This is a genomic window from Metallosphaera yellowstonensis MK1 (assembly GCF_000243315.1).
GTDB lineage: Archaea > Thermoproteota > Thermoprotei_A > Sulfolobales > Sulfolobaceae > Metallosphaera > Metallosphaera yellowstonensis.
Genome location: NZ_JH597761.1, coordinates 991,248 through 1,038,664 on the forward strand (window position 1 = coordinate 991,248; position 47,417 = coordinate 1,038,664).

Consider the following 47,417-nt stretch of genomic DNA (forward strand, 5'->3'; position numbering starts at 1 on the left):
CTCCTAATACTCTTGTTTTCTGATGATTTATTCTATCTAAAAGATTTTCTACTTAAATCAATAGAACCGCTTATTAATAATATAGATTTATTTTCAAGGAGGTGATTTTGGGTCTACCGACCTGGGGGAGGTCCTCCTCTCCTCCAGGGCCCTCCTCTCGATCTCAGCCGTTTCATTTAATAGCGCGTCCTTCCCAAGTAACTCGGGGACGAGCGAGGTCACCACGTGATTGGATAGAGATCTCATGGTATGACCTAGCGCTCGTCCCCTTTTTAGTGTTACTGATGTAGGATCAATTAAGTCACTTTCATTCTATAGAAACAAATAGAAATCGCAATGGAGACCTGAATCGCCCCGTCCAACTCCCTAAACGCAGACTGTAACTCTTTTACGTAACTACTAGTTATTTTTAACTCTCTAAATGTCGTTTTGATTAAGTTATGTTCATATAGTATTACCCAAGAATTCTCTCTTGATGATCTCCCGACCGATGATGGGCACCGCTCACGAGGATGGGAGTGATAAGATCGTGAATGGGAGGGTAGGGGTGTTTCCCTCACTGGCCCCAAGGACTTGAGGGTGACCGTGTATGAGCCCTAAGGAGGGGTGCCAGTGGCGGAATTAGAAGTGGTTAAAGAAGGTAAGTTACGCCACGGGTAAACACTGGTAAATCCTCCTAGATTAATATAGTCTAAATAAACTGAAAATATTATTTTATCTCTATCCGTTTAGTTACAAACATTTAAATAACCCCGTAACAGGAAAATATTCATGTCATTGATACCTCAAGGTGAACAGCTGCTCGTATTCTTCTCAATAGCTTTCATAATGACCGTATTCTCTATCTATCTCATCTACCTAGTGAAGAGGGGAATCGACGGAATTGGGTTACTCCTAGTGCTATACCTCAGTGGGAGCATGGTAGTGATGTTCGCAACTCTGTCCGTGTTCTTCTCCTCACCTAACCAGACTACTGAGGCGTTGGCCCTCGCTTCCAACTCGGCGTATATGGTGTTCGGTCTGGTTCCTATACTCATGAGGATGAACAGGGGAGTCAAGGTCAGAAACTGGGTCACGCTCCTAGTTTTCGCAGTCACCATGGCTTTGTCTGAGGCCCTCATGGGAGAGACCTTCTACGCTATGTCGACTGGACATCTCGGGAATCCCCTCCTGGGCGTGGAGAACTACTGGTACTTCGGGGTGATGATATCCGAGATGGCCTTCACCCTGTTGTACTCTTGGAGGACTTTGACTCAACCTCTCAAGAACTTCCTTACCGTAGCTCTTCCCATAATGGCTATATCCCCGGTGATCCTTCCCTCAAATCCATCTTTCGTTACAGACGTTATATGGCTCAATGCTAGCCTGATGATTGTGGCGACTGTCCTTATCTACGAGGCACTTTATAGGTCCAGGCTGAGGCCCGTTCAGGAGACCATGACTTCACTGGAGCTTATGCTTATCTTCACCGCCATGATGGGGGGGATCTTCTTTTACTACCTGCTGGGGAGCTGGTACCTCTTTGACTTCTCCATGATAGCGGGAATGTCGTGGTTCATATACAGGGCGCTGGTGGGCCCCAGTCACGTAAAGGGGAACTACACTAGGGACTCCAAGTGGACCTTCTCTTTTGTGGCACTCACCTTCGTCATGGAGTGGCTCATGGGAGGAGTACTCGACTTCGCCTCTGGGATCTTGACCCCTGGGCTCTCAGGCTTCCTATCCTCTCTATCCCTGGGCTTCGTCAATCCCAGCACGGACTTAGGGATAGGGGCTCTCTTTGACTTCCTCTCCATCGTGGGGACCATCACTGGCTCCCTCTGGTTCCTCATTATGATGGGAAGCGAGATGGGACTTTTGGCCGTGTTCAGGATATGGCAGGTGAGACTCAGGGAGAACAAATTCAGGTTAGCCCTCATGGTCTCAGCTTATGCCATCTACACGATTTATCTACCCTCTTTCTCGCCTCTGTCCTCACGTATAGATTACATCCCGTACATGTGGAGTATGGGCTTGGGAACGCTCGGGCCTGTCACGCCACAATATCTCCTCACTGGAATAATAGGGACATACGTGGTTAGCGCCGTCCTCTCCTTCCTCTTCGGTTCCAGACAGATCTGCTCGGTCACCTGTACCGCACCTACCATGTATCAGGGGACGTTTTATGACTCTCTCAAGACGTTCAACAGGAGCTCCAAGTTGGGGAGAAAGACGCTCACCAGTAGACTTAGGCCGTGGTACAAGGTCATAGCACTCTCCGTCTGGGGAACCCTGTTAGCCTCTGGGGTTATATCGTACCTGGATCAGGTGGGGGTGCTAAACATCACCCTGTTCGGCGTAGATCCTACGCAGTTCCTGTACTCCTTCTACTTCAACTTCCTGTGGTACATCGTGTTCATCTCAATACCGTTCATGGGATCCTACGCTTGTGTGACACAGGGTTGGTGTTCGTGGGGAACGTTCAACCAGTTCTTCGGGAGCCTGGGACTCTTTAGACTTAAGGTGAGAGATCCGGCTACCTGTCTCTCCTGTAAAACAGTGGATTGTGCTAACGCTTGCCCCGTGGGCTTGACGGACATGAGAACCTCCTTCATAAAGAAGGGAGAGTTCAAGGCCTTTAAGTGTATAGGTGTGGGAGATTGTGCGGAGGCCTGTCCTTACGACAACATCATGTTCTACGATGTCAGGTCATGGGTCAGGGAGAGATTCGGAAAGAAGTAATATCTGCACGTTTATATTCTTGTTTTAACTTTTATAAGACAAACGTATAAACACTTTAACGGTATTAGATAGGCATGGAATCTCCGTTATATGGACTTGTAAACTTCGTCAAGCAGGTTTTCCAGCTAGACAAGGATTGGCTCAGCAGGATCACGATGGCCATGATAGTGTTGAGTCTCATCTGGGGCATGCTAGGCGTAATAGACGCGATGATGGCTAGGCTACAAGAAGCCGTATGGGGAGTGTCCTCCAGTTTCATACTTACCTCCCCTGAGTACTACGGCTCCATAACCCTTCATGGAGTGAGGGACCTATTTGGGTTTGCAGTACAACTCGAGGTAGCTATCTTCGTGTTCCTGTCCCTTAGAATACTCAGGTTGGAACCTAGAGCAAAGTGGTTCCTGAATCTAGCTTTTGTGATATTCAACATCTCATTCATGCTCCTTGAGGGGCCCATAGTACTCTATCCCACTTTCAACGACAACTACTTCTCTGCAGGGTCTTGGTATTACCTCGCACCGTTAGGGCTTCCCAACTATTCCCAGTACGTCCTGAGTCCTCTCTGGTACGTCGGAATGGAGTTACTGGACATAGGAACTTACATGTTCGTAATATGGCTCATCTATCACTTCTACCTGGCCTCAAAACAGACCAAGGAGAAACTGCCAATCTTCGCGGTTTACGCATTGGTGACAGCCTTAATGATCGCCCTCGGATGGAGCGGCGAGGCCGCTGCGAACACCTGGGATCTCCTTGCCATGGTAGGTCTTACGAGGATGGATGTGATAGCCAACCAAATAGCCTTCTGGATCCTGGGTCACTCCATAGTTTACATTGTGTGGATGCCTGCAATAGCCTCGATGTATTACCTCATTCCCCTGCTGGCCAATAGGCCTCTCTACAGTGATAGGATGGCTAGGATAGCCGCACTGATGTACCTGATATTCTCGAATAACGTACCAATTCATCACCTATACATGGTAAACTTCCCTGTGAGTGTTAAGATCATGCAGGAGGTATTAACGTACACCGTTGTAATACCATCTATGCTTACCTTCTTTAACCTGTGGGCAACTGTCAAGGGAGCGTCGGTCAAGCTGAACCTGATAAGTCTGTGGATAAGTATCAGTTTCGCTGGGGCTATAGCGGCTGGAGTCACAGGGATAGCCAACGGCGATATAGCCTTCGACTCGATAATTCATAATACCATGTGGATACCTGGGCACTTCCATGCTATGATATTCTTCTCAATAGTACCCGCTGGCTTCGCGACCCTTTATTACCTAGTCCCCATGCTCACTGGAAGAATGTGGTATTCCAAGAGCCTCGGTTGGTTACATATGGTAGGGTATATGATAGGGACTACCATGGTGGTCTTTGGGTTCGATGACCTTGGCCTCGGCGGCTTGGTCAGGAGGGCAGAGGTGTTCCCGAGAATTCCTACCTACGTAACGCCAGAACTAATTGCATCGCTAGGGGCAGCCATAGCAGACGCAGCCACCCTAGTTTGGCTAGGAAACCTCGTACTGACACTCCTGAAGGGGAGAACTGCGAATCTCGAGGGAGTTTCCCTCGGCGAGGTGGTAACGGGAGTGGCCATGCAACTTGAGCCGCCCCACGGATCGGACCTATCGCTACCCATTATGTCCTCCTTGAGGGGAGTAAAGGCCGTAAAGAAGCTAGTGAGACTGTAACGCTTCTACGTAACTACTCGTTATTTTTAATCATCTAAATACTGTAACGCTTCTACGTAACTACTCGTTATTTTTAATCATCTAAATATCGTTTTGACAAGTTGTGTTTATATAGTATCACCGAAGTAGTTTTTATTGATGATCCCCCTAACTGATGACGGGCACTGCTCACGAGGTTTGGGGAGTGATAAAGGTGTGGATGGGAGGGTATTGAAGTTTCCCTCGACCAGCCCCAATGAGTTAAGGGTGACCGTGTATGATCCCTTAAGAGGGGTGCCCGTGGTGGAATTAGAAGTAATTAAAAGTAAGGAAAAGTTACGCCACGGGTAAACACTTCCATTTTGAGTCCCCTATTTTTATATCGCCAATATCCATGTTCAAGATATGGTAGTCTCATTAGAGAAGAAGAGGGGGTACCTCCTCCTGACCTTCAACACAGGAGGTAAATATAACGTCTTCAACTCTAGGTTCATGTTGGACATGATAGACGCGCTGGCGGAGGTTGAGAAGATAAGGGACCCTCACTATTTAGTGATAAGAGGAGAAAACGGAAATTTTGGAAGTGGTGCTGATATAAGGGAACTCTCCAAGGCCTCGCAGGACAAAGAGTTCGCCAAGGTCTTCTTCGGCCACATGTACGACCTCTTCGTCAAGCTAATGCAGGTAAACAAGGTAACTATAGCCTTGGTTGAAGGAGTGGCCTTCGGAGCGTCCTTGGAGGCCCTCTTAGTCATGGATTTCGTGCTGGCCAAGAGGGGAACTAGGTTCGCTGCTCCTGGAGCAAAGCTGGGAGTCTTTCCTCCAGTATTGGTCTCTGTAGGCCCTTACCTCTTGGGTCATAGAGTCTCCAGGAAGCTGGCGATGTTGGGAGAGGAGATCGATACATCTGAGGCCAAGAACGCTGGGCTGATCGACGTCGAGGTCGAGGATCTGGATAGGGGACTCTTGGAACTCCTGGACAAACTAAGGTTCATGGCCCCTTCCTCCCTTGTGAGGATGAGAAAGATGATAATGAAGAGTCTCATACCCCACCTTGAGGGAGCATTTGAGGAACTCACGACCCAGGTATTCTCCGACGAGGCTAGGGAGGGAATAAGCGCCTTTTTCTCCAAGATACCCCCAGGGTGGAGCTCAGTCGGTTTCTCTTAACTTCATGAGCCTTGCCCCTAGAACTATGAAGATTGTTGTGAAAGCGAGGATGTAGATGAGGTCGACAGCCGAAGGCAAAACGTTATACACCACAACGTCCCTGATAACGTCGTTTATTACTGAGAGGGGTTGATATGCAACCAGGCCTCTCAAGGTGGGAGGAAACGAATCCAAGGGGAAAAATGCGTTACTCAAGAACATGAGGGGAAACACTATGACGTTAGCTGCCGTCTGTGCCACGAAGAGTTTGTCCTTTGGACTTAAACCAAAGATCACAGCGCCCAATCCTGAGAACATAAGGGTAGAGAGGGCCAGGAACGCAATGAAGCCGAGCCCTATGATCGGTATGAACCCGAAGGCCAAACCCAGGACCAATATGGGGACGGAGGAGATCAGGGTGATTAGGATCTCATATATCATGAGGGCCATCACCCATTCGTAGCTCTTTAGGGGGGAGGCAGCTAACCTGTCTACGAGTCTGTCACGATAATATCCAGCTGCGACGCCGGTTATCCCAAAGACTCCGTTGGATAGGGCCACAACCCCTATCATTCCCGAGACGACGTATGCATAGTATGTGAACCCTGACTCTGGTTTGGTTACAATGTTCACGGCATCAGGTCTAGCGAAGTACTCTTGGACTAAAGCCTCCAGAGAGGGAACGACATAAGCATCTTGACTCGGATACAGGATGGACACTCTCGTATCGTTGACCTCCAGGTAAATGTAGTTGTGAAGGAGGGCTTCCCTCTCACCTATTCCTGAGGTTGCAGTGAAGAGCGAACTGTTACTCAGGAACGATACGAGTCCCTGACTTCCGTTTACATCCACCAATACGTGTGGCTGTGCCGCAGCACCGAAGCCGAAAGCGAATATGAGGGTGAGAAAGAGCGGAAAGAAGAGAACGAAGAATATTGTGGTTCTACTACTGAGGTTATCCTTTATTATTGCCCAGGCTGTCGATGCTACGTTCCTCAAGAAACGTCACCCAGAACCTCCATCAGGGCCAGATAGGCCTCCTCCAGGCTTTGCTTCTTGAACTCAGACATGAGATCCTGCGGAGTGGAGAGCCTCACTATCTTTCCCTCGTATATGACTGCTACCCTGTCAGATAATCTCTGTGCCTCATCGAGGTAGTGCGTGGTGAGAAATATTGTCACCCCTTTAGACCTGACTTCCCTTATGATATCCCACACACTTCTCCTAGATCTGGGATCTAGGCCGACGGTGGGTTCGTCCATGAAAACTATCTTAGGGTCACCTGCCAGTGAACAGGCTATGGCCACCCTTTTCTTGAAACCTCCCGAGAGATTCCTGAATTTGGTCTTTCTATACTCAGTTACACCTATTTTCTCAAGAAGCTCGTCCACCTGTGATTTCGTGCCTCCATAGAGTTTAACGAAGTACCACAGGTTCTCCTCCACAGTTAGGTCTGAGAACCCCTGAAACTCCTGGGGTACTATCCCTACCTCTTCCCGTATTCTAACACAATCCTTCGGTGCTTCCATTCCGAGCACGTTAACCTTTCCCTTGGTTGGGGCAAGGGTACATGAGAGTATTTTCACAGTCGTCGTCTTACCTGCTCCGTTAGGGCCTAGAAGGGAAAATATTTCACCTGAATTGACGGAGAACGTGATTCCCCTAAGGGCCTCCTTGCGTCTGCCGTAAACCTTCCATAAGTCCTCAACTATCACGGTCTGCATAGATCGTAGTTTTCACGTAAAGGGAGAATATAACGTTGTGTCAAAAACCCACATATATCTACAGGTGTGTCAACGTGAAGGGAGCAATAATGGCCGGGGGGAGGGGAACCAGGTTCACTCCCCTTAAGCCTATCCTGAAGGTATGTGACGAGCCTATGATTCTAAGGGTACACAAGGTTCTCTCAGACTTCGTCGATGAGGTGACCGTTGCTACGGTTAGGGGCCATCCAGCCGAGAAGATCCTGAGGGAGATTTTCCCTAGGATCATATACACCTCTGGGAAGGGATACGAGCACGACGTACTAGAGGTGGTTAGGGAACTCGGTGTACCCCTCCTGATCAGTTCAGCAGACCTGCCCTTCTTGCCCAAGGAGGCGGTAAGGCTTTTGATGGACTCCTGTTCAGCATCCGTCTGCACTCTCGAGGACGAGCTAGGTTTCGTCGGAGTCAGTTTCTGGAGAGGAACTAACCTGGGGGATTACATGTCGGTGAGTTTTCCTGGAACCATCATTAACGTCAATACCGTAGAGGATTATGACAAAGCAAATAAGAAGTGCAAGTAAAATATCAAGTGGATCTACTTGGAAAGGATTCTCGTTTTCTCTCCTATAAGGGGAATGATGATCCCCCTCTATGCTGTACTCAGCGTAATCCTCCTCTTGGTCTCTGTAAGTTATTTTCACGATCTACTCGTTTACGTTGGCCTGGGTAGCAGCGTGAGCCTCTTGCTGGCTTTTCAGATCTCCTTCCTCAGCCTCGCGTTGAGTCCAGTCAACTTGGTCGTCAAGGAGGTGAGAAAACAGGCCTTGATCCCTGAAGTGGAGGTAATATACGTGTTCGGGTTCCCCATTTACGTTCCGAGACTGGAGAGGAGTTACGCCACCACATTGGTCGCCCTGAACCTGGGAGGAGCCATAATACCGGTAGCGCTGTCCGCCCTCCTGATCAGTTTCCTGTTGAAGTTCTGGGTTCCACTCTTGATTGACGTAGTTCTCACTGTGGTTATCTCTAGACTCTTCTCCAAGGTAGTGAGGGGTGTGGGGGTGGTCATGAATCCCTTTGTTGCACCGTTCTTCTCGGTGTTGTTCAGTTTCTTCCTATTCTCAAGGTTCCCGTTATTAGTCCCAGTGACTGCTTACGTCTCCAGCGTTCTAGGCACACTTATAGGGGCCGATTTGCTCAACCTCAATAAGGTGTTGGAGGCCAGCCCACAGGTGGTCAGTATAGGGGGTATGGGAAGCTTCGACGGAATATTCCTCTCAGGTCTGTTCTCCATAATCCTCGGTCAGTTCCTCGTCTCTGTGCTTTAGGCTAAGGCCAAGGTTAAACTCGTCGAGTTTTACCTTATCTGACGGCAGTTTTGGGACTTTCCCAAAAATATCGACCTGTAATCAAGGCGAAATCTAATAACTGCTGTTCCTGATGTTAAATCCTCAGCTTTTAAGGGCCGTCTACGAGGGCTCAACTATCGCCACGATGTGGGGGAGTTCAACCTAACCTGATCTCTTTCCTCTCCCTAGCCTTGATTAAGGCCATAGCCAGGCTGTCTCCCATCTTCACTACAACGCTCCCTTTGGAGAACCTTCCGTATAGGTAGGTGAAACGTCTAGACCTCTTCTTGTTATAATACTTTAGGGTGCCCAGTGAGAACTTCTGGGCTATAGAGTCCAGAATCTCGAGGTCGAACTCTTCACTGTCTTCTCCTTTAGGAATGGAGAAGACGTAAAGCCTCCTCATAAATGAAAATATATCACCTCCGGGTTAAAGCATTACCTATGAGCGTCGACGAGAGGAAGGCAGTCCTCACGGAATTAGAGGAGGCTCTCAAGAGGTTCATTGAGGACAGACGGTCCTACCTCTTGATCCCTGAGATAAGGACTAACCTGGGCTACTCCCTCCCTGATCCCAAGGGCGTTGAGGACGTGGCGGCGATCCCCGGAAGGCTCACTGTGGCCTTCAATAGGGTGATATACTGTCTCCCTCCGGCCTTTGGGGCATCGGACCACGTGGCTAGGGTGATCATAACTGCCAACAAGCACGACAGGAACGTCAGGAGTGCCATGAATCTGGCCCTCTATCCTCAGTTCAAGGAGAGGCTGAATGCGTACGTCTTTGACAGGAGAAGGGAACCTCAAGGACAGAAGAATGTCGAAGGTAGAACCATGAACTTCATGGTAGAGAGCGCATTTCAGGAGACGGGTAGGATTCCAGACTATATCCTGGACCTTGGAGACTATGGGAAGGAACCAGGTACCTTCGTTTTAGGGAGGAATCCCATGGAGGTGGTGGAGAAGGCACTATTCCTCCTTACTCTGCTTTGACTCCTCAAGTATTGCCTCCACATTACCTCTACACTCCTCTAGTACTCTGTTTAACCGCTCGTACAATATTTGGTCGGAAGTCTTCTCTCTATAGCCGTAGAGGAGAAGGCTTATGTCGAAGAGTTGAGAAATCAGCTTCCTATAGTTCGTGTTGGAGGAGAACAGAGACTTAACGTTTGACTTGGCCTCCCTCCACTTAGCCTTGCCTGCCTCCGTGAGTTTATATATCTTCTTGTCCTCCCTCATTTCCACCTCTATCAGACCCTCCCTTATGAGGCTCTTGAGTACCGGGTAAAGGGAGCCTGGGCTCGGCTTGTAGACACCGCCAAACTTTTTCTCGATGGACTTCATGATCTCATACGCGTGCATCGACCTGTCACTAAGGGCGTCTAAGATCAGCATCCGGAGTGCTCCTCTCCTTAATCTTTCCAGATTCATTCTCATGAGTAAACACTCTTCCATCCAAAGAAAAAACTGTTCTTGGAGGGTGGCAAAGCTCTAGCTCAGTTTCCCTAGGGGTTCTGGCTTCATTGAATTTCCATGAATTTGTATCCAATCCTTAGCCCTTGGGCTTCACCGGAGTCAGGGCTGAACCCTTTACACCCCTCCGCCCCTTAGCGGGATGACTACGTCAAACGGAGTGTCTCTATCCGTTGGGAAAAATCCACACCTTCAGTCCACCGTCACATCTCGTCCGGGCACCTTCACCCCATCCGATGTGACTATATTTATCTTTTTTTTTCCAACAAGTAACAAAACTTTACAGTTTATCGAAAACTTTTGGCAACGGTGCATAACTTAAATCGAATATAATGAGGTACTGCCACCCCTGACATATCACTGGATTTCCCGTCGAAGGTTCTGAGAGTGCGGGTTGTGGGCTAAAATCTAGGGTGTGAGTGGATGGACCCTATTCGCGGTTAGGGCTTAATCCAAAATATAGAGTTTAATTTAAATATTCTTTCTCCAAGATTAACAGTGTTTAAAATGAAGAGGGTAGTTATAGTAGGGGGAGGAAACGGAGGGGCAGTGGTCTCCAATAGGCTAGCTGGAAAGGGCCTTGAGGTACTGGTAGTGGACCCGGCGGACGTCCACGTATATCAGCCAGGTATAGTGGACCTAGCCCTGGGAGAAGAGAGAGTAGAGTCCATAACTAGACCTCTAGACTCTGTGGTATCTGGAAAACACGTTAAGAGTAAGGTCACTAAGGTGGACCCTGATAATCACAGGGTCTTAACTGACAAGGGGGAAATCAGTTACGACTACCTAGTTTTGGCGCCAGGAGTGAAAAGCAAGGAAATCCCGTCCATTCCTCATTGGCATACCGTGGAGGGGGGCCTGGAGATCAGGAGGCTCGTGAACTCTTTCTCTGGAAAGAAAATTGTAGTAGGTTACTGGGGAGTTATCAAGTGTCCTGCTGCACCTTTCGAGTTCTCTTTCCTTCTCAAGAAGAGGTTCCCCAACGCAGAAGTAACTCTCCTCAACCCTATTCTCAACCCACCAGAGATTCAGAAACCCATGGCAATGGCTTTTGGAAAGAGAGCCACGGAACTTGGAATCAAGGTCATGAGAGGATTTAGGATAACCAAGGTGGACGTCCAAAACAGGGTAATAGAATCCGACACTGGTGAGAAGGTCAATTACGACCTAGCCCTATTGGACCCCCCAGTGTATCTCTCCGAGGAATTTAAGGGCCTTGCAGACCAATCAGGTTTCATTGCAGTGGACCGGGAGAGCCTCAGGGTCGGGAACTATGACAATGTGTTCGCCATAGGTGACGCCAACAACATTACAGTCCCTCCCAAAACCGGTGCCAAGGCGCATTATGAGGCTAAGGTTGTCTCGGACAACATATTGGCAGACGTGATGGGATGGGAGAGGAAGAGGTACGACGGTTCAGCCATGTGTGCAGTTTATGGGGGAGGCGGAGAGGGATACCTAATTAGAATGAACTTCACCAACAGCAGGGCTTACGGAGCCTCGCCTATATTTAGTAAAATGAAGAAGGCATTCACGTCCTTGTATTGGGCAACGTTGAAGGGATATATTCCGTGAATCTTGGTAATATTCTATGAGTTTTTGAGGACTTGTTTTAGTTAAAGGGACTTGATATCATATGAAATCCTATGAAGCCCAAACCTCTACTTAATTAAGCCCTTCTCTTTAGCTACGGACTCTGCTATGGCGAAGAGTTCAGGGTAAAGTTGCCTCAACCCTATTTCTAAAGCCTCCTTGGCTATCTTACTCATCCTGAATCCTGGCTTTGTGCTAAAGAGATACTGGAGGACCAAGAAGGAGGGATAGCTCCAAACTCCTATCTTGGGCTCTCTGGAGAGGAGGGTCATCATTACAGACTCTATACTTCTCTTGTCTCTCGAGACCCCCGACTGAAGGGGGTTCCCTCTCTCCTCTAAAGTCTCCATCTCAACCTCTGGAGTCCCTTCTACACTCTTCCCCAGAGACTCTAGAGTCAACCCTGAACTCTCTTCTGGTTTCCCTCTCTCCTCTACACTCTTCCCCGAACTCTCTGTGGTCTGGGGTAGTGCCTCTCCTCTGTTTTCTCTCGACTCTAGACCTATCTCCTCTTCCTTCTCGACCCTAGAGTCTGAGGTCTTTCCCACGCTCTTTTTCCTGTTGAGCAGGAAGTCCAGTTCACTCACTCCGTTATCACCTTAGCTAACTCCTCATAGACTCTAGTGACCTTAGGTCTCTTGAGTCTAACCTCCTCATACCTGGAGGCTGGAACTCCGAGTCTAGACGACTCTGTGAATAGTCTAGACTGAGGGACGGAGAGTCTCAGGAACTTTACCGATCTCAATTCCACCTCCAAGGCTCTCTTGGACATATTGGTGAAGGCCACTGCCCCCTTCCCTAGGCTCTGGAGCCTAGAGTCTAGATTTCTGACGGCCTCTATAGCAAGGGGTTGAGGAGTTACGGGAGAGACGATTCTGTCAGCAGCTATCATGGAAGCAACCGCGAGCGTACCTAGGTTGGGAGGGGTGTCTACGACAGTTACTTCGAAGCTTTCAGCTAACTTCCTGATAGCATTCACTATCTCTTCAACCTCTCCCGAGAGTTCCAGCTTTAACAGTCCCAGGTGAGCCGGAAAGACCTCCACGCCGAAGATGTTTATGCTCTTTCCTCCCAGAGGGTATTCCCTTCTGTCCCTCCTTATTCCGAAGGAAAAGGAGGTCCCTCCCTCTGGGTCCATGTCAACTAGGGCAACGTTCTTGCTCTTAGAGAGGACATAAGCCAAGTTGACTGCTGTGGTAGTCTTACCCACCCCGCCTTTCTGATTGATTACCGTAACGATCATGTCTAGAGTATTCTATCGAGACTCTTATAATCCCCTCTACACGGTAATATCGCTTAAATTTGTTTATTTAGTAAATATTCCTTTTGCTATCGACATGTATATATATGTGTTACTTATACTGTATAAACAGTAGATTAGAATGAGGAGTGAAGTAGTTAAGGCGTTCTTCATGGCCGAACAATTCTCCAGGATTGTTATGGGTAGAGACTTAGGGAGCGACGAGTTGGCTGGGTTAATCCTGGGGGAAAGGTCACAACTCCCTGTGGCAGGCAAGAACATCGCCGTCGCGTTCCTCAGGTTGGGCCTAGAGGCAGTGAAGTGGTATCATCCCTCAGGCGGAGTTTACATGCCCAGTGCTAAGCTCTTCGTAGTCCCTAGACCCTTTACGAGACAGATCTGCATAGGTTGTGACTGGGGGATAGCGGTGAAGGAGAGCGAACCGGGAAAGGACTTGGGTGACCTCTACGAGTCCCGTGACTGCCCTAGAGTCCTTGTATCCAAAGGTATTAGGTCTGAGTTCCTGGAGGAAGTGAGGGTCGAGGGATATAACGTCGCTGAAGAGGAGGAAATTGCTAGGAGAGAGGTAATCAGAACAATCTCTTCACTCTAGACTCTTCGTTACAGTTTGGGCCAACAGGTCAGCCAAGTGCACCACCTGGAACCCCTTGAAGCTCAGCACCAGGGAGCACGAGGGATTAGTGGAGACCACCAGATTCGTACCGCTCCTCCTGATCTTCTCTGCCTTGAGTTCCATCACGTTCTCTGCGATCTGTGGGTGGAAGAGAAAGTATCCTCCTCCGGCTCCGCACTCGAAGGAGGGCTCCTCCATCTCCACTAAGTTCACTCCCAGTTTCCTTAATACCTCCCTGGTAGCCTTCCCTAGACCTATCATATTTGCGTGGCACGGATCGTGTACGGTTAGAGATAGTTCCACTCTCTCTTGTCCTAACAAACCTAAGACGTACTCCGAGAAATCCAGGACTTGTACCCCAGACTCCCTCATGTGGGCCGTACAGTTTGAGGATAGAGAGACCAAAGTGCCTCCCTTAACGTTCGTCAATCTTCGTACGAGCTCTTGGGCCCTCTCCACCTGACCTTCACTCCTGTGGGCCAGCCCACAACATCCGTTCAACACTGAGACCCTAAGTCCCTTGGCCTTCAGGAACTTCAGGGCGTTCTCGACGGTCCTCCTGTAAGCCAAAGAGGTTAGACATCCTGGAAAGAGGATCACCTCTGGACTCTCCTCTCTGTACTCTAGAGGTTCCTGTGGATCTCGAAGGGACAATCTCACCCTCTGAATGAGCCCAGAGTTGAGACTCTTCCCAGCCTTCAGGACTCTCCAGGCCAGCCTAGGCCTCTCCAGGAGGGAGTTCATTAAGATCTTCTCCGGTGTAGCTCGCCTCACCTTTGTTATGATCCTGGCGTATTCTACGCCGCTGGGGCAGGCCAATTCGCATCTTCTGCAAAACATGCAGGTGTCGAACCCCTGCGAGTCCACGTCCAGTTTGACAGCCGTTATCCTCCCACGAGGGGAGTGGACCTCCGACCTAGTCACGACGTACGTGGGGCAAGCCTCCAGGCAGAAACCGCAGTGGACGCACGAGTCCTCTAGTCCCACTCCCATAACCACCTCGTGACCTCAGTCTTGGGTTCGCAACCGCCCAGGAGTTTACACGGGTTCATCAACCCCCTAGGGTCGAAGGAATCCTTTATTCTCCTCATGACCCTCATCTCCGCCTCGCCGTGATATAGCCCCATGAACTTCACCTTCTCTATGCCTATACCATGTTCTCCTGAAGGGACGCCGCCAACGCGCAGGGCTTCCTTCACTATCTCATTGCTTGCCTGAATTGCTCTGAAAAGGCTTTCTGGACTCGAGGGATCGTAGGGTATTAGGGGATGAAGGTTTCCATCTCCAGCATGAAAGACGTTAGCAATGAACACTCCCCTCCTCTTGGCTATCCTGGATACCTCCTCCAATACTTCGGGGAGTGCCCTCCTGGGCACGTTACAGTCCAGAGTGAGGTAGGCTGGAGAGATCACCCCCATCGCAGGAAAAGCTCCCTTTCTAGCATTCCACACCTTACCCTCATCCGCGACCGATAGTCTAGCCCCTCCGGTGTCAGTGAGCACGCCGTTCACTATTTCCTCCTGTTCTTCCACCTCCTCTTCATCTCCGTCTAACTCTATCAGGAGCAGGGCACCCACATCCGGTATACCTGCCCTATACCTGCTCATCTCCACAACCTTTATGGAGTTCCTGTCCATCATCTCCAAGGCTGAGGGTATGACCCCTCTCTTGAATATTCCCACCACAGCCTCCCCTGCACTTCTGACGTCAGGAAACACCGCAAACAGACTCCTCCTCGTCTTGGGTCTAGGATAAAGCCTGAGTCTGACCCTCAGTATAATGCCGAGAGTACCCTCACTACCGACGAAAATGGGAAGAGCGGAGAGGAAGGGACCGTAACTCAGGTCCTCAACCTCTCCGTTGGACAGGACTACCCTGAGGGAGATCACGCTATTGAACGTAGTACCGTACTTCACCACGTGAACTCCGCCGGAGTCGTGGGAAATGTTCCCTCCTATGGAGGAGACCACGTAACTGGAGGGATCCGGAGCGTAAAAGAGGTGGGGAGGAGCGTTTTTGGTCACCATGACGTTTGCTATCCCTGGGCCCACCTCCATCTCGTAACCCTCAAGGGAATACACCCTGTTCAGTCTCGAGAGACCCACTATGACCTCTCCGCCTACTGGAACCGTAGCTCCGCTGAGGCTGGTCCCGCTTCCCCTCACTATGAACTTCACTCCTCTCTCCAGTAGGAGCCTGATGACCTTCACCGCTTCCTCCTCGTTTCCCGGTAGGACCACGAGTTCCGGATCCCCCTCCACTGCCGTGAAGCCGTCATAGGCGTAAAGTTTCCTCTCCTTACCTGAGATGACCCAAGGCTCTCCCACGATCTTTCTAAGGTGCTCCTCCAGTCTCATCATCTTTAAATCATCAACGTGCTATAAAACGTGATGTGGCGAGATGAGCTATCCAGGCTCGTGGAAGTGGAGGGGGGTCTAGACTCTCCAGTGAAGAGTGAGGTCCTTGTCAGGGCCAGAGATTGGAAGGATTTGGCTGAACTCTTATCCTTCTCGTCCAGGAGGGGATTGAAGGTTCACGTGATGGGCGAGGGAGGTCATCACATAGGAGAGAAGCTCAAATGTGACGTTGCGGTCTCCATGAGGGAGTTGAGGGGAATCCAGGAGATATCCCCAGAAGACCTTTTCGTGACCGTATACTCAGGAACTCGCTTCCAAGACCTACTGGAGAAGTTAAGGAAGGACGGGCTCATTATTCCATTTCACTATGAGGGAACCACGGGAGGTTTCGCTTCCACGAACTTACCCTCCTACGCCAGTTTCTTTCACGGTTACCCCAGGGACTGGCTTTTGGGGGCAGAGGTGATCACTGGGTTGGGAGAGAGAATAACGACCGGAAGTAAGACTACCAAGTTCTCCTCTGGTTATAAGATATGGAAGGCCTTGTCAGGTTCCTTGGGGAAGCTAGGAATTTACGTCTCCTTAACGATACGATTGATACCTTTGCCCGAGAGTATGAGCGTGGTAGAGATTGATCCAGAGAAGCTGGACTCGATTTTAAAGAGGAGGCCTTGGGGAGTGACGCTGGTGAGAAGGGAGAGGTGGAGGGCCTTCGCCGTCTTTGCCGGTCCCTCTAAATATGTCCAAAGGGTCACAGAAGGACTCAGGGAGGTGGATCCAATAACCTGTGAAGGTGAAAGGGTGACCTCAATCATGACGCCCAGGGGTATGGAGTTAACTTACGTCTCGTCACTCAACGCTGAGTGCATAACCTCTTACTACGGCACGGGGTACTCTAGACTCTTCAACGGAGAGTCTCCTCGCACCCTCAGGTCAAAGGGGCTGGTGGCGATCGGCGAGAAAGGTTGCGATAGGGAATGTCTTCCAGAGCCCACGAAGTCCTTTCTGATGCTGAAGAACGCTCTAGACCCTTACAACGTCTTTGTATAGGACTATATATCCACATATTTCTTGACATAACCTTTTATAGGTATTCATCTCGGATTACATTAGTTCTGGTCATGAGCGTCAGGAGGTTACAGAAGATAAAGGGAGGAAGCTACATAATATCCCTTCCCAGCGACTGGGTAAGGAAGATGGGACTGGACGTTAAAAGTGGCCTTAAGGTCTATGAGGTCTTTGACGGCCTCAAGATTAGGCCCCCTAATGAGGCAAAGAACGAGAAGGTTATACCCTTAGTCGACGTGGAGGACGTTAAGTACCTGGTGCTCACGTATTATATGCAGGGTATCGATAGGATAGTGGTCAGGTCGCCTAGGGTAATACCCCTGGAGGTCAAGAAGGAATTGAGGGAGTTACAGCTCCAAGCCTACGGCTTAGAGGTTGAGTCAGAGACCTTCGACAGCATAACCTTCAAAGTTAACGTTAACGTTAACGCCGATTTGGAGAGCTCCTTCAGGGCGTTCACAGGTAAGATATTGAGCATCATGGAAGATGTGCAGGTCATGCTGGAGAGGTTCAGTGAAGAGATGAGGGACGACCTCCTGGCCAGGCTTTCAATACTGAACAAGGACTACAGGTTGGTGATCAGGCAGATAGCCCTGGGTGTCCAGAAGGACGACGAGATCACCTTCATGGTTTACCCCAAGGACGTGGTGTTGTTCGCCATCGCCATAAGGGATCTGGGTAGATTCCTGTCCCATCTCTCCCTCTTCCTTAAGGTGATAGGGGCTCAGGAGGCCAAGGAGATGACACAACATTTCACCGTCCTGAAGAAGTTGTTGCACGACTCGGTTCAGATGTTCCTCACTGAAGACCTATCGGCGATGAGGGAGATAAGGTCCAACTTCAAGAAACTGGAGAGGGAGTCCCCGGGAACTGAGGCAGGAAAGGAGGTCGTAAAGATGGGGAGCTACTGCGTCGCCATGATGGATAACGCCGTCAACAAGAGCGTCAGGATATTCGATTTCAAGGTCAGGTGAGACCTGTATTCTACCCTGGTGGTTTCGCGAAACGTAGCCAAGCTCTAGGACGATCAGGACTTAGGTGAGTTTGCCTGACCTAAGTTACAGTAGTTACAGCAGTTATCAGATTTTACCTTGATTACAGGGTGCTACCTAAGGAAAAATCCCACAACTGCTGCAGTTATTAGTTTTTGCCTCGATTACAGGGCGATATTTAAGGGGAAGTCCCATATCGATGTAGGTTAGTTGGCTTGTACCAGTTCTTCCTCACTTACCTCCCTTCCTAAGTCCCCCTTCAGTTTTTTATATGCCTCACCGTCCATGATAAGGACCGTGAGGAGGAACTCGTCACCGTGTTTATATACCTCTTCCAGGACACGATCTACTATTTTAGACCTATCCTTACACCCGACCTTACTAACACCCACAAGGGTGTACAGATCTTCCTTGACGAAGATGTGTACGTCCCCAACCAATTCCTTTAGTTTTCTGTAACCTGCTAAAATCCCGTTCATCCTTGGAATCTCGAAATTAAGGTATTAAAACATTCATTCAATGATCCCCAGAAATATAGATAGCTTTAAACCCAAGGTGGGTTGGTTTTAAAAACACCTTCATCTCAATTCAGTTCATGACTAGTATATTCCTTACTTTTTTCCTGATATTGATCTTCAGTATGTTGGCAGGGTTTCTTGGATCTTTAACTGGCTTAGGTGGAGGTACAGTCCTTGTCCCGTTGCTGACCCTTTATCTCGGGATACCCATAATATACGCCACTGGATCAAGTCTCATATCCACCATAGCCACCTCCAGCGGTTCTGCTTCAGCTTATGTGAAGGAGAGGATAACGAGTGTGAGAATAGGAATATCCTTAGAGATAGCTACTACTGCTGGATCCATCGTCGGCTCCCTCACTGTAGCTTACATCTACTCCCTCCACCTTGAGTACGTTATATATATCGTGTTCGGTATAGTTCTGCTGTTCTCAATTTACCCCACTTTAAGTAAGATGAAGGGGGAGTTCCCTCCTCCCAAGGATCCAGACTGGACAACTAGAGTTTTCAGACTATACGGAGAGTACTTTGACCCAGCCAACAACGTGATGGTGAAATATTGGGGCGTGAGGTGGTGGCTAGGACTGATAGTGATGTTTTTCGCCGGTTTCATCTCAGGTCTCCTGGGAATAGGTTCGGGAGCCCTGAAGGTGCTGGGGATGGATTACGCAATGAACCTCCCCATGAAGGTAACTACTACAACCAGCAACTTCATGATAGGCGTGACCGCAGCCACGGGGAGTGGAATTTACTGGGCCTTGGGTTATATACAACCCTTCCTTGCAGCACCTACGGCCATAGGCGTCCTCATAGGATCTCTTTTGGGAACAAGAGTCTTAGTGAGGATGAAGAATAGGAGGATAAGGGCAGTCTTCTTAATAATTTTAGGGTTCCTAGGGATCCAGATGATATTGAGAGGCCTGGGGGTGTTCTAAATTGGAGATAAATGATGTCATAAGCTATTCTCTTATCATAGGAGTAGTGCTAAGTATACTCTTAATAGTTAGCGGGGTGGTGCTTCTCTTCGTCCACGACGGTGCACAAGGCCTACCTCTTAAGGAGATAGCTAGCACTAACTCCCTGGTTAACTCATCAACCATAACTCCCTATCAGGTCGTTGCAGGAGTGCCAAAACTCGATGGCCTGTCCTTTATCTATCTAGGACTCATGGTTCTCATAGCGACGCCAGTAGTGAGGGTTGCCCTCCTGATAGGGGACTTCATTAAAAACAAGGACCTATTATACGTCATTCTCTCTGTCGTAGTGTTCATAAATATGATGATAGCGATATTCGTAGTTCCGGCCATAATACTGAGGCATTAGGACTTAGGGAGTGGTACTAATCCCTGTCCTCATACTCCACAGGGTCCTCAACGCCGTTTATCCTGAAGGCCGTTTTCCTCATGTAGCAGGGCCCGCATCTCCCGCAGTGTTTACTCCCTCCCTCGTAGCAACTCCAGGTCAGGTGAAGCGGGGCACCTATCTCCAATCCCAGCTTCACTATTTCATGTTTCACTAAGTTGCCCACCGGCATCAAGATCTCAACCCTCTTGTTGGGTCCAACAGCATAAGGGGCTAACTTCTGGAACATTCTCACGAACTCCATCTCGTTGTCCGGATACGCCCCTGCCTCCTCCAGGTTTACCCCAGATACCACAGCGTCATATCCCTTAGATTCAGCTATGGCTAGGGCTACCGTAAAGAATATGGAGTTTCTCGCCGGTACCCACTCGTGGGCGAACTCTGCACCCTCCTCTCCCCTCCTCTCCTTGACGATCTCCCCTCCTCCCTTTAACAGTGTAGCGTTACCCACCATTGAGAACAGGTCCGTGTTAACTTCCATGAGATCTACGTGCAAGAACTCAGCTATCCTCCTTACCGCCTCCCTTTCCTTCTCCTCCGCCTTATGATGATAGTTGAAGTGCAGAAGTGTGACCTCGTATCCCTCCCTCAATACCTTTGTCGCAGCTACAGTGGAGTCTAGACCTCCACTTGCTACAACCAGTGCCCTCTTCTTCCTATACTCCTGGAGTTGTAGAGTTCTCAAACTGGGGGCATCAGTCACTTCGACCACAGTATAGGGATCTAACTTCCTCATGTTAACCGGGTCGAAGGGCCCCACACCAAAGTAATCGTCAAGAGAGGTGAAGAATACAGCCTTGAGTGAGACGTCGTAAGCCATATAGAGGGGTTTAAAGTTTTGGGCCAGGAAGATCCTGTCAGGCCTCTCCCTGTCCCCTATGACTAGGGCAAAGCTACCCTTCATTAGGTTCAGGAGATCCCTCAACCCCTCCAAGGAACCATCCCACCTCTTGTCGAGAAGAGGGGGAAGGACTGCACTGTCTATCCTGGTGTCCCTCTTAAGCTCTAACCTCTTCTCTAGTTCCAGATCGTTGGCTATAATTCCGTTGTGGGACACGACGAATCTGTTTCCAACGAAGGGCTGTACGTCCCTCTCCGTCTTGAACTTGACGAACTCGGTGGTCGGTTCCGCCCTATTGTTGGCGACCACTACTTTAGTGTCAGGGGATAGCACTCCCATCAATTTCTCCTTGTTTAGGGAGGGCCGGCCCACGACCTTGACCTGGCTTATCTCACCCTTGGAACTTATGGTTACAATTCCGAAGCTGTCTCTTCCCCTATCTTCTGCTCTGATCAGTATCTCCGCCAACCTTGCCTCTACTTCAGAGTACTTCCTTGGATCTAGCAAGAGAACCCCAGTGACGCTACACATCCCCTATCTGATCTGTTTAATGTCCCTCAGATCTTAAGTTTGAGCTCATCTGAGGCTCTCCCCCTTTATCTCACCGTCCTCAGGCCTCAACCCTCTCATGACCTCCTCTATCAGCCTGAGGGACTTTCTCCTGGAGAGTACCCTGTTATTGTTCCCACAGTATGGATCGTAGATGCACTTCGGACAACCGTCCTCACAGTCGCAACCCTTCACTATGTCCAGAGCTATATCGTAAGCTCCCTCAAGTCTCCTGAACAGCAGCTTAGAGATCCCGTTTCCTCCAACCTGTGAGTCATATATCACTACGTGACCCGAGGGGTAGCTGACCCCGGAGAGGTCCGTTAGGGAAGCCCCTGCAACCACCCTCCCTGCGGCAATGAGGACGTGCTCCGTGGCGTGGTAAGCCTCCATGGAGGAGAGTATGTCCCATTCCTCGAGGGCTGGATGTTTAATCATCAACCCCTTAGTCCAATAGGAGAAGGAGATCGGTTCGTCATAGAGTTCCTCTCCCCTGGGCCTCTCGCTTTTGGAGTAAATGTCATATGTGACATATCCCGTAACGTCTATCCTCACCTTAATTCGACCGTACCTCACTGGGAGTCCTAAGACTCCCCTCGACTCTTCCTCCCTGAACTCTTGGATGTCTACCCTGTAGAGCGGTTTAGTGTAATGCCTCAAGTCCTCTTGAGCCCTCACGACTTTGGCCCTCATGGAGTTCAAGTCCAGTTCCCCTACCGTGTAAGTCCTCTTGGAAATTAGGTAGGTCGCCCCAGGGTAGAGATCGTAGAGGGCCTGAGGCAGCTCCCTCTCCCCTACCCTCTTGTCCCCTTCCCTGATCTCTACTATTGGACCGGATCTCCTGAGAGACGAGGAGAGTACGAAGTCCCTAGTCCTCTGGGTAGCGTAGAATACACCTCTCTTTTCACTTACAACCCCCGCGGACGCTAGTTCCCTCAACGCCGTGAGCCACGGTTCCTTCAGCCTTGAGGTTTCGAGGGCAACCTTCTCCAGGAGCAGGGCTGCCGCATGGACCTTGAGAACTTCCGCGTTACTGTTGTCGAAAGTTATGGGGGTGAGCCTCCTGGAGAAGAACTCGTTGGGTTTCCTAAGGAAGTAGGAATCGATGGGATTATCGCTGAGGATAGTGAAGATGAAACCTACCTTGTTTCTCCTGCCTGCCCTCCCTGCCCTCTGGATGTATTTAGGGTAGCTAGGGGGATTTTCGGCCATTATGACTGCGTCTAAGGCCCCTATGTCTATGCCCAGCTCCAGTGTGGGGGTTGCCACTACGCCCTCCAGATCCCCACTCCTCAATCTCTCCTCCACCTCCAACCTTTCAGAGGTGGGTATTCCGGCCCTGTGGACTGCCATATTGACCCCATACCGCTCTGACATCTTAGCCAACCTCTCTGCCATCTGTTGAGAGTCCACGAATACCAGAACCTTCAGTCCCTCCCTGATCAACACTGCCGACAGAAACGCAGATATTGTCCACCTGCTGACACCGTTGGTTGAAATTAGGGAGTGGATAGCCATACCTCTCCTCCTGGGCATTCCCGTTATCACTTTTCCCCTCACCCCGAACAATTCCTCTATCAGAAGGGGAGAGATCTCCACTGTACCGCTGGCTCCCACCAAGTGTATGTCACCGTCTATTTCCCTTGCCCTATCCACTATCCTTCTGAGGTGGGAACCCAGTACACCCTCGTAAACGTGAATCTCGTCTATCACGAAGTGCTGGGACGATCTTATGAGGTCCCTGAACTTAGGGCTCATGGCCATTCCCAAGTGCATCATGTCTGGGTTAGTTATCAACAACTCTGGGGGGTTCGCGTATACCCTCTCCCTATCCTTGGTTTTGGTGTCCCCGTCGAGCACCTCTACCCTTATTTCAGGTAAAGTTGAGATCAAACCCCTGAGTCTGGCCAGTTGGTCTCTAGATAGAGCCTTAGTGGGATATATCAGCACCGACCTCTCTCCCTTGAGAGCTAAATCCAGGAGCGGAATCATGAAGGCCTCCGTCTTCCCAGTGCCGGTTCCGGAAACTATTACGACGTTCTCCCCTTCTCTGACGGCCTTGAGGGTCTCCCATTGATATTTGTAGAGCCTCGTTATTCCGGCCCTCTCCAGACCCTCTATCAGCCTCTTGTCTAGGGACAGTTCCCTTACACTGGGGCCGAGATCTGGATCTAGCGTCGTCTCGGTGTAAACGTGAACCACAGACGAATTGAAGAGCTTAAGTGACTCTGTAACCTTCTCCAGTATATCCATTTTCCTTTTATATCGTCCCCATCACTAAATAAAAACATGTCAGAGGTAGTGGATAACGAAAAGGAGCTAAGTTCCCTACTGGACAGGGAGGCCGGTAAGAGGAGGATAAGCGTTGTTATCACAGGAGTTCTCCTAGAGAGATGCATACCCATATTTCAGAAATACGGCTACGCCGTAATAGATGGTGAGGACTTGCCGAACGGATATTTCAGGATCACAGCAGAACTGAGGAGGACCTAGACCGTGGTGCACTCAAACAGAGCCGTTGCCAACAGTTTCAGTTAAACGAAGTTTACATTTCATATATGCTAAATCTTCGATGAGACCGGTACCAGATGTAGTGAGATATACCGAAGAGGTGACCACACGAGGTGTGCGGGTTCCCCCATCAAGTCACTCTGATGGGTGGGGTCATCCCGCTAATGGGGAGGAGGTGGTATGAGTCGGGTTCGCCCCACGACTCCGGTGAAGCCCAAGAGGCTGAGGGTTGATAACAAAATGAAATCCTATGAAGCCCAAAACCTCATCAAAACCTAGTGCCTCCTCTATTTCCTCAATGCTGACGCTCTCCCTTCCTGCCACACCTTAAATATTGTCTGTAACACGTTTACGTAACTATTCGTTATTTTTAATTACTTCTAATCCCTTTAATGCTATTAAGTAAGCAGAGGCTGTATGCCTATCAAATCCCTTCTCCCTCATCACCTTGTCGTGATCCTCAGAATTTGTAGTACCCTTAGGATTAACTAACACAACGTTAAAACATAACCTAAGTGCTTTAATAACACCGTGAGTTAACAATTGCTTCTTAGCAAAACGCGAAACCTTCCTATTACCGCTCTTACTCCTAGTAAACTTCCTCTTCTTAACTAGGAACAAGTCCTCAAAGATAACATAATCAACACCAATCCGTGATAGGAAATTAAGAGCTTGTGAAAGAGCATTCAAACGCAAAGCCCTAGCTTTCCCTTTAGGAAAACCCGGTCTAGTAACATCTGAATACCGCCACGTCTTATTAGCAATAATTTCACCATCCTCGCTAACCACAACAACGTTCAACCTATCACTATTTAAATCAAAACCAGCAAACAAACCGTAACCCACAGGTTTTGGTGAAGAGAAGTGCTTTAAATAAAGCCAAAGTGGGATTTGGAGGTGAATCATAGGGTAATGCTTGAAACTTACTACAGCACCGTAACCCTCCTCCTTCCTTCGAGATTACTCCTCTAGCTCAGAAAGTAATGGTAAGTACTCCTTGCCTAAGTACGCCTTCCCGTGAATCCACTTACCCCATGGGTCTTTAACTTTAATTTCCACGTGGTCTTCCAAAACGTGAAACTTAATCCCCCTATTACCATTATCGCTTTTGTTACCCCTACAAGCGATCCACCTCTTTTTAATCTCAACCTTACTCCCTTTATTCTCAACTAATGCTAAAGCCTGCTTATAAGCCGTTTCAGCGTAAAAGGCGTAAGGGATGATATTATACAACTCCTTAACAGCATCATTTAATGAAACTCCTCTTAAAGCTAAGTTGATCCCAGCCTTTACAGCCTTTGAGTGAGAGTAAGCAATTCTAGCTACCTTACCCACGTCCTCGAACTCAACCCTACCATTTATAGTCACGAATTGGAAGTTTTCAATTGCTTCCTTAGAACCAATTAGCTTACTCCTCATCATCTGGTAGGATAACAATTACAATCACCTCCTTACCGTATAATTCCTTCCCCTTCTCCTTGAGCTTTGAGGGGATAGTTATACCATATCTCTTATTCCCATACTTATCGGTGCCATAACTTGAGACAGTTGATTTGAAAACTATTTGCTTCATAAGAGTGTTAGAAGCATTAAAATTTATAAACTTTTATGCTAACATTAGAATAGAGGGTGCCACCATGAAGTCGATGAGCAGTCGCGAGGTGGAGGAAGGCACCCAATGAAACTCCCCATGTCCTTGAAGGGAGTGGTTTAACTACCGCTCCCGTAGACGGCATGGAGAGGGAGAAGGAGTGATGAGGCTGAGTGATTAATAGTCACGAAAAGTGACTATTAGTCACGATGAAGGCTGAACTCTACATTAATTTTCTTATAATCAATGATGATCTTCCCGTTACTGACGCTCACTTCCACCTTGCTCCCTTCTCTTAAGTTTAACAATTTCTAAACCTCTTTTGGAATCACAATTCTATACCTTTATCATCAACAATGAATGTGTATCCCACAAAATATTTTGTATTCCCACTCCCTTAAAATTTACTGACTCTTGCCGATCCTTGTGGTTCCCAAACATCCTTCATTATAAGTTAATAGTAACTCCAGTTCCTTTTTTCTTTGATGAATGGAAGTTTAGTGTTCTCTGCCTTATCTCTCACGAAGATAACCAATCCCCCCAAGAGAGTCTTGAAGGTCATGAGAAGGGAGGACATCTCGGAGGAGGGAACACCAAGATACGAGTACTTCAGGGGGGTCGAAGGAGACGTGGTGTTGGACATGACCGACATGAGGGGGATAGAGGACATGGGAGATAGACTCAAGGTTCTTCCTGGAACACCGTGGTCTGACGTCATGAAGCACTCTGTTGAAACCTTTGGCCTCATGGAGGCCTCTGTGGGAGGATCTGTAGCGTTTAGTGACGCAGGTTTCGGTTTTAACGAGTTCGGCCCCATATCCAGGAGAGTGGAGGTGGAGGCTATGTTGAGCGGTCAAACCTACGTGGGTGAGTACAGGGGAGGTGTAATACTCTCGGTGACCCTGAGAAAGGATCCAAGACCGCTGGAGTACAGGAAGTTGGAGAGAGACTTTGAGTTCCTTATCCAAAGGGTGAGGTATTGGTTCTCCTACAGTTTACCACCATTTAGAGACGTGACCGTGATCAAGAACGGTAATAAGGCCACGCTCTACGTTGCCTATCCAAAGTCTAGGGAGGCTTTACTCTCAGAGAAATTGGAGGGTATGACACCTACTAGCTCCTACTCCTTTGAACTCGGTAACTACAGGTTTCGGTACTTCGGAGAACTGAGGACAGAATCACTCTCTGGGACCCAATTTCCCGACGCAGAGAAGATCTGCCTATTCGTGAGAAAAGACGTTACAAGATTCGTAGTGCTGTCCAGCACCCCTCTGGACTTTCCACAAGGAGTGGTCCTATATCCGTATTCCACTGAAGGAAGGACGGACCTATTCCAAGGCTGTATACTATGCGGAAGGTGTGTGAGCGTTTGTCCTCACGGTCAACAGAGAGGAAATAAGGACTACACCCCTCTAGGATTTTTCATAGCCTCAGTTAACGGACGAGAGGAAGAGTACGCTAATTGCCACATGTGTGGTAAGTGTGATGAGGTTTGTCCGGCTAAGTTGGACATAGTGGGAAGGTTAAAGGGGAAAGCGAAGTTGAGGTCCCATGAGATTGACGTGGTACTGAACTTTCCCGCCAAGAAGGTCATACTCCTCACCCCAATCTCTCGGGAGTTGAAGAAGGAGTTGGTGGATGTCCTGAACCTCCTGTCCTCACTGGGAATGAAGTTGGGTGTACTTACCCTCAACGTTCCTCTCGAGAAGTTGGTTAAGGGCGAACTGGAGTTATCCTTGCCTCAGGAAGTGGAACAGATTTACACCCTCACTCCAGAGGAAGCCTATTATCTGGTGCAACTGAGGAGCAGGAGGGTCATGGACGTTAGCTTCCTTTACGACGAGTTGCCGGAGCCCTTGAAGAAGAGTGTTACAGACAAGAGAGTGCACAGGCCCTGTTTTTACAAGGGTAGGACGAAGGGGGAGGAGAAGTGTAGTTTTGCTCTCCTTGAATTGGTCAACGGAGAACCGACATCCACTCCTTCGGTAGGGGCTGAGATCACGCTCTGTCCCTTAGCTGGAAAGAAGTTGGGTATCCCTAGCTACTTGGACGTGATTACTCCTTCAACGGAGGGTAAACAAGGGGCAAGAGGCGTTAGTGATGAGATATTACGGACATTCAAGGAGAGAGAGAAGGTCATGAAGGACATGGAGTGGTATGAAGGGTTGGACGATACCCTCATTCAGGATTACGTTAGAGGCCTACTAAGGGGTGTTCTGAAGGGGAAGGGAGTTGGGGACCTGATATCCCTTTACCTAGGGTTAGGAGATCTCTTCAAAAGTTCAGAAGAGGAGTGGTTGCTCAAGATAATTGAGGAAGAGGTAAGACGTGAGATAATGAATTGACTTATTCTCGTCGAACCAGATAAATTAAATGTGGAGATTCTGGAATAACTAGTTTCTCCATGGCCAGGGAAACGGCGTCTGGCGAGCCCGGCAGCATGAATATCACCTTCCCCGCTATTACACCTGCGGAGCTTTTGGACAGAAAAGAAGCTGGACCCACTTTTGGATCTGAGAGGCTTAGGGCTCTGAAGACTTCCCCAAATCCTTCAACCTCCCTATCCAATATTCCCCTTATCGTCTCTACCGTGATGTCCGACTTAGTGTAACCAGTCCCACCTGTAGTGACTATAACATCTACGCCCTCAGTTAGGATCGCGTCTAATACAGCCTTAAGTATCCTTATCTTTTCGTCTGGAACTAACGTATATCCCTTAACCTCATGGCCGTTCCTTATCACCGCCTCCTTGATTCTATCGCCCGACTCATCCACAACTACCTCCCTCTTGCTCATTCTCTCGAACCTGGACGTACTCACGGTTATGACGAAGAAGCCTAACTTCTTAGGTGCTCTCTCCCTGTGTAACTCGTGGGCATGAGTCATGAGTAAAATTTTCCTGACAAGAAATAAAGGGTTTCTTCAATGTAAAACGCTGAGGAATTTATCCTTATAGCAAGGTGAGACACTTTCCTGGGACTTCAATGTTAGCCGAGCTCTTCCACATGACTCCATCATTACTAACATTTACAAATTCCTTATTATCTCCAATCTCCTAAGGTTCATAATGAAAAGGTACTTTGATCTGGCTGTGAGCATGATACACGGCATCTCCGGACTATTGGTCATTGTGACCCTACCGATTTCGGTGTTGGTTAGCTTTGGAAGCAAGGCGACCGTTCCTTCCACGATAGGCCTCCTCCTCGCCCTGTACTTCATCACTGGGTTGGGGATGGTGTATTCCACCTTTAGGGCAGTGGAAGAGGGGGAGGGCTTTTACGAACAGGCCAGGGCCAGGATATCCCAATACATAGAGTCACAACCGGTAAACACTCCACAGTACCTCTATGGTTATCAGAACCTCAGGCTTCTACAGGGGAAGAGGAGGGATGAGTTGAAGGTTCTCATTGTTTTAATTCTCCTCTCAGTGGTTAACCAGGTACCTATCCTTAACGTATTACCCATGGTTTACTACCTCAACAGGACGGTCTCGAGGTTGAGAGCCTTGGCTTTAACCTCTTTCAATATGGGTCTCCCAGTCAATCGCGAGGTTATGCGTGACAACCTGGCTCTCGAGGTGTTGACCATAGTCACCAATGGAACTACACTTGGCTTGATGACAGCGAGAGTTCACTCCATGATCCTAGCTCTAGGATCCTCACTTCCTCAGCCAAGTCCAGGTCTAAGTCAAGGAACTCCCTCCTACGGATGACCGTTCCCTCAACGTAAAGCTTAGTCCCTGGAGGTAGCTCCGAGTACCTGCTCCTGTAACTGGTAACTGTGACCTCCTCTCCGTCCAGTCTCCCGAGGTACTTCAGAGGCAAGGAGTACGGTTTCACTGACTGGGTTATCACTACTTCTCCTCGGACTCTCGTCAACCCGGAGGCAGGAGACGGATCTTCACACCTCACTATCTTAAAGGTGTAGGGAATCCCCATGTAAGTTCCCTCGGTTAACCTGTAGGCCTTCAGGATAGCAAAGTCGGTCTCCAGAAGCCCTTCCACCTCTCCCTTACTGTAATGGAACAGTGGTGACGTCAATCCCGCTCTCCTGAGGTTCCTGAGTGTCTCCACGTTCTCCTCAGACAAGGAAAGTACGTCCATATCCGTTCCATTACCTGCGTACAGGTAACTCCCCGTGACCCCTGCATCCTTGAAGAACGTGAGGAAGTCCCTCAGGACTCCCCTAGGCTTTACCTCAAAGGGGTTCAACACCTCGCTTTCCTTAAGGGGTACCAGGGGAACCTCGAAACCTATCTCTTCCACAAACCTCAGGTACTGGGGGAACCTCTCTCTAACCAGCCTCATTCCTTCCTTCAAAGTTTTGACTTTCACCCCGTTCACTAGCCTGGGGAGAGCCACGGCATAACCCTCTGGGTGGTAGCATCCCTTAACCGCCCACACCCATCCGGCGTGTCGCAACATATAGCCCTCGAACACCAACCTTTTATTCCACCTCTTTCGGTGATGTTTCCGTTGAAGTTTATAATAGTTGGCGGGGGAATCCTGGGTAGCTCACTATATCATTTACTCAAGGAGGCTGGGCACGAAGTAAAGGTCTTCGATTCTGGGAAGAGGAGAGTGTTTCCAACCCTAATACACTCCCTCCTCCTGAAGGGGAGGGACGTTGAGCTGGCCAAGGAGAGCCTGGACTTCTACAGGAGAGTAGGTGTTCCCATGAGGGAGTTGCCGTCAATAACGTTGGGACATGTACCCCAGGATCTCATCACGCTATGGGAGGGCGTCGGCGTTAAGGTTGAGGAGAAACATGTGGAGTGGTTGAGAGCCAGGGGATTGTATGCCAAGGGAGGTGACAGGTTAGTGTCGATTGCCCACTTGATCCATAGTACGCCACACGTGAAGGCTGAGGTCTCAGTGGACCCAGAAACCTTCACCCTTAGAGCGAATGGGAGGGAGGTGAAGGGAGACGTGATCGTAATAGCTGCAGGGGCGTGGAACCCTCAAACAGTCCCCGTGAGCAGCAAGAGTTACTATTGCTGGGCCACTTTAGCCCTCTTCGGAACCAGTGAGGTGGGAAGTCATATAATCTATGACTATGAGAAGGGTTTCTACTCAAGGCCCCTCTTGGGATTCGGAGGAAACCTCGCCATAGTAGGTGATGGAGACGTCATAGAGTCCCCTCCAGGGAGGAGGATCTGCGTTAACTCAGCAGATGTGCTCTCTAGGGTTAGGGAGAGACTAGGGAGATTGGCACCCCTATACACGGCGGGTGAATTCTGTGAAGGAACTCCGGATATGAGACCAGCCTTCGGGAAACTTAAGGAGAACGTATACTACGTGGGGGGTCTTAACGGATACGGAGCAGAGGTCGGACCGGGGATAGCCAAATTGCTAGTCGACTTCATTCTTAAGGGCGAAGAGAACAAAGAATATTCTCTATCTAGGTTTAATGGGCTAAGGGACTTTCGGTTGGGAAGAGAGCCCCACGAGATCTAGACCGAAAATCCTCAGGTGCTCGTTGACTGAGCTGGGCGAAAAAGGATCTACGTTCAGGTGAGACCTCTGTCTCTCTTCGCACACCTCACAATCGTATCCTATCCACGCTCCCAGGAATTGATCCCCTTCGAAGTACTCTACCGCCCTCCAGCCTCTGAAGTTCAGCAGAGCGTTCACGCCTTCCTGGTTCATTAAGGGAAAGACCACCATGTCCTCCAACTTAAGGAAGGAGACCTTCAATCTCCCCAGGTTCCTGGGATCTATCAGTACTGAAGTAGGGCCGTACATCGTCGGGTGGTCTGAGACCTTCACGATCTCTACCTCACCCTCAGCGTTAGTGTAGACCGCGACCCCCCTGTGATCCTGGAAAAGGTCCCTTAGGTATTCCCACGAGGGGTTCCTCACTCCGGTCAGCCAAGATATCATGAAAAATTGATTTAAACGGCCCGACCCATAAAGTTGTTGTGTGATGAAGTGACGGTTTACTGAAAGCCCGTGAGGAACGTTTCCCATAGCTGAGTGATCCGCATGAGAAGGCAGTTCGAGGAACAGCTGAGAGGTATCATGGAAAGGCTCACTGAGACCAGTGAGAGGAATAGGGATCTTGAGGAAGTGTACAGGAGACTTGTATCACTCAGGATATCTAACGCTCATCACGCCTCCTTGGAGCTAGTAGTGGCCAATCACTTCCTCTCGAGAGGATATAGAGTGTGGGTTGAGCACGAGAAGGACGGATTGATCCTGGACGTCTACTCTCTGGGCGATAGGGAGGTGGGAGTTGAGGTTGAGACTGCTTTCATACCCCCTGAGGTCTTGGATCGCCCTGAAGATTATCTGACAGCTCGGCTCACGGTTAAAGTTGCCAGATACGGTAAGTCGGTTCAGGATTTTTACATAGCCGTCCCCTCTTATGTCTTCCCTCCGCTTCCGGCCGTATTTCTCAAGGCCCCAGAGGAGAGGGACGAAGAGGAACTCAGGTGTTTGTTTAGATTGGTGAGGAGATTCCACAATATACCGGGCTTAGACCTCAGGTCGTTGAAGGAGGGTAGACTTTCTGGGCTACTCTCGGTTAATCTATCCTCGCTATCCGTCTCCTCGCTGGATGTGGCAGTCCTGTCGAGGAACTCAGAGGTTGACTGTCCCTAGGAGGAAGAGGAAGGAGATGAAGGACACTGTTAGGTTGTCATCAACGAAAGGGATTAGCTCTGCTGCCGTGGCCACAACTCCAGCGAGGAATCCTGGAACGGAAAGAAGGAAGAAACCGAGTGGAGCTGAGAGCAGGAACATCCCAAGGGACCCCCACAGTCCCTTGAATCTCCTCCCATAAACGTAGTTCCTTATGATTCCAGTGATTCCGTCACCGAAGGACATGAAGAGGAGAGGGAGGAGGGCCACGAAGAGGTGCCTGTCTCCAAGGTGCCAAAAGTTTGGATAGAGTACCCACGAGATCAAAAGGATCGTCCCGAAGGAGAGAGAGAAAAATATCTCTCCCATGTTGTCCCTCTCTTGAAACCACTCCAACGGCTTTGTCCTCCTCCTGGTCAGGAGAAAAATAGCCATGGAATAGGAGGAGACGATGATCACGAGGGGGGAGGAGAGGACGAAGGGGGAGACCACTGCCACCACCCCACCTCCAGCCATGTGAATGAACTTCCTAGCCACGTAATTATTCGTTGACCTCTCAACAAACTTTGATAGTTTCAGTGTAACTACTCCGACCCAGGCTACGAGGACGAGGCCCCACAGGAGGTCACTAATGGTAATTAGCATTCACGAGATAGAGAGACCTGAAGGGTTAAAAATGTGAGCAGGATTCTCCTCTCTAGAGGTACAAATAAAGAAGGGGAATGTCTTGAGGATGTTCAGATACTCTTTGAGGAACGGAGAGCTGTACCCGGACGAAAATGGCGATGTGACGGTTTTCGTGGAGAATTGGAACGTTACTGGATTTCGCGGGGGTGAGAGACTTGCAGGGCTCAACTTTCACTTGGAGCCAGAGGAGATGAGGATCCTTGAAAGGATCAGGGAACTCACTCGACTAACTGGGATTGAGGTCGACCCTCTTCCAGCCTTGGCTTACCCTGGAAGGGCCAAGGGGCTCATGCTCTCCAAGACGCTAGGCTGGCTCTTCGAGGAGTTCGTGTATAACGTGATATCAAAGGAGTTCAAGGTGGAGAGACAAGTGAAGAGACTGGAGAGTCTCCACAACTTCACAGGAGAGAGATTTCACAACAGGCCCGATTTTGTGGTGAACGGCAAGGTCGCCCTGGAGGCTAAAGTCTCATCCCCAAACTACCGACAGTTACTGGAGTACTCTAAGTCCTATCGGTTCGGGGCCCTGATCATGCCCTTCTCAGGAGGTTTCGCGGTTCCACCTGGATGGAGGTCTTTCACCAACTTTGTCATAGACCAATCCCCTCTCCTGAAGTGGTTAAGGGAGATTTTACTTGTGTAAGTAAATTGGTACGCTAGTCCGAGTTAAACTTTTAACTTATTCAAGTAATAGACTTCATGGAATTCGGCACACCCCTCGTAGGAAACGCTAAAAGGATAATGTTCCTGGGAAGTGGAGAGTTAGGCAAGGAGATGGTGATAGAGGCTCAAAGGCTTGGCATGGAGACCGTTGCTGTAGACAGATATGATCTCGCACCAGCCATGCAAGTGGCCCACAGGAAATATGTTGTGAATATGTTGGATGGAAAAGCGTTGAGGGCATTGGTGTTGAGGGAGAATCCGGACGCAGTTGTAGCAGAGATAGAGGCAATAGACACTGACGCCCTCATCGAGTTGGAGGAGAACGGGGTCAGAGTAATACCCAACGCGAGAGCCGTGAAAACCTGTATGAACAGGCTAGAGTTGAGGAGAACTGCTGCCGAGAAGGTAGGAGTTCCGACCACAGAGTATAGGTTCGCTGAGTCAGCAGAAGAAGCTGAAGAGGCGTGCAAGGACGTGGGACTTCCTTGCCTTCTGAAGCCCGAAATGAGCTCCAGCGGACACGGTCACGTTCTCGTAAAGTCCATAGATGAGGTTAGAAATGCCTATGAGGAATCGGTGGCCCACGCTAGGGGAAAGGGGAAGAGAGTCATCGTCGAGGAATACGTGAAGGTAGACACTGAACTCACCGTGTTGACGTATAGGCATAACTTCAGGGGAAGTGTGGAGACCAGAACCCTAGAGCCCGTGGAACACAAGAGGCCCAGCTACTACTACGTAGAATCGTGGCACCCATCTAAGGTCAGCAGCGAGATCAAGGAGAGGGCAAAGGAGTACGCGGTTAGGGTGGTGGAGGAGCTTGGTGGAGTTGGAATATTCGGTGTAGAGATCCTCGTGTCGGGGAGTAGAGTCCTCTTCAGTGAAGTGTCCCCCAGGCCTCACGATACCGGCCTAGTGACCATGGCGAGCCAGGACATTAGTGAGTTTCAGATACACGTCAGGGCTGCTGCGGGCCTGCCTATACCATCGGTGAAATTGGTCTCGCCCGCCGCTGCTCACGTAATACTGGCGCAAGGTGAGACGTGGGCCCCCACATATCTTAACTTGGAGAAAGCTCTGGAAATACCCGGAGTTCAGGTCAGGTTGTTCGGAAAGCCAAGCACTTACGAAAAGAGGAGGATGGGACTCGTCCTAGCTGTGGGAGATAACGTGGACGAGGCGATAGAGAAGGCAAGGAAAGCCTCTTCAATGATCCTAGTTAAATGATGACTTGCTGTTAAATTGATCCGAAAACCCCTTTCAAAAGGGACGATCTCTCACTTTCTGCGACCCTTATCCGTGCCCTTAAGATTCAGGAATCGTGACTCCGGTTACCGCGAAGATCTGTAGAGGCTCAGGCTAATTGGCTATTCCGTTCTATAATTTCAGATCTCTATCCTAGTCCGTGTATATCCCTCAACTTTTTGACCACTTCCCTGACCCTCTCCATGACGAAAGCCGAAGACGAGGTGAGACAACAATCGTGTAGGGACTCCACCTCCATTGGATCTATACCAGAGAGCTCCGCAGTCGAGATAGTCCAGACCCTCGCTGTGGCATCGTAATCATACCCTCCTCCTCCTAACATGAGTATCTTCCCAGTCGATTTATTGTGGGAAAATGAGTGGATCCTCTTTATCACCTCGAGGTACCCCCTGGTGCTCAGCTTCAGCCCCACTAAAGGATCGCTCATATGGGAGTCTCCTCCCTCTTGGATTACAATGATGTCTGGTTTGAACTTCTCTAAGGCCGGTATTACCACGTTGTCGAAGGCGTAAAGATACGCGTCATCGCCTGTACCTGGGGGGAGTGGAACGTTAACTGTAAGACCTCTCCCCTCTCCCTCCCCTATCTCGTCTATGTTTCCAGTCCCTGGGAAGAAACCCCTATGGTACATATGAAGAGATACCTTCAAGGACTTGGGATCCTCGTAAAGTAGGGCTTGCGTTCCGTCCCCGTGGTGTCCATCTATGTCCACGACTGCCACCCTCCCTAGGAGTTTCTCAGCCTGCTTGACGGCTATGGCGACATCGTTAAATACACAGAACCCGGAGGCTGCGCTCCTCTGAGCGTGATGGAGACCTCCCCCCAAGTTAACGGAGTGGTCATACCCCCTGGCTAGAAGCCTTATACCCGTGACGCTACCCATAACCCTCATCAATGCGCTCTCGTACACCCCTTTGAAGGCTGGAGTATCGCCGTAATCTAAGAGCCCCTCACCCAGTTCACTCATCGCCCTCACGAAGTCCACGTACTCAGGAGAGTGAACCTCCGTGAGTATATCTTCCTCCGGCGGATCGGGTCTCACGACTTCAACAACGTGGAAGAATCCCCTCTCCTCCATGTACTTTCTTGCCATGCTCTCCCTGAGGGACTTAAAGGGATGGTCTCCTGGGAAGCTATAGTTCAGATAGAGGTCATCCCAAACGAAGGCTGTCCTGTGCATCTCTAGTAGGTTTTAATAATTCAAGTTAATAAGGAATCTAGTATGAGTGCCTCGGAACTCACGATAAGTCCAGCCCTGGTAGCTGGGTCAAACGATAGGCTGAGAGACGTCATAAATAAGATGAGGGAGACCAATCAGTGGGTCGTCCCGGTGGTCAAGGAAAAGAAGCTTGTGGGCCTACTGAGCTTCAAGGACTTAATAAGGAGGAGAGTGAACCTTGAGACCAAGGTCATCAACGTTTCCTCTCCCGTAATCTCGCTTTCACCCAACGACGACTTCACCACAGTTGTAGTGAAGTTTTACACAACTAAGGCCAGAGCGATCCCAGTGGTTAAGGGTAACAGGGAATTGGTTGGAATAATAACCAGAGAGTCCCTCTTGGATTACCTCCTCAAGTCCGGACAATTGACTTCAGGAAAAGCGAGGGAGTACATGAGTTCTCCCCCGGTGATCCTCTCTCCAGAGGACTCCGTTGCCAAGGCCAGGTGGATCATGGTGAAGGATAACATAAGCAGGATTCCGGTCGTCGAGAAGGGAGTTGTTGGTATAGTCACATCAAGGGATATAGTTAACGCCTTGTACTCTCCCCTGAGCGAGAGGAAGAGGGCCTCAATACTCAACGAGGAGGAGAGGATCATGGCAAGCCCGGTGAAGGAGATCATGAACTCTCCTGTCATAACTGTGTCCGGAAACGATAGCCTGAAGTCAGTGGCTGAGAAGTTACTCAAGAATAGGATATCTGGTGCACCTGTTCTAGAGGGGGACTTCGTGGCCGGGGTCATAAGCGGAGTGGATGTGATAAGATCGCTGGAGTCTAAGTTCCAGCTTTCAATGCCGATTCAGGCCAAACTCACCTCAGGGCTCAGAAACCAAGACCTTAAGGCACAGTTGGACGGAGTGTTAGAGAGGTACCTCTCCAAACTCGAGAAGTTCACGGACGTGAACAACTTCAGGGTTTCCTTCAAGGAGGAGGCCAGTAGTCAGGGGAGGACACTCTATAAGGTCACCGTAAACCTCAGCACGAAGATAGGGAACTTCGTCGCCAACGACAGCGACTGGGATCCGGTGGCTGCGGTTAAGAGGGCCGTGGACACGCTGGAGCAGAGGTTGGTCAAAAAATTAAAGAGAATTCAGGAGAAGAAGGGTGATAAGGAAGAGGAAATTTGAAAATAGCAGTGGTTCAACCGGCATCCAGGGAGTCGGCTCTGCGTAACACCGAGAAGGCACTGGAGGATGGCTCCCAACTAGTTCTCCTTCCAGAGAAGTGGGTTCAAACATTAGAGGAGTTACCAGTTGCTGAATTTCAGAGGTTAGCGACTAAGTACACCGCTTACATAATACCCGGGGCTGTTGAGGACGGCGTATCGGTGGTCTCTCCCATAATCACTGGGAGAGGCAGAATCCTCGGCTTGGCCAAGAAAATCCACCTTTTTGGAAACGAGAGGGGCAGATTGATTCCTGGGGACAAGCTGATCACATTTACGCTAAACGGTGTAAAGATCGGTGTGGTCATATGCTACGATCTGGACTTCCCAGAGATAGTTAGAGCCCTTTTTCAGAGAGGAGTGGAAGTGCTTCTGGTTCCCTCGAAAGTGAGGAGGGACGGCATAGACAGGTGGAGAGACTACGTGAGGATGAGGGCTCTGGAGAACAGGATCGCTGTAGTTAACGCAAATGCCGTCCAAATCCCGGACTTCTTGGGGGGGAGTATGGTTGTAGTCCCCTATAAGAGGGATTCCATAGTCGACGTCACTGTGCTTGGAGAAATGAAAGAAGAGGACGGCTACATGGTGGTAGACATAGACCCCATGTCATACTTTCACATCAGGTTGGAGAGACTCAGGGAAATACTTCCCTTCACAGTGGAGTCGTTGGACGAGAAAACAGGAGATTCTCTTTAATTGTAGTGAAGATGAAAGGAGCGATTGGGCTTCTCTCACAGTACTTACCTGTGCCGTAAGCTGCCCTCTTCAATCACTCTTGAATACGCCACGGGCACCCCTGCTGAGGAATCATACACGGGCACCCCCAGATCATTGGGGCTAGTGGAGGGAAACATCACTATCCTCTAACAGAAAGGTTAGCTTAAAAGTTTCTATATTTATACACTAAATGTATTTATACTTCTGTATAACCAGGAAAATAGGACTTAAGTTTAGACAAAAAGATTTACATGAAAATTAAATAAAAATGTTAACCGTCTCCTCGATCGTCATCTCCTTGATCGTCGTTCCCATTATCGTGGTGGTGTCCGTGATGTTCGTGATGATCGTCCTTATGTACTACTCCAGGATGTATTATGAGAAGCGGCTCGTTGTTAACGTTGAGGTCCCCACTGGGATTTTGGGACACTTGATATACTATCGTGATGTGAACCTGGTAAGTTCCATTGCTTAATTGTAATACGGCAAAGGGATGATCAAGATCGATCGTTATGGTCTTGTTACCTATATTGATTATTGCCTTGAACTCGCTGAAGTCCTTCTTTAATTTCTCCAAATGAAGAAGCATAATGGTGTAGTTATCTGTCTTGCTCAAAGTCACTGACGCGTTAACTGTCACGTTCCCCTTCTCTCCTGGGGTCAGGTTCCCTAGGTTAATGTTTGCAGGTACGATGGTTATGTTTCCTTCGTTGGTGTTGATTATATGATATGTTATGTACGCCAGGGGTCCGTATCCCGCCACAGAAGATGCTGCCACTGCGGTGGAACCGACGAGTAACGCCACGAGAGCTAGGTATGCAGCTTTCATTTCGTGTTCACCGATGTGTCCTTCTACATTCCTCTATAAATATGAGTGGTTCCAGTCTCGGTGTAAAGGGACTGAAACAATGTATTTAACTTCGTTTCACTAGCTGGAATATGTATTCTTCGATATAAATTGAAGAATTACCCTGTACTAATATTTATCAGATGTAATAAAATTCTGGAATTACACTGGAAAAAATAAAAACTAGTGGGTTTCCGTTTAGCCATGGAACCCACTTCACTGAAGAGATTCTTAGAAAACTCCTCATTTAGGAGTTCAGCCGCGAGGGCGGAATCGCTCGCCAAAGAGTATAACCTAGTTCCCTTAGTCAGCTTCTATCTGGAGGATGAGTTGCTCAAGAGGCTCATCCGCTCATTGGATAACATCCTCAAGGATCTCTACTCCAAGCTCAAGTATGACAGGAACATCTTCGTGAAACAAGCCACTAAACTTTTGGGAGGTAAAGAGTTGGAGGTCGTGGAGTTTCCGTACTACGCTGTCCCCCTCTCAGAGATCTCAAAGATCGCTTTCGTGGAAAATAACGTGATTCCTCCCAAGGTCTTGGTGAAAGAGGGTACTTTCAGACTCACCTTCCTTCCCTACGAATCCTATTCCCTCATGGAGGACGCGGTGAGAAGACAGGGGGAGGACGACATTGTAGTGGAGTTCAGGGATGGGGCAGTCCTTAAGATGGAGAAAAGGAGGAACATATTCATCGAAAATAAGTCAGTGGAGGCCTTGGGTAAGGGGAGGGTAGTTCTGAACCTCGTCCTGCCTTCATCTCTAATCGTCTTCTCTGCCGTTGTTGCCATGAACGTACACCCTTGGGAGAACGTAGTGGAGCTCAGGAGACAGGACGAGGACGTACAACTGAGGGTCTTGGAAGGTTCAGCTTCCGCCGATGAGGTAATGGAAGGGAAGACTCTCACCCCCAAGACCAAGTCGGAGATATACTACGATTTCAAAAGAAAGTCCGTCCTACCTCAAGAGATGATAGAGGCTTTGGCTGCTAAATTCTCGTGACCTCCTCCATCCTTATGGGGACATGGTTTATCTTCCTCTTCAGTAGGTCCTCCACCGCAGCCGTGACTGCAGCTGCGGCAACTCCCACTGGAATCTCACCTATCCCCTTCGCTCCCATGGGGGTGTAGGGCGACGGTGTGGGCACTATGTTCACCTCTATCTCAGGTATCTCTACCGCCGTCGGCATGTTGTAGTCGGAGAGGTTCAGGGTGAGAGGTTTTCCCTCCTGGTACACGTAGGACTCATACAAGGCTATGGATATCCCAGTGTAGGTTCCTCCAGTGACCTGTTCCTTCACTAAGTCCTCATCCAGGGGAGTTCCGGGGTCTATGTATACGACGTGTTTCACCGGTAATATCTTCCCAGTCTCCTCATCTATCTTGACCACTGACACGTCGCAGGCGAACGGATACGCATTGAACCTCGACTTCCCTTGGAGGGTGAAGGTATATCTGGCCTCCTCTTGGAACTTCGTTATGGGGATCCTCTCTCCCGTCGCTTTCACTGTGAAGTGACCGTCGTGATATACCACCTCACTCCCTGATTCCGCCTCCAACTTCGACCTTATCTTCCTCACCAGCTCCTCTGTGGCCCCCTTTATGGCTCCTGCCATGAAGACTGCCATCCTGCTTCCACCGGGTCCGAAGCTTCCCTGTAACCTGGACGAGTCTAGCAACTCCACCTCCACGAGGTTCTCCCTCACCCCCAGCATGGAGGACACTAGTCTGATGGCGGTGTGCTCGTTCCCTTGACCCTCAGGTCCGTAACCTATCCCGACGATTACCTTGCCTTCCCGAACTGAAACGCTCACCTCCTCCTGACCAGACGGGGTACTGGGATCTGTGGAACAAGCAATACCAACCCCGAATCCCTTCTCCCGTAATGAGAACAGGTCTTTCCTGGAGAGTGCCATATCCAGTAGAGCAACCGGGTTACCCGAGTCGTAGAAGGCATAGGGGGCTTCGTAGGGGAACTCCTTGATAAGGTTTCTCCTCCTGACCTCCTCCCTAGTTAAGTCCAGTTCGTCTGCCACCGAGTCCATAATCTTCTCAAGGGCCCAGGTATGGGGAGGGGTACCAGCTCCCCTGAAGGCTCCAGGCGGGTTCTTGTTAGTTGCGACTAGGTTCACGTCGTACCTTATGTTCTTGATGGCGTAAGGCCCGGCCAGGATACCGGTGGGTTTGAAGGCCTGACCTCCCGAGGTGGAGGCACCCACATCTTCCCAGACCGTGAGGTCCAACCCGGTCACTGTTCCGTCTGCGAGAAAGGTAGCTCTGGCCTTGAACTTCCTCTCTGGTCCGGAGCTGTTTGACGCCATTAGGTGTTCTGTCCTGTTCTCGACCCACCTGACAGGCACCCTGTACTTCCAGGCCGCGAACGCTAGTATTACTGCGTAATTTAACGCAGAGAACTTTGCCCCGAAGCTTCCCCCTTGCCTCACGGGCTCAGTGACCACCCTGAGGTTCAGGGCTCTGGATATTTCTCCAGCGAGGAAATTCGGTGCTTGCATATTAGAGATGACCCTGACTCCCCAGGCCTCAGGGTACACTGAGACGACGAAGGTCTCCATTGGGTTCCCTGAGGATCTCGACCAATATAGATCCAGGTTGACTTCTCTGTCCCCTGAAGGTATCCTGCCGTACTCGAAGGTCTTCTTACCCACCACGTTCGATCCTAGCTCCTCGAAGATTAAGGATACGCCGCTCAACGCCTCCTCTATGTCGTTTACTGGCTCCAACTCCTCGTAGTCCACCTGTACCTCCTCAGCCAGGTCTTGGGCCCTGTAGGGATCCTGAGCCAGGACTAGGGCTATGGGTTCTCCAACGTACCTCACCTTATCCGTTGCCAAGGGAGATTTACCCAGGGACGATCCCTCCCTGTCCCTCGACTCAGCCTCTCCTACCACCATGTCTCTCCCAGTCAGAACCAAGGCACCCCCCTTCGTAGCGCCTGATACATCAATACTCCTTATTCTCCCGTGGGGTATCTGACTCCTGACGAATGCCCCGTAATATCCAGAGAACTTGAGGTCATCCGCGTAGTTTCCTTTTCCCAAGAGTAGGGGAAGAACGTCTAGTCTTCTCATGTGGAGGATTTAGCGAGGCTAGCTAAAAAACCTCTCAGCCTCTCCGTAAGCGCCTTAAGATCGCTTACCCTCCTGTTGAAGCTCTCTCCTCCCTGTGGCCTCGGGTGGAATTCACCATGCAATCTCTCAGCGTTCAGGAACTGAACCACCACGGAGCCGTCGTTGAACTTGTAGGCCAAATACTCAGCGAGAGAGTAGTAGTCCTGGTAGTTCTCCAGGCTAAAACCGATTAGCTCGGCCACAGCCCTCATGATGTAACTTAGCGACTTCCAATAGGACTCCCCTGCCTCCACTAGATCCCGTTTATCCCTACACTCTCATTTCAATCATTTTATGTTCATTCATGATCGAGTGTAGGGACTTAGCCCTCAACCACCTACTTACGGTAGGTGGGTCATGGGACTCCTTCGAGCCCAACGGCACGGGGCTCACATCTCTGCAATCACTCCCACCCTTTTGGGCATAGCCCACATCGGTGTGGGAGGTCATTATTTATCAACGAAAATTCGTTATAAACAGTTATAAAAAGATTTCTATTAACGTGAGAAAGGATTCAGCCCGTCCTCTCTAGTCTCTCCCCCTCCTCCATGAATTCCTGGCTCAACCTGACCAGAGCTTCCCTCCTCACCTTAAACTCCAGGTATTCCAGTACCATGTCGCAGAGGAGATCCGACACTGTGGATCGCTTTCCTTCAGCTCTCTCCTCCAATATCTTGTATATAGATTCAGGTAATGTTACCTGTCTCATGGTAAGGAAATACGCTCTACAACCTAAAAGCTGAACACCAAATAGTCATGATTAATCCGTTTTATCAATTATGTTCATGTATAAATTTAAGCATTCTCGTACGTGTTTATAATCATGGGTAGATTCACTTTAATACCTACTGTAGCCTATTATCATTAGAGATTTATGAGGATTAGTTGGGAAATTGGAGGCCCACAGGGGACTGGAGTGGACACCTCTGCTAACATTTTTGGGGCGGCAATAGCAGCTGCCGGATACTACATCTACGGAAACAGGGAATATTACTCTAACATCAAGGGGCGGCACAGCTACTTCAACCTCACCATAAGCGACAGAAGGGCAAGAAGTATCTCCAGTACTGTGGACATCCTGGCCAGCTTCGACGCCGAGACCGTGTTTCAGCACTTTCAGGAAGTGAAGGGAGTCATTATATATCACAAGGGAGTGAAGGGAACCAGCATAGAGAGAGTACAAAGTATGGAGCCCGAGATCCAGGAGAGATTGACCCACTTCCTGAAGTCTCAGGGCCTAGGAACCACAGTAGCTGACGCGTTGAAATATGCAGAGTCAAAAGGTGTGAAACTAATCGAGCTGGACTACGACGAGATAGTGAAGAAGACCGCTGACGCCGTGGGTGTACCCATGTCGGTTGCGGAGAGGGCAAAGAACACTGCTGCCATAGCGGCCTCCTACGCTCTTCTCGGACTGAGGAAGGAATACTTCATGGACGCTGTTAAAAGGACCTTCAAACAGGAGACCTTCGTCAAGATAAACTCCATAGCCACAGAGCTGGTGATGAGTACCGTAAAGCCCATGTTTCAGCTGAGGGAATTACCTAAGACCGGGAAGAGGATACAGGTGGATGGAAACACCGCTGTGGCCATGGGGAAGATATACGGAGGTCTAAGCTTCCAAAGCTATTATCCCATAACTCCGGCATCAGATGAGAGCGTCTACATAGAGGCTCACCAGGAAGTGATGGCCCTTGACCCCGAGACTGGGGATAAGAGGAAGAGGCCCATAGTCGTGGTGCAGGCCGAGGACGAGTTGGCTGCCATAAACATGGCAAGCGGGGCAGCCCTGACCGGCGTGAGGTCAGCCACTGCAACCTCAGGTCCTGGCTTCTCACTCATGGCCGAGGGTATAGGATGGGCCGGGATGAACGAGGTTCCAGTAGTGATCACGTACTACATTAGAGGCGGTCCGTCTACTGGGCAACCTACTAGGACTTCTCAGGCTGACCTACTCTTTGCCATGAACGTTAGTCACGGAGAGTTCCCCAGGATCGTCATCGCTTCTGGTGATCACGTGGAGGCCTTTCAGGATGCTATATGGGCCTTCAACCTGGCAGAGAGGTATCAAACACCTGTTATCCATCTTGTGGAGAAGGCTATTGCTAACGCTTACAGTATATTTGACGTCTCGGAACTCAAGTTGGATTCCCTCAGGGCGGAAAGAGGCAAGTTGGTTGAGTCACCTGATGGTGAGTTTAAGAGATTCAAGTTCACCGAAGACGGTATATCCCCAAGGGTGGCACTAGGAAAGGCCTACGTGTTCTACACAGGAGACGAGCACAACGAGATAGGACATATCTCTGAAGACTCCGAGAACAGGACGAAAATGTATGAGAAGAGGATACGTAAACTAGACACCGCAGATAAGGAAATACCCGAGGAGGAGAGATTGAAGGTGTTCGGGGATCAGGACGCCAAGGTTGCCGTGATAACTTGGGGTTCACCTAAGGGTTCAGTGTTAGACGCCGTGGAGCAACTTGAAAGTGAGGGAACCAAGGTTCAGGTGATTCAGTTGAGGATGTTCAATCCCTTCCCTAAGTCCCTGACCAAGAAGCTGTTATCTGGGAAGGAGGCCATAATAGACATTGAGGGTAACTACGAGGGTCAGGCTGGACTCGTGTTGAAACTGAACACGGGTATAGAACCAACTCATCACATCCTCAAGTGGAACGGTAGACCCATGGCCTGGGACGAGGTCTACACCGGGTTGAAATCCGTCCTGAACGGACAGAGGAGGGTGATCTTAAATGGTGGTGCCTAAGGTCTGGGTTCCCGAGTGGAACGACTGGTGTCCTGGCTGTGGTAACTTCGGGATACTGAACGCAGAACAACAGGCAATAACGGAGCTAGGCCTGACCCATGAAGATGTGGTGGTGGTGTCCGGGATAGGATGTTCGGGCAAGACTCCACATTTCTTCAGGCTACCCATCTCGGGAGTCCACACGCTCCACGGGAGGGCCCTGACTTTCGCCACAGGGATAAAGCTATCAAACCCAGAGCTGACCGTAATAGTCAACGGAGGAGACGGCGATCAGTTGGGAATAGGCGTGGGACACTTCGTGAGTGCAGGGAGGAGAAACGTAGACATGCTGGTTATACTCCACGACAATGGTGTCTACGGTCTCACAAAAGGTCAGGCCTCCCCCACCCTCAGGAGGGGCGAGAAGACCAAATCGCTACCTAGGCCAAACGTCAACGATAACGTCAACCCCATAGCCTTAGCCATATCCTCTGGTTTCACCTTCGTCGCGAGGTCTTACGCCTACGACGTTAAGCACCTGAAGGAGTTGATAAAGATGGGAATAAAACACAAGGGCCTAGCGTTAATAGACGTATTACAACCCTGTCCGACCTACAACGACATCCACACAAAGGAGTATTTCGACAAGAGGGTCTACAAATTAGACTCCGACCCCTCATGGGATCCTGTCGTGAGGAAGCCAGAGGAGGAAGGAGAGAAGATGTCTAGGGCCATCCTGAAATCCCTGGAGTGGGGGGAGAAGATACCCATAGGCCTGTTCTATCAGAACGAGTTAGTTCCACCCTATGAGGAGAGGATAGCGTCCAACGCTCCCAGCTATAAGGAGAGGACACCAGCGAAGACCAAGATAGAAGCTGAGGGCAAACTCCTGACCCTGTTGGACGATATCCTAAGGGAGAAGGAAATCTAAATTTTTTATTTTACTTGGACTCATTCAACTATATGTCGTTACCTCAGGAATACTTTCTGAACTACAGGGGGGAAAGGGTCTTCACGATCCTCCTAGGGGGCTCTAAGGAGAGGGTCTATCTGTACTATCCTAAGGCCGACATGGTGTTCGTCGTAGAGGGAGGAGAACCCAAACTCATGGAGATCGTTGAGGTCATAGGCTCCGCCCCTGCCGGTCTCAAACTAGCGCCTCCCAGTGAGACGTGGGAAAAGGTGAGAACTAGGGAGGTCACCTGGTACGTTCTAGGGAGGGAGATCAAGGCAGACAACATCTACCTGGTCTTGGAGAGCGATTCCCAATTCAGGAAGGTCGAGGAGACCTCCTCTCCCAACAGGTTGAAGTACTACGTCCTGAAGGATCAGGATCCCTGGGAGTTCAGGGATTGGTGTTGTGTTCTCATAGCCTCCACGAAGGACAGGGACGTTCCCCCTTCCTTTAAGAAAGTCCGTATAGGGGAGTTAATCTAGAGTTATTCTTAAATAGTAGTTTCTATAAAATACTCTCATGGACGAAATCGTAAGGAAGAACTACAGGGCAGAGCTGTTCGACCATAGGTTCTACTCATCCTTAGCAGAGAAGGAGGAGTCGCCGAAGGTCAAGGACGTCCTCTCAGAGCTGGCCAGAGGAGAGCTGGAACACTCGAACTTCTGGAGGAAGGTCGCCGAGAGGAGAGGGGTGAGGCTGGAGGGATTGGGGATAAGAGACAGAGTAAGGTTATTCCTCCTGTCCAAGCTGAGGAGAGTAGTGGGACTCACCGTAGTGTTAAAGATCGCTGAGTTTGGAGAGGAGGAGGACGCGGAGAAGTATTACGCATTGTCGAAAGCCGAGGGGTTCACTGACACAGAAAGGAAGGGGCTGGAGGACATAATGATGCAGGAGCTAGTCCACGAAGACCTCCTGATCCAGACGCAACTAGACGTGAATAAGGTGAGGGACGCTATCTACGCCGTTAGCGACGGTCTCATTGAGGTCTTGGCGGCGGTGTCGGGTCTAGCTGGGTTGTTCCCTTCACCCCTCTTCGTCGCTCTAGGAGGGCTGATAGTTGGGGTATCTGGGATGATCTCCATGAGTATAGGGGCGTACCTCTCTTCGAAGTCCGAGGAAGACATCAGGAAGAACGCCGAAAGGAAGGCTAGGTTGAGGAGGACGCTTGAGGGGAACATGGTCGAAGAGAAGAGGGAAGAGCAGTCCAGGGCAGAGGAGAGCGTCAGGACTACAGCGATATCATATATACTCGGCGCCTTGATTCCAGTTATCCCTTTCTTCCTTGGGTTAGAGGGGTTAGCTGGGCTCCTATCATCATACTTACTAACTGGAGGAACAACTTTTGTGGTTGGAGCTTTGATAGGCCTTCTCAGTGACGTTTCCCCTTGGAGAAAGGGAGCAGTGATGAGCGGTTTAGCCTTAGCTGCAGCTCTCGTAACCCACGGACTGGGCCTGCTGGCCCACACAGCAGGGCTCTGAAGGTCACGAACATCTCTACCTTCACGGGGATTTTACGGGAGACCCTACCGTGAGGCCGAGGACCGATTGCCTTTCCCTCTGCGGTTTCCATCAAATTTCCTAAAGCCGATGTCCGGCTTTCTTCCAATCAGGTAATAGACCCTGAATTTTAGGGAGGTTCAAAAACGATTATCCACTGAGAAAATTGAAGCGATCCACAAAGTAGCTGGGGCGATTCAGGGCTCCTTTGCAAATTGTAATATCTCTGTTGATTTGGACTTATTCAATGGAGGAATTATTGAATATATTTGACCGTTTCACGAAGAAATAAGGAACCTTGTAATATTATTACAAGGATGAGATAACAGGTCGAGAGGTTGTAGTTGAGGGCTATGGCCCGGGCGATCTGGAGTATCCTCCAGGGGGAGTGGCACTTGCCGAACCTCCTCCTCTCCAGGAGGGAGTTGAAGGACTCGGCCAGGTTGTTCGACCTGAGGAGGGGCCAGAGCTCCCTGGGGGCGAGGAGGTAGGAGAGGAGGGGAGAGCCACGGGTGGGGACGGACTCGGCGAGGGAGAGGAGGAGGTCCAGCAAGACCCTAACCCTCCTGTCCACCCTCCGTTTGAGGTGGACCAGGCAGGTCTGCCTCGCGACCTTGATCCCGGAGCG

Annotated in this window: 50 protein-coding genes and 3 pseudogenes; 27 read left to right on the forward strand and 26 right to left on the reverse strand. The window is 49.7% G+C overall.

Translation table 11 applies throughout. The features are described from left to right. Nucleotides 1–120: 120 nt before the first annotated feature. Nucleotides 121–246, reverse strand: a pseudogene (locus tag METMK1DRAFT_RS17495) (IS256 family transposase); the annotation flags it as partial. A gap of 525 nt (nt 247–771) precedes the next feature. Here METMK1DRAFT_RS17495 and METMK1DRAFT_RS05955 point away from each other — a divergent pair. The 4 genes from METMK1DRAFT_RS05955 to METMK1DRAFT_RS05970 all read left to right on the forward strand — a co-directional run bounded on the left by METMK1DRAFT_RS05955 (nt 772) and on the right by METMK1DRAFT_RS05970 (nt 5,564). Beyond that, nucleotides 772–2,721, forward strand: coding sequence for a 4Fe-4S binding protein (locus METMK1DRAFT_RS05955; RefSeq protein ID WP_009071757.1), 1,950 nt, complete (start codon nt 772–774; stop codon nt 2,719–2,721). 74 nt (nt 2,722–2,795) lie between these two features. Then, nucleotides 2,796–4,415 (forward strand): cbb3-type cytochrome c oxidase subunit I, encoded by a 1,620-nt coding sequence (locus METMK1DRAFT_RS05960; RefSeq protein ID WP_009071758.1) that lies wholly within the window; start codon nt 2,796–2,798, stop codon nt 4,413–4,415. 138 nt (nt 4,416–4,553) lie between these two features. Then, complete coding sequence (locus tag METMK1DRAFT_RS05965; RefSeq protein ID WP_009071760.1) at nt 4,554–4,745, forward strand: hypothetical protein; 192 nt, start codon at nt 4,554–4,556, stop codon at nt 4,743–4,745. Between the two features lie 54 nt (nt 4,746–4,799). Further along, nucleotides 4,800–5,564 (forward strand): enoyl-CoA hydratase/isomerase family protein, encoded by a 765-nt coding sequence (locus tag METMK1DRAFT_RS05970; protein ID WP_009071762.1) that lies wholly within the window; start codon nt 4,800–4,802, stop codon nt 5,562–5,564. Here the strand turns inward: METMK1DRAFT_RS05970 and METMK1DRAFT_RS05975 are convergent. Together METMK1DRAFT_RS05975 and METMK1DRAFT_RS05980 are read right to left on the reverse strand one after the other, a co-directional pair. Then, nucleotides 5,547–6,542, reverse strand: coding sequence for an ABC transporter permease (locus tag METMK1DRAFT_RS05975; protein ID WP_009071764.1), 996 nt, complete (start codon nt 6,540–6,542; stop codon nt 5,547–5,549). The genes METMK1DRAFT_RS05970 and METMK1DRAFT_RS05975 overlap by 18 nt on opposite strands. After that, nucleotides 6,539–7,267, reverse strand: coding sequence for an ABC transporter ATP-binding protein (locus METMK1DRAFT_RS05980; RefSeq protein ID WP_009071766.1), 729 nt, complete (start codon nt 7,265–7,267; stop codon nt 6,539–6,541). The genes METMK1DRAFT_RS05975 and METMK1DRAFT_RS05980 overlap by 4 nt, the downstream gene beginning before the upstream one ends. A 74-nt stretch (nt 7,268–7,341) precedes the next feature. Here METMK1DRAFT_RS05980 and METMK1DRAFT_RS05985 point away from each other — a divergent pair, with 74 nt between their 5' ends. Next, a complete protein-coding gene (locus METMK1DRAFT_RS05985; protein ID WP_052300193.1) occupies nt 7,342–7,830 on the forward strand; it encodes an NTP transferase domain-containing protein in 489 nt (162 codons plus the stop codon). A gap of 18 nt (nt 7,831–7,848) precedes the next feature. Then, a complete protein-coding gene (locus tag METMK1DRAFT_RS05990; RefSeq protein ID WP_009071770.1) occupies nt 7,849–8,577 on the forward strand; it encodes a DUF1614 domain-containing protein in 729 nt (242 codons plus the stop codon). Between the two features lie 178 nt (nt 8,578–8,755). Here the strand turns inward: METMK1DRAFT_RS05990 and METMK1DRAFT_RS05995 are convergent, their stop codons facing one another. Then, nucleotides 8,756–9,004, reverse strand: coding sequence for a hypothetical protein (locus METMK1DRAFT_RS05995; RefSeq protein WP_009071771.1), 249 nt, complete (start codon nt 9,002–9,004; stop codon nt 8,756–8,758). A gap of 38 nt (nt 9,005–9,042) precedes the next feature. Here METMK1DRAFT_RS05995 and METMK1DRAFT_RS06000 point away from each other — a divergent pair, with 38 nt between their 5' ends. Further along, nucleotides 9,043–9,588: a thiamine-phosphate synthase family protein gene (locus tag METMK1DRAFT_RS06000; protein ID WP_009071773.1), complete on the forward strand. Its 546-nt coding sequence runs from the start codon at nt 9,043–9,045 to the stop codon at nt 9,586–9,588. Here the strand turns inward: METMK1DRAFT_RS06000 and METMK1DRAFT_RS06005 are convergent. Next, complete coding sequence (locus METMK1DRAFT_RS06005; RefSeq protein WP_245544568.1) at nt 9,565–9,990, reverse strand: PadR family transcriptional regulator; 426 nt, start codon at nt 9,988–9,990, stop codon at nt 9,565–9,567. The genes METMK1DRAFT_RS06000 and METMK1DRAFT_RS06005 overlap by 24 nt on opposite strands. A gap of 585 nt (nt 9,991–10,575) precedes the next feature. Between METMK1DRAFT_RS06005 and METMK1DRAFT_RS06010 the strand changes: the two genes are divergently transcribed. Beyond that, nucleotides 10,576–11,643 carry an NAD(P)/FAD-dependent oxidoreductase gene (locus METMK1DRAFT_RS06010; protein ID WP_009071776.1) on the forward strand — a complete coding sequence of 356 codons (1,068 nt, stop codon included), beginning with the start codon at nt 10,576–10,578 and terminating at the stop codon, nt 11,641–11,643. Between the two features lie 86 nt (nt 11,644–11,729). Here the strand turns inward: METMK1DRAFT_RS06010 and METMK1DRAFT_RS15560 are convergent, their stop codons facing one another. Next, nucleotides 11,730–12,248, reverse strand: coding sequence for a hypothetical protein (locus METMK1DRAFT_RS15560; RefSeq protein WP_009071777.1), 519 nt, complete (start codon nt 12,246–12,248; stop codon nt 11,730–11,732). Beyond that, nucleotides 12,245–12,904 carry a ParA family protein gene (locus tag METMK1DRAFT_RS06020; protein WP_009071778.1) on the reverse strand — a complete coding sequence of 220 codons (660 nt, stop codon included), beginning with the start codon at nt 12,902–12,904 and terminating at the stop codon, nt 12,245–12,247. Before METMK1DRAFT_RS06020 ends, METMK1DRAFT_RS15560 begins: the two co-directional genes overlap by 4 nt. A 139-nt stretch (nt 12,905–13,043) precedes the next feature. Here METMK1DRAFT_RS06020 and segC point away from each other — a divergent pair, with 139 nt between their 5' ends. Continuing rightward, on the forward strand, nt 13,044–13,514 hold the full coding sequence (segC, locus tag METMK1DRAFT_RS06025) for a SegC family DNA-binding protein (RefSeq protein ID WP_009071779.1): 471 nt from the start codon (nt 13,044–13,046) through the stop codon (nt 13,512–13,514). On the opposite strand, the gene METMK1DRAFT_RS06030 is transcribed toward segC, so the two are convergent. Together METMK1DRAFT_RS06030 and METMK1DRAFT_RS06035 are read right to left on the reverse strand one after the other, a co-directional pair. Beyond that, nucleotides 13,506–14,528 (reverse strand): (Fe-S)-binding protein, encoded by a 1,023-nt coding sequence (locus METMK1DRAFT_RS06030; protein WP_009071780.1) that lies wholly within the window; start codon nt 14,526–14,528, stop codon nt 13,506–13,508. The genes segC and METMK1DRAFT_RS06030 overlap by 9 nt on opposite strands. Next, entirely contained in the window at nt 14,513–15,892 is a 1,380-nt protein-coding gene (locus METMK1DRAFT_RS06035; protein ID WP_009071781.1) for an FAD-binding oxidoreductase, read from the reverse strand. Before METMK1DRAFT_RS06035 ends, METMK1DRAFT_RS06030 begins: the two co-directional genes overlap by 16 nt. 60 nt (nt 15,893–15,952) lie before the next feature. Between METMK1DRAFT_RS06035 and METMK1DRAFT_RS06040 the strand changes: the two genes are divergently transcribed. Both METMK1DRAFT_RS06040 and METMK1DRAFT_RS06045 read left to right on the forward strand, forming a co-directional pair. Beyond that, nucleotides 15,953–16,942 (forward strand): FAD-binding oxidoreductase, encoded by a 990-nt coding sequence (locus tag METMK1DRAFT_RS06040; protein ID WP_245544569.1) that lies wholly within the window; start codon nt 15,953–15,955, stop codon nt 16,940–16,942. Between the two features lie 71 nt (nt 16,943–17,013). Then, nucleotides 17,014–17,934: an AbrB/MazE/SpoVT family DNA-binding domain-containing protein gene (locus METMK1DRAFT_RS06045; RefSeq protein WP_009071785.1), complete on the forward strand. Its 921-nt coding sequence runs from the start codon at nt 17,014–17,016 to the stop codon at nt 17,932–17,934. A 224-nt stretch (nt 17,935–18,158) separates the two neighbouring features. Here METMK1DRAFT_RS06045 and METMK1DRAFT_RS06050 read toward each other — a convergent pair whose 3' ends face one another. Then, entirely contained in the window at nt 18,159–18,431 is a 273-nt protein-coding gene (locus METMK1DRAFT_RS06050) for a hypothetical protein (protein ID WP_009071787.1), read from the reverse strand. Between the two features lie 116 nt (nt 18,432–18,547). Between METMK1DRAFT_RS06050 and METMK1DRAFT_RS06055 the strand changes: the two genes are divergently transcribed. Both METMK1DRAFT_RS06055 and METMK1DRAFT_RS06060 read left to right on the forward strand, forming a co-directional pair. Then, nucleotides 18,548–19,405, forward strand: a complete 858-nt coding sequence (locus tag METMK1DRAFT_RS06055) for a sulfite exporter TauE/SafE family protein (RefSeq protein ID WP_009071789.1) — start codon at nt 18,548–18,550, stop codon at nt 19,403–19,405. 1 nt (nt 19,406) lies between these two features. Next, nucleotides 19,407–19,793: a DUF1634 domain-containing protein gene (locus METMK1DRAFT_RS06060; RefSeq protein WP_009071791.1), complete on the forward strand. Its 387-nt coding sequence runs from the start codon at nt 19,407–19,409 to the stop codon at nt 19,791–19,793. A 16-nt stretch (nt 19,794–19,809) separates the two neighbouring features. Here METMK1DRAFT_RS06060 and queC read toward each other — a convergent pair whose 3' ends face one another. Together queC and METMK1DRAFT_RS06070 are read right to left on the reverse strand one after the other, a co-directional pair. Further along, on the reverse strand, nt 19,810–21,204 hold the full coding sequence (queC, locus tag METMK1DRAFT_RS06065; protein ID WP_009071792.1) for a 7-cyano-7-deazaguanine synthase QueC: 1,395 nt from the start codon (nt 21,202–21,204) through the stop codon (nt 19,810–19,812). Between the two features lie 45 nt (nt 21,205–21,249). Further along, the gene (locus tag METMK1DRAFT_RS06070; protein WP_009071794.1) at nt 21,250–23,475 is read right to left on the reverse strand and encodes a DEAD/DEAH box helicase; all 2,226 of its coding nucleotides are present in this window, start codon (nt 23,473–23,475) and stop codon (nt 21,250–21,252) included. Nucleotides 23,476–23,511: 36 nt separating this feature from the next. Between METMK1DRAFT_RS06070 and METMK1DRAFT_RS06075 the strand changes: the two genes are divergently transcribed. Beyond that, nucleotides 23,512–23,715, forward strand: coding sequence for a hypothetical protein (locus METMK1DRAFT_RS06075; protein ID WP_009071796.1), 204 nt, complete (start codon nt 23,512–23,514; stop codon nt 23,713–23,715). 148 nt (nt 23,716–23,863) lie between these two features. On the opposite strand, the gene cas5 is transcribed toward METMK1DRAFT_RS06075, so the two are convergent. The 3 genes and pseudogenes from cas5 to METMK1DRAFT_RS18170 all read right to left on the reverse strand — a co-directional run bounded on the left by cas5 (nt 23,864) and on the right by METMK1DRAFT_RS18170 (nt 25,306). After that, nucleotides 23,864–23,980, reverse strand: a complete 117-nt coding sequence (gene cas5 / locus METMK1DRAFT_RS20025; RefSeq protein ID WP_155812353.1) for a CRISPR-associated protein Cas5 — start codon at nt 23,978–23,980, stop codon at nt 23,864–23,866. 110 nt (nt 23,981–24,090) lie between these two features. After that, nucleotides 24,091–25,152: pseudogene (locus METMK1DRAFT_RS06080) on the reverse strand (hypothetical protein). Beyond that, a complete protein-coding gene (locus METMK1DRAFT_RS18170) occupies nt 25,142–25,306 on the reverse strand; it encodes a hypothetical protein (protein ID WP_009071800.1) in 165 nt (54 codons plus the stop codon). The pseudogene METMK1DRAFT_RS06080 and the gene METMK1DRAFT_RS18170 overlap by 11 nt, the downstream one beginning before the upstream one ends. Nucleotides 25,307–25,809: 503 nt before the next feature. Here METMK1DRAFT_RS18170 and METMK1DRAFT_RS06085 point away from each other — a divergent pair. Beyond that, nucleotides 25,810–27,669: a 4Fe-4S dicluster domain-containing protein gene (locus METMK1DRAFT_RS06085; protein ID WP_009071803.1), complete on the forward strand. Its 1,860-nt coding sequence runs from the start codon at nt 25,810–25,812 to the stop codon at nt 27,667–27,669. A gap of 1 nt (nt 27,670) precedes the next feature. Here the strand turns inward: METMK1DRAFT_RS06085 and METMK1DRAFT_RS06090 are convergent, their stop codons facing one another. After that, entirely contained in the window at nt 27,671–28,210 is a 540-nt protein-coding gene (locus METMK1DRAFT_RS06090; protein ID WP_009071805.1) for a MogA/MoaB family molybdenum cofactor biosynthesis protein, read from the reverse strand. A gap of 181 nt (nt 28,211–28,391) precedes the next feature. Between METMK1DRAFT_RS06090 and METMK1DRAFT_RS06095 the strand changes: the two genes are divergently transcribed. Further along, nucleotides 28,392–29,036, forward strand: a complete 645-nt coding sequence (locus METMK1DRAFT_RS06095; protein ID WP_009071807.1) for a hypothetical protein — start codon at nt 28,392–28,394, stop codon at nt 29,034–29,036. Here the strand turns inward: METMK1DRAFT_RS06095 and METMK1DRAFT_RS06100 are convergent. Beyond that, nucleotides 28,927–29,763, reverse strand: coding sequence for a hypothetical protein (locus METMK1DRAFT_RS06100; protein WP_245544591.1), 837 nt, complete (start codon nt 29,761–29,763; stop codon nt 28,927–28,929). The two genes, METMK1DRAFT_RS06095 and METMK1DRAFT_RS06100, sit on opposite strands and share 110 nt — an antisense overlap. 27 nt (nt 29,764–29,790) lie before the next feature. Here METMK1DRAFT_RS06100 and METMK1DRAFT_RS06105 point away from each other — a divergent pair, with 27 nt between their 5' ends. Beyond that, nucleotides 29,791–30,780 (forward strand): NAD(P)/FAD-dependent oxidoreductase, encoded by a 990-nt coding sequence (locus METMK1DRAFT_RS06105; protein WP_009071810.1) that lies wholly within the window; start codon nt 29,791–29,793, stop codon nt 30,778–30,780. Here METMK1DRAFT_RS06105 and METMK1DRAFT_RS06110 read toward each other — a convergent pair. Beyond that, nucleotides 30,739–31,206, reverse strand: coding sequence for a hypothetical protein (locus METMK1DRAFT_RS06110; RefSeq protein WP_009071811.1), 468 nt, complete (start codon nt 31,204–31,206; stop codon nt 30,739–30,741). The genes METMK1DRAFT_RS06105 and METMK1DRAFT_RS06110 overlap by 42 nt on opposite strands. A 102-nt stretch (nt 31,207–31,308) precedes the next feature. On the opposite strand from METMK1DRAFT_RS06110, the gene METMK1DRAFT_RS06115 reads away from it, so the two are divergent. Further along, nucleotides 31,309–31,926 (forward strand): hypothetical protein, encoded by a 618-nt coding sequence (locus METMK1DRAFT_RS06115; protein WP_009071813.1) that lies wholly within the window; start codon nt 31,309–31,311, stop codon nt 31,924–31,926. On the opposite strand, the gene METMK1DRAFT_RS06120 is transcribed toward METMK1DRAFT_RS06115, so the two are convergent. After that, nucleotides 31,906–32,550: a hypothetical protein gene (locus METMK1DRAFT_RS06120; protein WP_009071814.1), complete on the reverse strand. Its 645-nt coding sequence runs from the start codon at nt 32,548–32,550 to the stop codon at nt 31,906–31,908. The two genes, METMK1DRAFT_RS06115 and METMK1DRAFT_RS06120, sit on opposite strands and share 21 nt — an antisense overlap. A gap of 88 nt (nt 32,551–32,638) precedes the next feature. Between METMK1DRAFT_RS06120 and METMK1DRAFT_RS06125 the strand changes: the two genes are divergently transcribed. Together METMK1DRAFT_RS06125 and purT are read left to right on the forward strand one after the other, a co-directional pair. Continuing rightward, nucleotides 32,639–33,235: an McrC family protein gene (locus METMK1DRAFT_RS06125; protein ID WP_009071817.1), complete on the forward strand. Its 597-nt coding sequence runs from the start codon at nt 32,639–32,641 to the stop codon at nt 33,233–33,235. Between the two features lie 56 nt (nt 33,236–33,291). Further along, nucleotides 33,292–34,479 (forward strand): formate-dependent phosphoribosylglycinamide formyltransferase, encoded by a 1,188-nt coding sequence (purT, locus tag METMK1DRAFT_RS06130; RefSeq protein ID WP_009071819.1) that lies wholly within the window; start codon nt 33,292–33,294, stop codon nt 34,477–34,479. Nucleotides 34,480–34,645: 166 nt separating this feature from the next. On the opposite strand, the gene METMK1DRAFT_RS06135 is transcribed toward purT, so the two are convergent. Next, nucleotides 34,646–35,698 carry an acetoin utilization protein AcuC gene (locus METMK1DRAFT_RS06135; protein ID WP_009071822.1) on the reverse strand — a complete coding sequence of 351 codons (1,053 nt, stop codon included), beginning with the start codon at nt 35,696–35,698 and terminating at the stop codon, nt 34,646–34,648. Nucleotides 35,699–35,740: 42 nt separating this feature from the next. Between METMK1DRAFT_RS06135 and METMK1DRAFT_RS06140 the strand changes: the two genes are divergently transcribed. Continuing rightward, nucleotides 35,741–36,865: a CBS domain-containing protein gene (locus METMK1DRAFT_RS06140; protein ID WP_009071824.1), complete on the forward strand. Its 1,125-nt coding sequence runs from the start codon at nt 35,741–35,743 to the stop codon at nt 36,863–36,865. Continuing rightward, nucleotides 36,862–37,599 (forward strand): carbon-nitrogen hydrolase family protein, encoded by a 738-nt coding sequence (locus tag METMK1DRAFT_RS06145; RefSeq protein WP_009071826.1) that lies wholly within the window; start codon nt 36,862–36,864, stop codon nt 37,597–37,599. Before METMK1DRAFT_RS06140 ends, METMK1DRAFT_RS06145 begins: the two co-directional genes overlap by 4 nt. Before the next feature lie 292 nt (nt 37,600–37,891). On the opposite strand, the gene METMK1DRAFT_RS06150 is transcribed toward METMK1DRAFT_RS06145, so the two are convergent. Then, nucleotides 37,892–38,449: a hypothetical protein gene (locus tag METMK1DRAFT_RS06150; RefSeq protein ID WP_009071828.1), complete on the reverse strand. Its 558-nt coding sequence runs from the start codon at nt 38,447–38,449 to the stop codon at nt 37,892–37,894. A 222-nt stretch (nt 38,450–38,671) separates the two neighbouring features. Between METMK1DRAFT_RS06150 and METMK1DRAFT_RS06155 the strand changes: the two genes are divergently transcribed. Beyond that, nucleotides 38,672–39,469 carry a hypothetical protein gene (locus METMK1DRAFT_RS06155; RefSeq protein ID WP_009071829.1) on the forward strand — a complete coding sequence of 266 codons (798 nt, stop codon included), beginning with the start codon at nt 38,672–38,674 and terminating at the stop codon, nt 39,467–39,469. Here METMK1DRAFT_RS06155 and METMK1DRAFT_RS06160 read toward each other — a convergent pair. From METMK1DRAFT_RS06160 to METMK1DRAFT_RS06175, 4 genes are all read right to left on the reverse strand, one after another. After that, nucleotides 39,456–41,555 carry a xanthine dehydrogenase family protein molybdopterin-binding subunit gene (locus tag METMK1DRAFT_RS06160; protein ID WP_009071831.1) on the reverse strand — a complete coding sequence of 700 codons (2,100 nt, stop codon included), beginning with the start codon at nt 41,553–41,555 and terminating at the stop codon, nt 39,456–39,458. The genes METMK1DRAFT_RS06155 and METMK1DRAFT_RS06160 overlap by 14 nt on opposite strands. Further along, entirely contained in the window at nt 41,552–41,848 is a 297-nt protein-coding gene (locus METMK1DRAFT_RS06165; protein ID WP_009071833.1) for a hypothetical protein, read from the reverse strand. Before METMK1DRAFT_RS06165 ends, METMK1DRAFT_RS06160 begins: the two co-directional genes overlap by 4 nt. A 16-nt stretch (nt 41,849–41,864) precedes the next feature. Then, on the reverse strand, nt 41,865–42,044 hold the full coding sequence (locus tag METMK1DRAFT_RS06170) for a hypothetical protein (protein WP_009069394.1): 180 nt from the start codon (nt 42,042–42,044) through the stop codon (nt 41,865–41,867). Nucleotides 42,045–42,108: 64 nt separating this feature from the next. After that, a complete protein-coding gene (locus tag METMK1DRAFT_RS06175; RefSeq protein WP_009071835.1) occupies nt 42,109–42,303 on the reverse strand; it encodes a CopG family transcriptional regulator in 195 nt (64 codons plus the stop codon). Between the two features lie 165 nt (nt 42,304–42,468). Here METMK1DRAFT_RS06175 and METMK1DRAFT_RS06180 point away from each other — a divergent pair, with 165 nt between their 5' ends. The 4 genes from METMK1DRAFT_RS06180 to METMK1DRAFT_RS06195 are packed head-to-tail and all read left to right on the forward strand — an operon-like array spanning nt 42,469 to nt 46,771. Continuing rightward, nucleotides 42,469–44,358, forward strand: coding sequence for a 2-oxoacid:ferredoxin oxidoreductase subunit alpha (locus tag METMK1DRAFT_RS06180; protein ID WP_009071837.1), 1,890 nt, complete (start codon nt 42,469–42,471; stop codon nt 44,356–44,358). Further along, nucleotides 44,345–45,268: a 2-oxoacid:ferredoxin oxidoreductase subunit beta gene (locus METMK1DRAFT_RS06185; protein WP_009071839.1), complete on the forward strand. Its 924-nt coding sequence runs from the start codon at nt 44,345–44,347 to the stop codon at nt 45,266–45,268. Before METMK1DRAFT_RS06180 ends, METMK1DRAFT_RS06185 begins: the two co-directional genes overlap by 14 nt. 32 nt (nt 45,269–45,300) lie before the next feature. Then, a complete protein-coding gene (locus METMK1DRAFT_RS06190; RefSeq protein ID WP_009071841.1) occupies nt 45,301–45,774 on the forward strand; it encodes a hypothetical protein in 474 nt (157 codons plus the stop codon). 37 nt (nt 45,775–45,811) lie between these two features. Beyond that, nucleotides 45,812–46,771, forward strand: a complete 960-nt coding sequence (locus METMK1DRAFT_RS06195) for a VIT1/CCC1 transporter family protein (RefSeq protein ID WP_009071843.1) — start codon at nt 45,812–45,814, stop codon at nt 46,769–46,771. Between the two features lie 274 nt (nt 46,772–47,045). Here METMK1DRAFT_RS06195 and METMK1DRAFT_RS06200 read toward each other — a convergent pair. Next, nucleotides 47,046–47,417: pseudogene (locus METMK1DRAFT_RS06200) on the reverse strand (IS256 family transposase); the annotation flags it as partial.

Coding starts and splice junctions, on each gene's coding strand:
- METMK1DRAFT_RS05955 (WP_009071757.1), top strand. CDS start 772: ATGTCATTGATACCTCAAGGTGAACAGCTGCTCGTATTCTTCTCAATA.
- METMK1DRAFT_RS05960 (WP_009071758.1), top strand. CDS start 2,796: ATGGAATCTCCGTTATATGGACTTGTAAACTTCGTCAAGCAGGTTTTC.
- METMK1DRAFT_RS05965 (WP_009071760.1), top strand. CDS start 4,554: ATGATCCCCCTAACTGATGACGGGCACTGCTCACGAGGTTTGGGGAGT.
- METMK1DRAFT_RS05970 (WP_009071762.1), top strand. CDS start 4,800: ATGGTAGTCTCATTAGAGAAGAAGAGGGGGTACCTCCTCCTGACCTTC.
- METMK1DRAFT_RS05980 (WP_009071766.1), bottom strand. CDS start 7,267: ATGCAGACCGTGATAGTTGAGGACTTATGGAAGGTTTACGGCAGACGC.
- METMK1DRAFT_RS05995 (WP_009071771.1), bottom strand. CDS start 9,004: ATGAGGAGGCTTTACGTCTTCTCCATTCCTAAAGGAGAAGACAGTGAA.
- METMK1DRAFT_RS06000 (WP_009071773.1), top strand. CDS start 9,043: ATGAGCGTCGACGAGAGGAAGGCAGTCCTCACGGAATTAGAGGAGGCT.
- METMK1DRAFT_RS06005 (WP_245544568.1), bottom strand. CDS start 9,990: ATGCTGATCTTAGACGCCCTTAGTGACAGGTCGATGCACGCGTATGAG.
- METMK1DRAFT_RS06010 (WP_009071776.1), top strand. CDS start 10,576: ATGAAGAGGGTAGTTATAGTAGGGGGAGGAAACGGAGGGGCAGTGGTC.
- METMK1DRAFT_RS06020 (WP_009071778.1), bottom strand. CDS start 12,904: ATGATCGTTACGGTAATCAATCAGAAAGGCGGGGTGGGTAAGACTACC.
- segC (WP_009071779.1), top strand. CDS start 13,044: ATGAGGAGTGAAGTAGTTAAGGCGTTCTTCATGGCCGAACAATTCTCC.
- METMK1DRAFT_RS06030 (WP_009071780.1), bottom strand. CDS start 14,528: ATGGGAGTGGGACTAGAGGACTCGTGCGTCCACTGCGGTTTCTGCCTG.
- METMK1DRAFT_RS06035 (WP_009071781.1), bottom strand. CDS start 15,892: ATGAGACTGGAGGAGCACCTTAGAAAGATCGTGGGAGAGCCTTGGGTC.
- METMK1DRAFT_RS06045 (WP_009071785.1), top strand. CDS start 17,014: ATGAGCGTCAGGAGGTTACAGAAGATAAAGGGAGGAAGCTACATAATA.
- METMK1DRAFT_RS06050 (WP_009071787.1), bottom strand. CDS start 18,431: ATGAACGGGATTTTAGCAGGTTACAGAAAACTAAAGGAATTGGTTGGG.
- METMK1DRAFT_RS06055 (WP_009071789.1), top strand. CDS start 18,548: ATGACTAGTATATTCCTTACTTTTTTCCTGATATTGATCTTCAGTATG.
- queC (WP_009071792.1), bottom strand. CDS start 21,204: ATGTGTAGCGTCACTGGGGTTCTCTTGCTAGATCCAAGGAAGTACTCT.
- METMK1DRAFT_RS06070 (WP_009071794.1), bottom strand. CDS start 23,475: ATGGATATACTGGAGAAGGTTACAGAGTCACTTAAGCTCTTCAATTCG.
- METMK1DRAFT_RS06075 (WP_009071796.1), top strand. CDS start 23,512: ATGTCAGAGGTAGTGGATAACGAAAAGGAGCTAAGTTCCCTACTGGAC.
- METMK1DRAFT_RS18170 (WP_009071800.1), bottom strand. CDS start 25,306: ATGAAGCAAATAGTTTTCAAATCAACTGTCTCAAGTTATGGCACCGAT.
- METMK1DRAFT_RS06085 (WP_009071803.1), top strand. CDS start 25,810: ATGAATGGAAGTTTAGTGTTCTCTGCCTTATCTCTCACGAAGATAACC.
- METMK1DRAFT_RS06090 (WP_009071805.1), bottom strand. CDS start 28,210: ATGACTCATGCCCACGAGTTACACAGGGAGAGAGCACCTAAGAAGTTA.
- METMK1DRAFT_RS06095 (WP_009071807.1), top strand. CDS start 28,392: ATGAAAAGGTACTTTGATCTGGCTGTGAGCATGATACACGGCATCTCC.
- METMK1DRAFT_RS06105 (WP_009071810.1), top strand. CDS start 29,791: ATGTTTCCGTTGAAGTTTATAATAGTTGGCGGGGGAATCCTGGGTAGC.
- METMK1DRAFT_RS06110 (WP_009071811.1), bottom strand. CDS start 31,206: ATGATATCTTGGCTGACCGGAGTGAGGAACCCCTCGTGGGAATACCTA.
- METMK1DRAFT_RS06115 (WP_009071813.1), top strand. CDS start 31,309: ATGAGAAGGCAGTTCGAGGAACAGCTGAGAGGTATCATGGAAAGGCTC.
- METMK1DRAFT_RS06120 (WP_009071814.1), bottom strand. CDS start 32,550: ATGCTAATTACCATTAGTGACCTCCTGTGGGGCCTCGTCCTCGTAGCC.
- METMK1DRAFT_RS06125 (WP_009071817.1), top strand. CDS start 32,639: ATGTTCAGATACTCTTTGAGGAACGGAGAGCTGTACCCGGACGAAAAT.
- purT (WP_009071819.1), top strand. CDS start 33,292: ATGGAATTCGGCACACCCCTCGTAGGAAACGCTAAAAGGATAATGTTC.
- METMK1DRAFT_RS06135 (WP_009071822.1), bottom strand. CDS start 35,698: ATGCACAGGACAGCCTTCGTTTGGGATGACCTCTATCTGAACTATAGC.
- METMK1DRAFT_RS06140 (WP_009071824.1), top strand. CDS start 35,741: ATGAGTGCCTCGGAACTCACGATAAGTCCAGCCCTGGTAGCTGGGTCA.
- METMK1DRAFT_RS06150 (WP_009071828.1), bottom strand. CDS start 38,449: ATGAAAGCTGCATACCTAGCTCTCGTGGCGTTACTCGTCGGTTCCACC.
- METMK1DRAFT_RS06155 (WP_009071829.1), top strand. CDS start 38,672: ATGGAACCCACTTCACTGAAGAGATTCTTAGAAAACTCCTCATTTAGG.
- METMK1DRAFT_RS06160 (WP_009071831.1), bottom strand. CDS start 41,555: ATGAGAAGACTAGACGTTCTTCCCCTACTCTTGGGAAAAGGAAACTAC.
- METMK1DRAFT_RS06170 (WP_009069394.1), bottom strand. CDS start 42,044: ATGACCTCCCACACCGATGTGGGCTATGCCCAAAAGGGTGGGAGTGAT.
- METMK1DRAFT_RS06175 (WP_009071835.1), bottom strand. CDS start 42,303: ATGAGACAGGTAACATTACCTGAATCTATATACAAGATATTGGAGGAG.
- METMK1DRAFT_RS06180 (WP_009071837.1), top strand. CDS start 42,469: ATGAGGATTAGTTGGGAAATTGGAGGCCCACAGGGGACTGGAGTGGAC.
- METMK1DRAFT_RS06185 (WP_009071839.1), top strand. CDS start 44,345: ATGGTGGTGCCTAAGGTCTGGGTTCCCGAGTGGAACGACTGGTGTCCT.
- METMK1DRAFT_RS06190 (WP_009071841.1), top strand. CDS start 45,301: ATGTCGTTACCTCAGGAATACTTTCTGAACTACAGGGGGGAAAGGGTC.
- METMK1DRAFT_RS06195 (WP_009071843.1), top strand. CDS start 45,812: ATGGACGAAATCGTAAGGAAGAACTACAGGGCAGAGCTGTTCGACCAT.